Genomic DNA, 57,007 nt, shown 5'->3' on the forward strand with positions numbered 1-57,007 from the left:
CGCAGCTTCGTGCAGGACCTGGGCTCCGGTGGGCGGTCGACCACGCTGGTGGCCTCGATCATCGAGCTGGCCCGCAGCCTCGAGCTCGAGGTGGTCGCCGAGGGCGTCGAGACCGAGGAGCAGCACGCCGTCCTCGGCCGGCTGGCCTGCTCGCACGCCCAGGGCTACCTGTTCGGCCGTCCCCAGCCGGCCGCCGTCCAGGACCCGGGCACCCCCGTGGAGGTGCCGCTGCCCCGCACGGAGGCGCTGCCCGCCGTCCGGTCCTGACCGACCCGGTCAGGACGGCCGGTCGCCCACGGCGGCCGGCCGGTCCGGGTCGGCGCTGTACTGCGACCAGGAGCCGGGGTAGAGCCGCCCGTGCGGGAGGCCCGCCAGTTCCAGCGCGAGCAGGTTGTGGCAGGCCGTCACCCCCGAGCCGCAGTAGGACACCACGTCGCTGTCGGCGGTGACCCCGGCCGCGGCGAAGGTCGCGCGCAGCTGCTCGACCGGCAGGAAGCGGTCGTCGGCGCCGAGGTTGGCCCGGCACGGCACGTTGACCGCGCCGGGCACGTGGCCGGCGCGCGGGTCCACCGGCTCCCGGTCCCCGCGGTAGCGCTCGGGGTCGCGCGCGTCGAGCACCACCGCGGCCGGGTCGAGGACGTCGTCGACCCCGGCCAGCCGTTCCGCCGGCCACGGGCGGGCGGTGAACACCGCCGGGGCCCGCTGCGGGACGGCCTCCTCGAGCGGCCCGTCCCACGCCGCCGTGCCGCCGTCGAGCAGGGCCGCGTCGTGCCCGGTCACCCGCAGCATCCAGACCAGCCGGGCGGCGACCACCCCGCCGGCGTCGTCGTAGGCCACCACGGGATCGTCGTCCCCGATGCCGAGCGCGGCCATGCCCTCGGCGAAGACCTCCGCCTCCGGCAGCGGGTGCCGCCCCGCGTCGGGCCCGGCGTGCGCGGCCAGCCAGCGGTCCAGGTCGACGAAGGCCGCACCCGGCAGGTGACCGGCGTCGTAAGCGGCGCGGCCGGACCGGCCGTCGAGGTACCAGCGGACGTCGGCGAGGACGACCTCGTCGCGGTGCTCGCGCAGCCAGGACGGGTTCACGACGGGAGGCAGCACGGCGGCGACCCTACGACCGCGTCCCACTGCGTGACCACCCGATCCCAGCACGTGGAGCCCGCGAACCGGCGTCCACCGGTCGGCGGCCCTCACCACCGGTGACCGCGGACCGCCGCGGTGCCGCGCCACTCCGGCGCCGTCCCGGCCGCGGATTTGCACCGGCCGCAGCCGAGGCACGGCACCACTCCGCGCGTAGAGGCACGCCGCGGCGCCGTCGTTCCCAGGACCTGCCGTGACCCTGCCGACCGTCGCCGCCTCCCCGGAGGCCCTGCAGCAGCTGCCCACCCCCGCCCGCCCGCGGCTGGACCCGGCCGACGTCGTGCTGCCGGCCGGCTACCGCGCCGAGGTGGTGCTCGCCGGGCTGTCGATGCCCTGCGGGATGGGCGTGGACGACGGGGGCACCGTCTACGTCCTGGAGGGCGGCAGCACCTGGCCCACCCGCCCACACCTGCCCGGCCGCATCCTGCGGCTGCGCCCCGACGGGACCCTCGACACCGTCGGCGAGGAGCCGCTGGGCGGTCCCCGGCACATCGCGCTGCGCGACGGCTCGGCCTACGTCTCCGCGAAGGGTGGGCACCAGTCGCGGATCGTGCGGTACGACCTCGCCGACGGCGGCGCGACGGTGATCGTCGACGGGCTGCCCGACGGCGGCTGGCACGAGCCCGGCGGCCCGGTCTTCGGCCCCGACGGGCTCATGTACTTCGGCCAGGGCTCGGTGTCGCAGAACGGCGTCGTGCTGCCGCAGGGCTACACCGTCGACCTCGCCCGGCACCAGCGCGCCCACGACGTCCCCGGCGTGGACGTGACGCTGACCGGCAACAACGTCGACAGCCACGCCCCCACGGCGCCCTACCCCTTCTACGCGCACACCGGCGCCTTCAAGCCCTTCGGCGTCCCCGCCGAGCCCGGCGAGGTGGTCCGCGGACAGCTGAAGTGCAGCACCGGTATCTGGCGCGCCCACCCCGACGGCAGCGACATCGAACTCATCGCCTGGGGCGTGCGCAACCCCTACGGGATGGTCTTCGCCGAGGACGGGGAGCTCTACGTCACCGACAACGACTACGAGGAGACCGGCGACCGGGCGATCGCGAACGACCCCGACCGGGTCTGGCGCATCGACGCCGCGCGGACGCCGCACGGCGAGGTGGGGACGCCGGCCTGGTACGGCTTCCCCGACCTGTGCGGCGACGGCCTGCCGGTCTGGCACGAGTCGCACCGGCCCGCCCGTGGCCGCCCGGCCGAGCAGCTGATCGCCGACCCCCTGCCGGAGTGGGCCGGGCCGGCGGTGTGGCTGGAGCAGCCGCACTCGGCGCTGTGCGGCCTCGACGTCTCGCGCTCCGACACCTTCGGCCTGCGCGGCCGGCTGTTCGTCGCCGAGTGGGGCACCCTCGCCCCGATGAACTCCCCGCGGGAGGAGGACCTCGACCACGGCTTCCGGGTGGTCACCGTCGACCCGGCCACCGGGTCGGCCGAGCCGTTCATGACCAACCGGCACCCCGGGCCGGCGTCGGCGAACGGCAGCGGCGGCATCGAGCGCCCGGTCGACGTGGTGGCCGCGCCCGACGGGAGCGTGTACGTCCTCGACTTCGGCGTCTCGACCGTCGACCCGAGCAAGCACCTGTCCTACGGGCACACCGGCGTGTTGTGGCGCGTCGTCCGCGACGGTGCCGGGGCGGCGTCGTGACGAGGACACCGCTGCTCGTCGAGCTGGACGAGGCCACCCTCACCGCCCAGCGGCGGCGCACGGCGACCTGGCTGGCCACCCTCGCCTCGCTGCAGACCGGCTACCGGCAGCTGCTCGGCCGGACCGTGCCGCTGGTCGGCGACCCGCACGTGCGGACCTGGCTCACCGAGCTGCACGACGCCGCGCGCCGGCACGAGGCCGCGGTCGACGAGATCGCCGCCGGCCTGGACGTCCGCCCCGCCGCCCCGCACCCGCTCACCGCCCTGACCGGGACCGTGCTCGGCCTGGGCCGGGAGCTGGCCGGCCAGGTGCAGGGCCTGCTCGCCGGCAGCAGCGGCCCGGCCTGGCGCGACCTGCGGCAGCTGACCCTGTCCAACCTCGACTCGATGAGCGCCTTCGCCGTCGCCGAGCAGCTCGGCCTGGCCCTCGGCCGGCCGCAGGCGGTGGACGTCGCCTTCCGGGTCGTGTCGGAGAAGAGCGCGCACCAACTGCTCCTGCGCGAGGTCTTCCTGGAGTTCGCCGCGGACGCCGTGCTCCACCGCCGCGACGTGTGACGCCCGTGCTCCCCCGCAGCTACGGACTGGTCGTCGCCGCCGTGGCGGGCACCTCGTTGCTGCTGTTCGCCGTGGTCGAGGCCGCCGGCGTCCCGCTGCTCACCGACCCGCTGCCCACGCTGCGGGCCGCGGGCGCGCTGGCCGCGGTGCTCGGCGTCGCCCTGCTGGTGGCCGACGTCGCCGTCCCGGTCCCGGCCAGCCTGGTGATGCTGGCCCACGGCGCGCTCTTCGGTCTGCTGCCCGGGGCCGCGCTCTCCCTGCTCGGCGGCGTGGGCGCGACCGCCGTGGGCTTCGCCGTGGGACGGCGCGGACGCGGGCTGGTCGACCGGGTGACCACCCCGGCCCAGCGGCGGCGGGCCGACCGGCTGCTGGCCCGCTGGGGCGCGCTGGCGATCGTGGTCACCCGTCCGGTGCCGGTGCTCGCCGAGACCGTCGCCGTCCTGGCCGGCACCTCGCCGCTGCGCTGGCCGGCCGCTCTGCTCGCCGCCACGGTCGGGACGGCGGTGCCCGCGGTGCTCTGCGCCGCGGCGGGGGCGGCCGCGGCGGACGCGGTCGACGGCGTGCTCGTCGTCGGGCTGGTCATGGCACTGGTCGCGGTGCTCGCGCTCGCGGGACACCTGCGCTCGCGCGGCGCCCGGTCCCCGCGCGCGTGACGGGCTGCCTCAGATCCGAGGCACCCAGTGCAGCACGTCGCCCCTGCTGCCCGCCCTGCGCCCGAACGCCTCCACTGCCTCGAGGTGACGCACCGTCCGCCACTGGCCGGGGGCCCAGGCGCGCAGCACCAGCCCCTCCTCCGAGAACGCGATGAGCGCTCCCGCCTCGGTGGCCAGCATCTCGGCCTCCACCCGTTCGTCCTGGTCCTCCGCGACCTGCACCGTCCACGCCGGCATGCCGTGCTCCCCCCTGGCCCGGGGCGTCCTGTGCGACACCTGGCAGCACGAATCAACTCGGGGTTGCCCCCGGCCGTCAACGCCCGCGCGCGCGTCTTGGCCGTGCGTGACGGAACCACGCCGGACGGAATCGGCTCAGGCGCGCCAGGCCGGGCGCACCAGCCGGCGCAGGTCCGGGAGGCGGCTGGGGCGGTCCGACCGGGTCGAGGCCCAGGTGTGCCCGCCGGTGCGCAGACCGAAGCCGATCAGCCGGCGGACAACGAGTATCGCGGCGGCGGTGGCCAGCGCCTGCCAGCTCGGCTCACCGACCAGCCGGAGCAGACCGGCCGCGACGAGCAGGTCGAGGAGCACCGGCAGCGCCGCGGCAGGACGGCGGGTCGCGACCAGCGCCACCAGCCCGGCGGCGAGCGCCGTCGCGGTCACCAGCAGTGCCAGCGCCGCGCCGGCGCTCTGGACGACCGCACTCACGTCGGTCGCGCCGGCCGCGTCACGGTGCCGTCCTGCGCCCGTTCCTCGGCGAGCTGGCGGCGCTCCTCGTCGATCTCCCTGGCCAGGAAGTAGTTCAGCGCGGTCCGGATGGCGGCGACCGCGGCGAGCTGGCCGAGCTCGCGGAAGCTGGGTGCCACCGCCGTCCGAAGCACGTCGCTGGCGAGCTGGAACTCCAGGCCCAGCGCCAGGAAGCGGCCGAGGGTCAGCCGGACGGGGACGAAGGCGCCGGCGTCCCGGTCGCGCAGGCCCACGACGACGAACCGGACGAAGGCCCACAGGGCCCCGACGACGATAACCGCGGCGCCGCACGCCTCCACCACGGGGACCAGGACGCCGAGCGCGTCCACCAGGAGTTCCTCCACCGCCGCGCCCTACCCAGCCCGGTTCCGGAACCACCCGACCGGGCCGAGGTCGCCCGCTGGGCGCCGGCCGTCTCAGGCCGCGGCCCGGCCCAGCAGGTCGGCCAGCGTGAGGCGGCCGGCCCGCACGCGGTCGACGACGGTCACCGCGTCCGGCCCGCCGCCGCCGTCCGGGCCGGCGACCTCCTGCAGCAGGGCGCCCCAGCGGGTGGCGTGCCGGTGCATCGACCGCGCCGGGATCCCGCGCCCGCGGGCGGCCTGCCCGCTCTCGGCCAGCTCCCGCGACGCGTCGAGCAGCACCAGCCGCACCGAGCGTCCGCCCCGCCGCGCGGTCCGGAGGACGGTGGCCCGCCACCACGGCCGGGTCCAGGGGTCGGTGAGGACGACGACCGGCGCGGGCCCGGCGACGACGCGCAGCACCCGCACCCGGTGCCAGGCGTGCACCAGCGGCCGGACCACCCGGTACGGGACGCGGACGGCGACCGCCTGCACCCGCGCGGCGACGTCCTCGGAGTCCAGGCCGACGACCCCGGGCGCGCCCTCGGCCACGAGCCGGCGCAGCAGCGTCGTCTTGCCGCTGCCCGGGAGCCCGCCGACGACCACCAGGACGCCGTTCGGGCCCCGGCGCCCGGCGGCGGCGGTGGGGGCTGGTCCGGTCTGCACGACCACGTGCGGCCACCTCCTCTCGATCTCCCCGCCATGGTCCCCGCCGGAGCTCGGCGCTGGGGGTGGACCAGCTGTGAGTCGGCTGTGAGACAGGCCCCTGACCTGCACGTAGGCAAGCCTCAGTTTGCTGGCGGCCCCCCGGGGGACGTGCCAGCCTGGGTCATGACCTCTCTCCAGGACATGCCCCAGGTACAGAACTGCGCCGTCGACAGCTGTTCGTACAACGCCGAGCACAACTGTCACGCGGGCGCGATCACCGTGGGTGGCGACCACGCCCACTGCGGCACCTTCGTGGAGATCAGCTTCCGCGCCGGGCTGGACCGCAACGGGTTGGTCGGCGCCTGCCACCGCTCGGACTGCGTGCACAACGACAAGCTCGAGTGCCACGCCTCCGGTGTGCGGGTCGGGCCGAGCACCGACGCTGCGGACTGCTTGACCTACGAGGCCAGGTGACCTGAGGGAACGACCCTGCTGCAGGGTCTCGCTGCGAGCCCCGATCGGCCCTCCTGCAGGGGCCCGCCGCGAGCCCGCGAGGGGCGGGGGGTAGGAGGGTCCTTCAAGAGGGGCAGCGGGGTCCTCCGGCTACGAGGCCAGGTAATCCAGGTCCGCGAGCGACTCGGTCGACAACCCGCCGGCCGGGTCGGCGCGCAGCACGCCGTCGGCGACCGCCAGCGCGGCGACCGGGTCGTCGTCGTCCACCAGGACCGCCCGCCCGCCGGTGGCCACCGGGCGCAGCGCCGTGAGGACCGCGCGGCGGTCCGGCGCGGCCAGCCCCTCGGTGAGCCGGTCGACGAGCACGATCGTCGCCCCCGCCTCACGCACGGACTCGATCGCCTCGATGCGCCGGTGCACGTCGTCGTCCGCGGCTGCCGCGAGGCGCTGCACGCGGACGGCGGAGTGCCCGGAAGCGCAGCGGCCGCTGTCGTCGTCGAGCGCGGCCATCACCTGACGGCGGACAGCCGCCGGGCCCAGCAGCACGGTCACGTCGCCGACGGGCAGTCGCAGCCCCACGCGGATCTCCCTCGCCTCGCGCTCTCGCCCGTCCGGGCGCGGTAAGGCGAGGCTAACCTCTGCTTCGCGCTGCCGTCCACCCCTCCGCCGGACAGCAGTGCGGCGCCGCCCCCGGGGGGACGGCGCCGCTGCTGTGCCGGTGTCAGTCGTTGTCGCGGTCGCCCCACCAGCCGCCGCGGCCCCCGGCCCACGGACCGTTGCTGGTCGAGTTGACCCAGTCGGTGACCTGCTGCTCCAGGTCGGCCAGCCGCTCGTCGGCCACGTCCTGGGGCATCCCGCTCTCGACGGCCTGCGCGATGCGCTCCTGCTTGGCCTTCACCAGCGCGTCGACGAGCGTGTCCACCGCGACGCCCTTCTCCTCGGCGACCTTCGCGAGGGTGGCCCCCTCGGCCTCGAGCGCGGTCCGCAGCTCGTCCTCGGTGATGCCCAGGGCCTCGGCGGCGGTCTCGAGGCCGAACCAGCCGCCATGGTGGCCGTGCCACCCGAGGTCGGCGTCGCTGAGCGTGGTGGCCACCTCGTCGGCCTGCTCCTGGCTGAGCGACCCGTCCTCGACCAGACCGGAGAGGGCGTCCTTGATCCGGTCGACGACGGACGTCCCCGCGCCGTCGGTGTCCTCGGTGGCGGCGACGGCGGGAACGGCCACGGCCAGTCCGGTCAGCGTCAGGGCGCCTGCTGCGGCGGCGACGACCAACTTCTTGCGCACAGTGGTCTCCTCGGTCAGCGGCCGGTCCGTCCAGCCGTCGAGGAGATCGTGGCGCGCGAACCTGTGACGGAGCTGGCAGCGGCCCGTGGCCTCGCTGGGACCCTCCACTCCACCACCACGGACCACACGAGGCGCTCGACGAAGGAAGGAGCCGAAGGGCTCGCTGAGGTGCCGCTCCATCGACGCGCGGTCCTTCGCCCGGTCGTACTGCTGTCCCGCTCGACGGCCCGCTTCGGCGGCCCGTGTTCGCGCCGGCGCCGGTGCACGACGCGGCCCACGGCTGCGTGTCGGGCCGTTTCGCCGAGTTGGCCGCCGCGCTGGTCACCGAGGTCGCCGCCGAGGGGGTCCGGGTGAACCCGGCCGAGAGCCGGGTGATCGGCGCCGGCTCCCGACAGCGGGGGCTCGGCGCGGTGGTCAACTGACGGCCCACGCTGCCCCGCCCGGAGCCGGACGCGCTGCGCGCTGCGCGCTGCGGCACAACTGCGCCCGGCACGGCTGGGCCACGCAGATCCGCGGGCACGACCCGGCGACCTTCCGCGACCACGTCGTGCGCCACCGGGTCAGAGGTCGACGACCATCGTCCCCTCGGCCGCGTCCAGGACCGGGGCGAAGCCGGCCGACCGGTAGAGGTGCACGGATGGGTTCCCGGCCTCGACGCTGAGGCCCACTTGCCCGATCCCCCGCCGACGGGCCTCGGCGAGTGCCTCCCGCAGCAGCTCGCGGCCGATGCCCTGACCGCGGCACCCCGACCAGACGGGGAGGCTGAGCTCCGGGATGCCGTCGGCCACGAACCCGTAGCCGGGATCGTCTCTGTCGAGGAACAGCGCCCAGACCACGCCCACCGCCAGCCCCTGGGTCTCGGCCACGAACCCGAGGTCACCGCGCTCCGGCCGGAACTCGGTGCAGTGCCGGAGACCAGGCCGTTCGTCGACGTCGCGGTACGTGAAGCGCTGCTCCCCCGACCAGGTCACGTTGGCCAGGGTCGCCGTCCGGAGCAGCTCGCGATCGCCCACGGTCAGGGGCCGGGTGCTCACCTGCGTGGCCATGGAACCCACTGTCACACCCGGCGGTCGACGCGCGCCGCCCGTCAGTAGGGCGGTGGTTGGGTGACGGCGGTCAGGCCGGACGGGGTGGTGACGGTGAGGGTGCCGTCAGGGGCCAGGTCGTGGGTCCAGCCGGAGGCCTGGTGCTTGCCGCGGTGGTCGCCGGTGCAGTAGCCGGCCAGGTTGGCCGCGGCGGTCTCCCCACCCTCGGCATACGCCCGGTGGTGGTCCAGCTCGCCGGCCCGGGGCACGCGGCGGCGGCAGCCGGGAACCGGCAGCGCCGGTCGCGGGCGCGGACGAACCGGTCCAGCTCCGCACCGGGTGCGTAGCCGTCGGTGGGCCCGGGCCTGCCCAGCCCGGGGCGGCCGGTGAGGTCGTGGCTGCAGGTCTGCGGCCGGCGCCGGCAGGCCGGCCGCCCGCAGCTGCCGGTGCGGCGCAGCCCGGGCAGGTCGGTCGGCGTCAGCAGCGCCCCGGACACCGCGTCGGTGAGCGCCAGGCGCGGCCGGTCGGCCAGCCCACCCCCGGCCGTGGTGTCCAGCAGGTCGGCCAGCTGCTCCCGCTGGGCGTCCGCCGCCGCGGCCAGCGCGCCGAGCGCGTCGGTCGCGGCATCGGCCCGCCCACTGGCACTCGCCCGCCAGCCGGCCTCGGTCGCGGCGTCGACCTTGGTCGCGGTGCGCACGCTGCGGGAGGCGTGACCCAGCGCGATCCGGGCGGCGTGCACCGCCGCACCGGCGTCCTCCACCGCCCGATCGGCGGCCGCCCACCAGCCGCTGCCCGGCGGCGAGTCGGTGGCGGGTGGCGGCGCTCCGGCGGCACGGCTGTCGCCGTGCAGGACGACCCGCGGGCGCGGGACGTTCGGCTCGGGTAGCCAGCCGCGGCCCTCGTCCTCGGGGTCGAGGACCGCGTCGCCGGGAACCCGGTCCGGACCCCACTCGGGCTGCTCGGGTAGCTCGCCGGCCAACAGGCGGCCAGCTCGGCCTGCTCGGCCTCCTGCCACGCCACGTCGGGCCGGAGCGTGACCTCGGCGGTCGGCCGGACCGGCTCCGGCTCGCCCGAGGCCGCGTCCGGCATCGGCGGCTGGCCGGCGAAGGCGCGGGCCAGCCGGCGGGCCATCTCCGCCGGCAGCAGCTCCCCGTCCAGCTCCGCCGGGGCGTCCCCACCCAGCATGGTCGCCACCGAGGCCACCAGCGTCAGCAGCACCCGCACCGGCGGCAGCTCGGACTCCCCCGGGCGCAGCACCAGCTCCAGCAGCGCGTCGACCATCTTCTGCCCCCGCGTGCGGGGCGCCCCGGGCTCATCCACGATCGCGTCGGCGCACTGCACCAGCGCCGCGTGGAACGCCCGCGCCTCGGGCAGCGTGCACATCACCGTCACCGCCGCCATCCCCTCGGCGCGGTCGGGGCGCAGCGAGACCCCGCGCTCCTTCAGCGCCCGGGCCAGCCGCCGGGCGGCGGCGCCGGCGTCTCGCTGGGCGACGACCTTGCGGGCCTTGTCGCCCAGCTGCGCCGGGCTGGTGACCCGGTGCCGCTTCGCCATCCAGGCCAGCAGGTCCGCCTCCACCGCCGCGCGCAGCCGCTCGTCGGCGATCGGGGCGACCTTGTCGATCAGGTGCCACAGATGCCCCGCGTGCAGCAACCCCGCCTCCAGCGCCGCCAGCGTCCCCGGCAGCCGGTGCACCAGCGTCAGCGACCGCTCCAGCTCCTTCTCCGCGGCCTGCTGGGTCAGGTTCAGCGCGATCGCCAACTCCGGCGTCGCCCACTCGCTGACGGCACGGAGCACCTCCGGGCGCGCCGCCCACCGCTCGGCCGACATCGCCCCGCGCTCACCCTGCTGCCGGTCCGCCGACGCCGGCCGCGAGGCGGCGAACGCCGGAACGCGCGTGCCTTGACCGCCGTCTGCCGGGCGATCTCCCGCGCCGCGGCCTGCACCGCACCCAGCGGACCCGACGCCCACCCGACCGACGGCGCAGCAGCACCCAGGGTGCTGGTCTGCATCCCCCCGCCCATGTGTTCGATCATGCGTTCGAACGAAGACCGGGGCAAGGCGAAAGGGCAGGTCAGCGGCACGGGATGGGGCTGCCGGCGACCCTGGGGACGCGAGAGTTCCCCGGTCGGTGCCCGGACCTCCCGCAACAGGGTCAGACGAGGAAGCGGTAGGCCGTCGTCCCCGGGGCGAGGTGCTGGATGCGCAGCGGACTGGCCTCGATCCGGGCCAGCAGCGCCGGGAAGTCCGCAGCGCTGCCCAGCTCGATGCCGGTGAGCGCGGCGCCGGTCTCGCGGTTGTCGCGCTTGACGTACTCGAACAGCACGATGTCGTCGTCCGGGCCGAGCACCTCGTCGAGGAAGCGCCGCAGCGCGCCGGGCTCCTGCGGGAACTCGATGAGGAAGTAGTGCTTGAGGCCGCGGTGCACCAGTGAGCGCTCCACCACCTCGCCGTAGCGGCTGACGTCGTTGTTGCCGCCCGACAGCAGGCAGACCACCGTCTCCCCCGGCTCCACCGGCACCAGCCCGCCGGTCAGCGCGGCGGTCGCCAGCGCCCCGGCGGGCTCGGCGATGACGCCGTCCACCTGGTAGAGGTCGAGCATCTCGGTGCAGATCTGGCCCTCGGGCACCGCGACCAGCTCCGCACCCGAGTCGCGCACCAGCGGGAACGTCACCTCGCCGACCCGGCGGACGGCGGCGCCGTCGACGAACGTGTCCAGCTGCGGCAGCTCCACCGGCTCCCCGGCCGCCAGCGCCGCGGCCATGCCCGCCGCCCCGGCCGGCTCGACGCCGACGACGCGGGTGCCGGGGCTGTGCTGTCGCAGCCACGTCGCGCAGCCGGCCAGCAGGCCACCGCCGCCGACGGGGAGGACGACGACGTCCGGCGGGGCGGGCAGCTGCTCGAGGAGCTCGAGGGCGACGGTCCCCTGCCCGACCACGGTGGGGACGGCGTCGAAGGCGGGCACCAGCGTCGCGCCGGTGTCCCGCGCGTGGGCCAGCGCGGCGGCCGCGGCGTCGTCGTAGGTGTCGCCGGTGACGACCAGGTCGACCATCTCCCCGCCGAGCGCGGCGATGCGGTCGCGCTTCTGCCGCGGCGTCGTCCCCGGGACGACGACCGAGCCGCGCACCCCCAGCGCCCGGCAGGCGTAGGCGACGCCCTGCCCGTGGTTGCCGGCGCTGGCGCACACGACCCCGGCGGCCTGGCGGGCGGCGTCGAGCTGGCTGATCGTGTTGTAGGCGCCGCGGATCTTGTAGGACCGGCCGACCTGCAGGTCCTCGCGCTTGAGCCAGACGTCGGTCCCGATCGCCTGCGACAGCCGTGCGTTGCGCTGCAGCGGCGTCCGCTCCACCACCCCGGCCAGCCGGCGGGCGGCCGCCTCGATCTCGGCGCCGAGGCGCTGCGCCGTGTCGGGGTCTGCGACGTCGAGGAGGTTCTCCACGGCACCATCCTCCCCGTCACGACCACGCGGACCCCGACCGGTCGGGGACCCGCACGAGGGAGGATGCGCCCGGGCCCGGCGGGTGCGGCGGGCACCGCGACCGCACACTGGGGCGGTGAGCCCGGAGGCCCCCGACAGCCCGCTGAGCAGGCGGGGCGTCGTCCGACTGCTGAACACCACCGGCGGGCGGCTGCTCTGCCTGGCCGGCGCGGTCGACGCCGCCGCCGTCGACGCGTTCTGGCGGCGCTACGGCCGCGAGCCGGCGCGCGTCGACCGCATCGACGCCCGCTCGGTGACCGCGCTGTCCGAGCCCGGCGCGGAGCTGCTGCTCGACCACGTCGAGGCCGCCGAACTGGCCGGCCGCCCCGCGGAGCTGCGCCCCTCCCCCGCGGTCACCCGGGTGCTCACCGGCCGGGAGCCGGGCGCGGGCACCGGCTGACCCCGCGGTCCGCCCACGACGTCGTGGCCGTGCCCGGCCTCGACCGGCGGGTCCGCCGGTCGAGGCCGGGCACGGCCGGACCTCGGGTTCCTCAGCCCCGGATCAGCTCCCCGAAGCGCGCGCAGCTCTCGTCGATGGCGGCCTGCGCGGCCGGCGAGACCGTGCCCATGTCGAAGAAGCCGTGGATCATGCCGTCGTAGCGCTGCACGTCGGCGCGGACACCGGTGGCCTGCAGCGCTGCCCCGTAGGCCTCGCCCTCGTCGCGCAGCGGGTCGTACTCCGCCGTGACGATGACCGCCGGGGGCAGGTCGGTCAGGTCGGCGCCGTGCAGCGGGGACAACCGGGCGTCCTTGGCGTCCTCCCAGGCTCCGGCGTAGTGGCCGTAGAACCAGTCCATGGTGTCCTTCTCGAGGAAGTAGCCCTTGGCGTTCTCCACGCGCGAGGGGTACTCGCCCTCGGCGTCGACCGCGGGGTAGATGAGGAACTGCCCGGCCAGCGGGGTGCCGTCGGCGGTCAGCTGCTGGGCCACGACGGCGGCGAGGTTGCCGCCGGCACTGTCGCCGGCGACCGCGAGCCGGTCGTCCCCGCCGAGCTCGTCGAGGTGCTGGGCCACCCAGCGCGCGGCGGCCACCGCGTCCTCGGCCGCGGCGGGGAAGGGGTGCTCGGGCGCCAGCCGGTAGTCGACCGCGACGACCACCGCTCGGGCACCGCGGCAGACGTTGCGGACCATGTTGTCGTGGGTGTCCAGGTCGCCGATCACCCAGCCGCCGCCGTGGAGGAAGACGACGGTCGGGAAGGGGCCCTCACCCTCGGGCCGGTAGACCCGCGCCGCCAGGTCGCCCTGGGCGCCGGGGACGGTGCGGTCCTCGGTGCTCGCCACGGGGACGAGCTGCTCGGGGGTCCGGGCGCCGTGGGTGAGCTGCAGGTACAGGGCGCGCCCCGCCTCGGGGCTCCCCTCGTACATGGGCGGCATGCCCGCCTCGTCCATCATGGTGAGCATCGCTGCGATGTGCGGGTCGACCGGCACGGAGGTCTCCTGACGTCTCGGCATGGGGGTGGACGGCGGAACGCGGTGGCGTCCGCCGGTGGATCGCTGGCGCGGCTCAGCTGTAGAGCAGCGACTCGTCGTCGAGGTCGGCCGCGGGCAGCGTCGTCCGTTCCTGCGCGTACTCCAGCAGGTGGGTCCACGGCTCGCGGTCACCCTGCTTGAACATGAGGTGCATCGAGCGCATGACGTAGCCCGCGTTGAAGTTCTCCGGGTCGGCCCACGGCCGCAACGGCATGTCCGCGTCCTCGGGACGCAGGGTGGGGACGACCACGGTGGCGCCCTGCTCCTGCATGTGCGCCAGCAGCCGGCACACGAACTCGCTGACCAGGTCGGCCCGCAGCGTCCAGCTGTTGCGGAAGTAGCCGAACACGTAGGCCATGTTCGGCACGCCGCTGATCATGATGCCGCGCCAGGTCACGCGTTCGGGGAAGTCGACCGGCTCGCCGTCGACGGTGAACGCGACCCCACCGAAGAGGCTGAGGTCGAAGCCGGTGGCGGTGACGACGACGTCCGCCTCGAGCTCCCCCCCGGAGGTCAGCCGGATCCCGGTCCCGGTGAACGTCTCGATGGTGTCGGTGACCACCGACGCCCTCCCCTCGCGCAGTGCCGTGAACAGGTCCCCGTCGGGGACGACGGCGAGGCGCTGCTGCCACGGGCGGTAGCGGGGGTTGAAGTGCTTGTCGATGTCGAACCCCTCGGGGAGCAGCGGGCGCATCGACTCGATGAGGAACGTCCGCAGCTCGTCCGGGGACTCGAAGGACATCCGGGTGATCTCGTCGCTCTCGGCGATGTAGGCGCGCCGGAGGATCTCGTGGGTCCACTCGTCGGGGACGTCCAGGGCCCGCAACGTCTCCGCCAGCTCGTGGGTCCTGGGGCGGGCGAAGAAGAACGTCGGCGACCGCTGCAGCATCGTCACGTGTCCGGCGGTCTGCGCCATGGCCGGGACGAGGGTCGCCGCCGTCGCGCCGGAGCCGATGACGACGACACGCTTGCCGGCGTGGTCCAGGTCGTCGGGCCACTGCTGCGGGTGCACGACCACGCCCTCGAACCGGTCCATGCCCTCCCACTGCGGGCGGTGGGGCCCGGAGTGGTCGTAGTAGCCCTGGCACATCCACAGGAAGTCGGTGGTGAACCGCAGGTGCTCCCCGGTGTCCTCCCGGGTGACCTCCACCGTCCAGCGCCGGTCCTCGGTGGACCAGCTCGCGGCGGTGACCCGGTGCCGGTAGCGGATCACGTCGCCGAGCTCGTCCTCGGCGATGACCTCGTCGAGGTAGGCGAGGATCTCCTCGGACGTCGCGATCGAGGGCCCGCGCCACGGCTTGAACCGGTAGCCGAAGGTGAACAGGTCGCTGTCCGAGCGGGCGCCGGGGTACCGGTGGGTCCACCAGGTCCCGCCGCGGTCCTCCAGCGCGTCGAGGACGACGAAGGACCTGCCGGGGAACCGTTCCCTCAGGTGGTGGGCGGCTCCGATGCCGGAGATCCCCGCACCGACGATCAGCACGTCGACGTGCTCGGTCTCCTGCTCGGTCGCCACTGTCCGTTCGGTCGACGTCATGCCGGACCTCCACTCTCTCCGTGACCAGCGCCACTCGGCACCGTAGGAACCGACCCCGGTGTGAGCCATGGCACGATCGGCCACGAGTTGACAGATCCGGCCAACCCCATCGACGCCGCCGCCCGCGGGACGGGCAGCGCGGCGTTGCTGTGCGCGCTCGCGGCCGAGCACGGCCTGCCGCCGGCACGGACGCTCGCCGGCACCGGGATCGACGATTCGGCGCTCAGCGACCCCGCCGCGGAGATCACCGCCGCGCAGGAGGTGCGCCTCATCGCCACGCTCACCGACGAGCTGCCCGAGACGATCGGCCTGTCGGCCGGCGCGCGCTACCGGCTGACCACCTACGGGATCTGGGGCTTCGCCCTCCTCTCGAGCCGCACGATCCGGGAGAGCAACGAGGTGGCCATGCGCTACCTCGACCTCACCTACGCCCTGACGCGCATCAGCGCCCACGAGGGCGACGGCGAGGTCGCGCTCTTCTTCGACGACCTGGACCTGCCCGAGCCGGTGCGGCGGTTCGTGTTGCTGCGCGACACCACGGCGGCCCTGCAGCTCTGGCGCGAACGGCTCGGGCAGGCGGTCGTCCCGCTGCGCGTGGCGCTGCGGCTGCCCGCGCCCGCCGACCCGGCGCCGTACGAGGCGGCCTTCGGCGTGCGGCCCGACTTCGCGGCGCCGCGCTCGGTGGTCACCTTCGACGCCGGGCTGCTCGACCACCCCCTCCCCCAGGCGGCTCCGCTGACCGCCGCCCTGTGCGAGGCGCAGTGCCGCGACCTGCTCGATCGCCGCCAGTCCCGCCGCGGCACGAGCGGCCGGGTGCGCGACCTGCTGCTGCGGGACCCGCGGCGGATGCCCGGCCAGGAACAGGTCGCCGCCGCGCTCCACATGAGCGTGCGAACGCTGCGCCGGCACCTCGAGGAGGAGGGGACGGGCTTCCGCGCCGTCGTCGAGCAGACCCGCGAGTACCTCGCGGAGGAGCTGCTGGTGACCGCGGGCCTGAGCATCGAGCAGGTCGCCGAGCGCATCGGCTACTCGGAGGCCTCGAGTTTCGTGCACGCCTTCCGGCGCTGGAAGGGCATCAGCCCGCGCCGCTGGGCGCAGGCGACCCGGGGGCGGGACGGCCGGTCCTGACCGGCGTGGGTGGAGTCGCTACACCCTGGGTACCCCGGCGGCCATGAGCGGGAAGTCGGCGGAGGACTACGCGGCGGACTACACGGACCCGGAGCTGCGCGCGCGGCTCAAGGAGGAGATCAAGGCGGGCGACCGCGGTGGGAAGCCGGGGCAGTGGAGCGCCCGCAAGAGCCAGCTGCTCGCGCACGAGTACGAGGCGCACGGCGGTGGCTACCGGCACGAGGGCGAGCGCACGCAGTCGCAGGAGAACCTGCGGGAGTGGACCGAGCAGGAGTGGCACACCGCGGACGGCGGCGACCGCGCCCGCGGCACCGACGGGACCCGGCGCTACCTGCCCGACGCCGCCTGGCAGCTGCTCAGCGACGACGAGAGGGAGGCCACCGACCGGCGGAAGCAGGACGGCGACGAGCAGCACGTGGCCAACACCGACGCGGCCAAGGAGGCCCGGAAGGCCGCCGAGCTGCTCGACGTCGACGCCGCCGAGGCACGGAAGCGCGTGTCGGCGATGAGCGGCGACTCCCAGCTCGACCGCGCCGAGCGGGCCGAGCGCGAGCTGGGCAGGGGTCGCAAGACGGTGCTCGAGGCGATCGAGCGCCGGCGCGACCGCGCCTAGCCCAGCCGCGTCGCGGCGGCGTCCCAGGCGGGGCCCGAACCCGGCGCCGGCAGGTACAGCTGGGCGTCCTGGGTCTGGCGCAGCAACGCGCGCAGCTCCGGCAGCCCGCCGGAGAGCACGCCCAGCCCGCGGGCCTGGACCAGGACGTTGCCGAGCGCGGCCGCCTCCACCGGACCGGCGAGCACCGGCAGCCCGCAGGCGTCGGCGGTGAGCTGGCACAGCAGGGTGTTGCGCGCCCCCCCGCCGACCAGGTGCACCACCTCGACCTCGCGTCCGGACAGCTCGGCCGCCCGCCGGACGGTGCGACGGTAGGCCAGCGCCAGGCTGTCGAGGATGCAGCGCACCGTCCCGGCCGGGTCCTGCGGCGGCGCCTGCCCGGTCTCCCAGCAGACCTCCGCGATCCGCCCGGGCACGTCCCCGGGTGGCAGGAACCGCGGGTCGTCGGGGTCCACGAGTGCGGTGAAGGCCGGCGCCCGCGCGGCCGCGGCGAGCAGGTCGGGCAGGTCGGCGGGCAGCCCGGACGCGGCCCAGGTCCGCTGCGACTCCTGCAGCAGCCACAGCCCCATGACGTTGTGCAGGTAGCGCACCGTGCCGTCGACGCCGAGCTCGTTGGTGAACCCGGCCGCCCGGCTGGCCTCGGTGAGCACCGGCTTCTCCAGCTCCACGCCGACCAGGGACCAGGTGCCGCAGGAGACGTAGGCGAACCGGTCGGTCGCCGCCGGGACGCCGACCACCGCCGACGCCGTGTCGTGCGAGCCGACCGCGGTCACCGGCACCGGTCCGGTCAGCCCGGTCTCCGCGAGGACGTCGTCGGTCAGCTCCCCGAGCCGCTCCCCCGGCTGGCGCAGTGGCGGGAGGAGCCCGCGGTCGAGCCCGAGCCGGTCGACCAGCTCGCCCGCCCACTCCCGGGTGGTGGCGTCGAGCAGCCCGGTGGTCGAGGCGTTCGTGACCTCCGCGCCGACCGCGCCGGTGAGCCAGTACGCCAGCAGGTCGGGCACCAGCAGCGCCGTCCGGGCGGCGGCGAGCTGCGCCGTCCCCCGCGCGGCCGCCAGCTGGAAGACCGTGTTGAACGGCAGGTGCTGCAGCCCGCTGACCCGGTACAGCTCCTCGGGCGGGACGACGGCGTGCACCGCCCGGACCGCGGTCGCGTGCCGGGCGTCCCGGTAGTGCACCGGGTTGCCCAGCAGCGCGCCGTCGGCGTCGAGCAGGCCGTGGTCCACGGCCCAGCTGTCGATGCCCACGCCGTCCACCCGGCCGGCCTCGCGACCGGCGGCCCGCAGGCCGTCCAACACCCCGGCGTAGAGGGACAGGACGTCCCAGTGCAGCGTGCCGCGAGTGCGGACCGGCCGGTTGGCGAACCGGTGCACCTCGGTGAGGTCCAGCCGGTCCGGGCCGACCCGCGCGGCCATCACCCGGCCGCTCGAGGCCCCCAGGTCGACGGCGGCGAGCGAGAGCGTCACCGGAGGAAGGCAGCGGCCACGCCGGAGTCGACCGGGACGTGCAGCCCGGTCGTCCGGGTGAGGTCACCGCCGGTGAGCGCGAAGACGGCGTCGGCCACGTGGTCGGGCAGCACCTCGCGCTTGAGCAGGGTGCGCTGCGCGTAGAACGCGCCCAGCTCCTCCTCCGGGACGCCGTAGGTCTTGGCCCGCTGGGCACCCCAGCCGCCGGCGAAGATCCCCGACCCGCGGACCACGCCGTCGGGGTTGATGCCGTTGACGCGGATCTGGTGCTCGCCGAGCTCGGCGGCCAGCAACCGGACCTGGTGGGCCTGGTCGGCCTTGGTCGCGGAGTAGGCGATGTTGCTGGGGCCGGCGAAGACCGAGTTCTTGCTGGAGATGTAGACGACGTCGCCCCCCATGCCCTGCTCGATCATGATCCGGGCGGCCTCGCGGGAGACCAGGAAGCTGCCCTTGGCCATGACGTCGTGCTGCAGGTCCCAGTCGGCCTCGGTGGTCTCCAGCAGCGGCTTGGAGATCGACAGCCCGGCGTTGTTGACCACCAGGTCCACGCCGCCGAAGGCGAGCACCGCCGCGCGGAACGCCTCGGCGACGGCCTCGGCGTCGGACACGTCGGCGCCCACGCCCACCGCGACGTCGGCGTTGCCGACCTCGGCCGCCGCGGCCTCGGCCTTCGCCGGGTCGAGGTCCGCCACGACGACGCAGGCGCCCTCGCGGGCCAGCCGGTGCGCGATGGCCTTGCCGATGCCGGACGCCGCACCGGTGACCAGCGCGACGCGGGTGGCCAGCGGCTTGGGCTCGGGCATCCGCCGGACCTTGGCCTCCTCCAGCGCCCAGTACTCGATGCGGAACTTCTCGCTCTCGTCGATCGGCGCGTAGGTGGAGACGGCTTCGGCGCCGCGCATCACGTTGATCGCGTTGACGTAGAACTCGCCGGCCACCCGAGCGGTCTGCTTGTTGCTGCCGAAGCTGAACATGCCGACGCCGGGCACCAGCACGACCGCCGGGTCGGCGCCGCGCATCGACGGGCTGTCGGGGGTGGCGTGCCGGGCGTAGTAGGCGGCGTACTCGGCGCGGTACTCCTCGTGCAGCTCGCGCAGTCGCTGCACCACCTCGTCGAGGGGCGCCGTCGCCGGGAGGTCGACGACCAGCGGGCGCACCTTGGTGCGCAGGAAGTGGTCGGGGCAGGAGGTGCCCAGCGCGGCCAGGGGCTGCAGCTTCTCCCGCGACAGGAACTCCAGGACGACGTCGGCGTCGGTGAAGTGGCCCACCTGCGGCCTGTCGGTCGAGGCCAGCCCGCGGACCACCGGCGCGAGCGCGGCAGCCCGGTGCCGGCGCTCGGTCTCGGGCAGGGCCTCGAAGCCGGGGACGACGGCGCCGAACGGCTCGGGCCTGCCGCGCTCGGTGAGGAAGCGCTCCGCCGTCCGGATGATCTCGAGCGAGTTGGCCTCGCACTCCTCGCTGGTGGCGCCCCAGGCGGTGATGCCGTGGCCGCCGAGGATGCAGCCGATCGCCTGCGGGTTCTTCTCGGCGATCGCGGCGATGTCCAGGCCGAGCTGGAAGCCCGGACGGCGCCACGGCACCCAGACGACGCGGTCGCCGAAGCACTCCCGGGTGAGAGCCTCGCCGTCGGCCGCGGTGGCCAGCGCGATGCCCGAGTCGGGGTGCAGGTGGTCGACGTGCGGGGCGGTCACCAGGCCGTGCATGGCGGTGTCGATGGACGGCGCCGCGCCGCCGCGGCCGTGCAGGCAGAAGTCGAAGGCGGCGACCATCTCGTCCTCGCGCTCGACGCCGGGGTAGACGTCGACCAGCGAGCGGAGCCGGTCCCTTCGCAGGACGGCGAGGCCGGACTCGGTCAGGGTGCCCAGGTCGCCGCCGGAGCCCTTGACCCAGACCAGCTCGACCGGCCGGCCGGTCACCGGGTCGGTCTCCGTGCCCTTGGCGGAGGTGTTGCCGCCGGCGTAGTTGGTGTTGCGCGGGTCGGCGCCCAGCCGGTTGCTGCGTGCGATCAGTTCACTGACCACGGGATTGCTCACGGGGTGGTTCCTTCCGGGATTCTGTACCGGCGAGATCACGGGATCTCGGACGGCTGGAGGGCCGAACGGTGCGAGATCACGCGATCTCGGCGAGGGTGGGGGGTCCTCTTTCAGGCGCCCCAGCCGGCCTGCTGGCCGCCGACGCGCTCGCGGGCGATGCGCTCCTGGTGGCCGGAGCGGGCGTAGGCGGCGTAGGGGTCGGGGTCCAGGCCCTTCGACTCGCGCAGCTCGGCGAGCAGCGGGCGGACGTCGGTCGAGTAGGCGTCCATCAGCACGCCGTGCGCGCTCAGCACGTCACCGGCCCGCTGCGCCGCGGCCAGCGCCTCGCGGTCGACGAGCAGCGCCTTCGCCGTCGCCTCCTGGACGTTCATCACCGAGCGGATCTGGCCGGGGATCTTCGGCTCGATGTTGTGGCACTGGTCGAGCATGAAGTTGACGCCGGACTCGGGGCGGTGCGCGTCCTGGGCGACGATCTCGTTCATGATCCGGAACAGCTGGAACGGGTCGGCCGAGCCGACGATGAGGTCGTCGTCGGCGTAGTTGCGCGAGTTGAAGTCGAAGGCGCCGAGCCGGCCCAGGCGCAGCAGCTGCATGACGATGAACTCGATGTTGGTGCCCGGCGCGTGGTGGCCGGTGTCCAGGACGACGGTCGCCTGCTCCCCGAGCGCCAGGCAGTGCACCAGCGAGGTGCCCCAGTCGGGGATGTCCATCGCGTAGAAGTAGGGCTCGAAGAACTTGTACTCGAGCAGGATCCGGTGCTCCGGGTCGAGCATCGCGTAGACCTGCTGCAAGGAGTCGGCGAGCCGGTCCTGGCGGGCGCGCAGGTCGTCCTGACCCGGGTAGTTGGTGCCGTCGGGCAACCAGATCTTCAGGTCCGTCGAGCCGGTCTGGCGCATGACGTCGATGCACTGCGCGTGGTGCTCGACCGCCCGGCGGCGGATCGCCGGGTCGGCGTGGGTGAGCGAGCCCAGCCGGTACTCGTCGTCCTGGAAGAGGTTGGAGTTGATCGCGCCGATCTGGACGCCCAGGTCGCGGGCGTGCGCGGCCAGCTTGCCGAAGTCGTCCACCAGGTCCCACGGGACGTGCAGCGACACCCGCGGCGCGGCACCGGTGTACCGGTGCACCCGGGCGGCGTCCTCGAGCTTCTCGAACGGGTCGCGGGCCACGCCGGGCTGGCCGAAGACCTTGAACCGGGTGCCGGAGTTGCCGAAAGCCCAGGAGGGCAGCTCGATGGTCTGCTCGGCCAGTGCGGCGAGAGCGCGGGTGCGGAGGTCGGTCACGAGGGGTCTCCGTTCGGTGCGGTGGTGGGCTGGGCGGGCCCGGGAGACTCGGCCGCCCTCAGCTGGGCGTCGAGGTCGAAGACGAGGTCGAGGGTGGACTTGCCGCGGCCGTCGCCGGTCGCGAAGAAGGCGGCCATCTCCGCCTCCCAGCGGGCGCTCACCTCGCTGGCGTCCACGGCGGCCTGGGCGGCGGCGAGGTCCTCGACGACGACGGTGCCCACGAGCAGGCCGTCCTCACGCAGGAAGAGCTGGTAGTCCCGCCAGCCGGCGTCGCGCAGCGCGCGGAGCATCTCGGGCCAGACGGCGGCGTGGCGTTCCCGGTACTCGGCCAGCCGGTCGGGCCGGACCTGGAGGGTGAAGCAGACTCGGGGCACCGGTCCCTCCGCGTCGAGCTCGCTCTCCTACCTGCGGGCCGCCACACGGCATGAAACGATTCAGATGTGGCGTGCGGCACACGCTAGTGCCGACCCGGAGTTGCGTCAAGGGACAGGCGCCCCACCGGCTCCACCGCGATCCGACGACGAGGGGTCGACCACCCGGAGGAATGCCGCCCGATGTGGGCGTCGGTCCGGGCTCGCACGCCGGGCGAGCACACCCTCTTGACGCCGCATTTCCGACGCCCTACTGTGTCCCGCGCCACATGAATCGTTTCACGGCGCCCATGTGCGGTCTCCGGCCACGGAGTCGCACCGGGCCGCCCCAGGGCTCCGACAGAGGGCCGGGACCTCCGCTCGGGAGCGATCCGGGCTGTGACGAGATGAGGGTGAGGATGATCCGTAGGAGGAAGCTGGCCGCCGTTGCCGGTCTGGCGTTCGCTCTGGTGGCCTCCGGCTGCGGCCAGGGCAGCGGGGGCTCGGCCTCGGGCGGAGGCGGGGGTGCAGGCGGAGGCGGCGAGGACCAGGTCAGCGTCGCGTTCGTGCCCAAGCTGCAGGGGATCCCGTACTTCGAGGCCATGAACACCGGCGGCCAGGCCGCTTGTCAGGAACTCGGGTGCCAGTGGCTGTACCAGGGGCCGGTCACCGCGGACCCCGCCGCACAGGCCGACATCGTCCGGTCCTACATCCAGCAGGGCGTGGACGCCCTGATCGTCGCCCCGAACGACCCCGACTCCATGGCCCCGCTCCTGCAGCAGGCTCAGGACGCCGGCATCGCGGTGGCGACCTCCGACACCGATGCCCCCAACTCGGTCCGCCAGGTCTTCGTCGAGCAGGCGTCGACGGAGGGCATCGGCCAGGCCCTGACCGACGCGCTCCTGGAGGCCATGGGCGGCCAGGGGAAGTACGCGATCGTCTCCTGCGGGCAGACCGCTCAGAACCTCAACAGCTGGATCGAGGTCCAGCAGGCCTACACCGCGGAGAAGTACCCCCAGGCCGAGATCGTCGACATCGTCTACGCCGGCGAGGACCAGGCCAAGGCGACCCAGATGGCGACCGACCTGATGAACGCCCACCCCGACCTGACCGGCCTGGTCGGTGAGTGCACCTCGTCGGCGCCCGGTGTGGCGCAGGCCGTGCGGGACGCCGGGAAGATCGGCCAGGTCTTCACCGTCGGGCTCGGGACGCCGCAGTCGATGCTGCCCTACCTGGAGGACGGCTCGTCCAGCGCCAGCATCCTCTGGGACGTCGAACACCTCGGGTACCTGACCGCGTGGGCGGGCGTGCAGCTCGCGCAGGGCGAGCAGTTCCAGGCCACGAACGACGTCAGTGACGAGATCACCGGCGTGACCTACGACGACCAGACCAAGGTGCTCCTGCTCGGCCCGCCGCTGCGGATCACCAAGGACAACGCGGCCGACTACGACTACTGATGAGTCGGGGAGGGCCGGCCACCCCGGCCCTCCCCGCCCGTCACGGCCGAACGCGAGGACACGATGAGCGATCCGCCAGCCACCGGGGCGACCGACGCGGCGCCCTCCTCCCGATCCGGTACGGGAGCCCCTCCGGAGCGGCTGTCCGTCCGGGGCGTCTCCAAGCGGTTCGGCGCCGTCCGCGCCATCCGCAACGCGGACATGACCGTCCACACCGGCGAGGTCCACGCCCTCGTCGGCGAGAACGGCGCCGGCAAGTCCACCCTGATCAAGATCCTCTCCGGGGCGGAGTCCGCCGACACCGGCGAGATCACCTTCGACGGACGACCGGTGGCGATCCACGGCACGGCCGACGCCATCGGGCTGGGCATCGCCACCGTCTACCAGGAACCACAGCTCTTCCCCGACCTGACCGTGGCCGAGAACGTCTTCACCGGCCGGGAGATCACCCGCCGGGGCAGGGTCGACTGGGCCGCGCAGAACGCCAAGGTCGTCGAACTGCTCGAGCTCATCGGCCTGCCGGCGCGGTACGCGACCGTCCCGGTCAGCGAGCTGTCCATCGCCGAGCAGCAGCAGGTGTCCATCGCCAAGGCCCTGGGCGGGGACGCCAGGGTCCTCATCCTGGACGAGCCGTCGGCGATCCTCACCGGCAGCGAGATCGAGGTGCTCTTCGGCGTCGTCCGGCGACTGGCCGCCTCCGGTGTCTCGATCATCTACATCTCGCACCGGCTCGACGAGCTGTTCGAGATCGCCGACCGGGTGACGGTCATGCGGGACGGCGAGACGGTCGGGACCTGGCCCATCGGCGAGCTGACCGTCCGCCGCATCGTCGAGCTCATGGTCGGCGGGATCCTGGAGGACACCGCGGCCGAGCGCGCCGTGCCCGAGGCCGAGCCGCGCCTGGTCCTCGAGGGCCTCGGGGCGGAGGGCGAGTACGCCGACGTGGACGTCGCCGTCCGCCCCGGTGAGATCGTCAGCCTCTACGGGCTGGTCGGCTCCGGCGCCGCCGAGATCGCGGAGACGGTCTACGGCATGCGCCGGGCCACCACCGGGCGGATCCTGCTCGACGGCCGACCCATCGCGCCGCGCTCGCCGCGCGAGGCCAAGAAGCTCGGCATCGCCCTGCTGCCCGCCGACCGCAAGGGGCAGGGGATGTTCGCCTTCCAGTCCATCGCGTTCAACATCTCGGCCGGGCACCTGCCGCTGCTCTCCCGCCTGGGCGTGTGGATGGACCGCCGCCGCGAACGCGAGGTGGCGCGTGACTTCATCGGGCGGCTCTCCGTGAAGACCCCGCACGAACGCCAGCCGGTCTCCGCGATGTCCGGCGGGAACGCCCAGAAGGTCGTCCTCGCCCGCCAGCTGGTGGAACGACCCCAGGTCCTGGTGCTGGCCGAGCCGACGCAGGGCGTGGACGTCGGTGCCAAGGAGGAGATCCACAAGATCATCCGGAATCTCGCGGACGAGGGGACGGCCGTGCTCATCGTGACCTCCGACCTCGCCGAGGCGATCCGGGTCTCCGACCGGCTGCAGGTGGTCCGCGGCGGCACCACCACCGTGGAGTTCGGCCGCGGCGCCACCCAGTCCGACGTCCTCGCGGCCGCCGCCGGCGCCCTGGAGCAGGAGGAGGCAGCGTGAGCACCTCGGCCACGACCGCGGGCGACCGCCCGCCGGCCTCCCCGCGGTCCCACGAGGCCACGGCGCGGGGTCGCGTGCTGCCGTTCCCGATCACCGGTCAGGAGATCGTCCTCATCGGGGTGATCGCGGCGCTGTGGGTGGCCCTGTCACTGGCCACCCCGGCCTTCCTCACCAGCGGGTCGATCGTGCCGCTGTTCGTCGCGACCGCCCCGGTGGCGCTCATCGGCATCGGGATGACCGTCATCATCATCACCGGCGGCATCGACGTCTCCGTCGGCAGCATCGTGATGGTCTGCTCCGTGGTGGTCGCCCAGCAACTGGTCTCGAGCGACCTCTCGCTGCCGGTGGCCGTGCTGCTCTCGGTCGTCGTCGGCGGTGTGCTCGGACTCGTCAACGGCGTGCTCATCGCCTACGGCCGCGTGCACGCGATCATCATCACGTTCGGCACCGCGAACCTGTTCCGCTTCCTCGGGCTCCAGCTGTTCGGCGGCACCACGGTCAACGGCATCCCGGACACGCTGGCCGTCTTCGGACGCGGCGACGCCGGGCGCACGCTGGGCGTCCCGCACAGCTTCCTGCTCATGATCGTGATCGCCGCGCTGGCCTGGTACTACCTGCGGCACACCCCGGGTGGGCGGCACCTCTACGCCATCGGCGGGGACGCCCACGCCGCTCGCCTGGCCGGGGTCAAGGTGCAGCGGCGGGTCATGCTGGCCTACGTCGTCACCGGCCTGCTCACCGGCCTCGCGGCCTGCTTCGTCATCGCCCAGGGCACCGCCACCCTCGCACCGAACGTGGGCGACGGCATGGAGCTCGCCGCGATCGCCGCGGTCGTCATCGGCGGCACGTCGATCATGGGTGGGCGCGGCTCCGTCCTCGGGACGGTGCTCGGGGCTCTCCTCGTGCAGACGGTCACCTCCGGCGTGACCCAGCTCAACTGGCCGTCGCAGCTGGCCAGCCTGTTCATCGGCATCTTCATCCTGATCGCCGTGGGAGCCGACCTGCTCCGCCAGCGCGCGAGGAGGACCACGTGAGCACCACCGTCACCTCCCCGGCCCCCGGGTCCGACACGACCGCGCCCGAGCGGCCCTCCCGGCTCCAGCAGCTGCCGGCCACGGTGCTCCGGGCGCTGCTGACCCAGCGGATCGTGCTGCTCCTGGTCCTGCTCCTGGCGGTCGTCGTCACCTTCGTGGTGCTGAGCCAGCGGAACTACCTCACCGCGCCCTACGACGCCTCGTACATGTCGGCAGTCCTCATCAGCGCCGTCCCCCTGGTGATGCTCGGTCTCGCCGAGCTGCTGGTCATCACCTCCGGCCGCGGCGGCATCGATCTGTCCGTCGGGGCGAACGTCTCCCTGACCAGCATGGTCTTCGGGTTCGCCTACGGACTGTGGGGCTGGCCGCTGTGGCTGGCCATCCTCCTGGCCGCGGCCTTCGGCGGCCTCCTCGGGGCCGTGAACGGGTTCCTGATCGCCTACATCGGCTATCCCGCGCTCATCACCACGCTGGCGACCTACTACGCCTTCTCCTCGCTGGCGGTCGTGGTGAACCAGCAGCAGCCGATCAGCACACCGCCGATCCAGCAGCTGTACTCCACGGCGCAGTCGGTGTCGGTGCTCGGACTCCCGGTGCCCCTGGGCACGCTCACCTTCCTGGTCCCGACGGCCGTGGTGGTGTGGCTGCTCCTCAACCGCACCACCTACGGACGGCGGCTGTACGCCATCGGGACCAACGACGTCGCCGCCCAGTGGACGGGGATCGACGTCCGGCGCTCCCGGTTCACCGCCTACCTGCTCGCCGGGGTGATCTCCGGTCTGGTGGCCGTGGTGACCGTGGCGCAGTTCGCCTCCGCCCGGCCGGACGCCGGTACCGCCGGCAACGGCATGGCGCTGCCGGCGATCACCATCGCGGTGCTCGGCGGGGTGGCGATCACCGGGGGCATCGGCCGGGTGGCGGGGGTCGTGCTGGCCACGCTGCTGGTGGTGTGGCTGAACGCCGGGATCCTCCTCGCCGTCCCGGGGAACGCCGGCTCGCAGTTCCAGCTCTTCGCGCTCGGCGCCGTCCTGGTCTTCGCGGCCCTGCTCAACGGCCTGACCACCCGGCGCTACGGAGCCCGCTAGCCCGATCCGGACCCGCCTCGCCCGGACGGCGAGACCCCACTCCCGCGCTCGGGAGCCGGCTGACGAGGAGATCCCATGGCCATCACCCACGGCGTCCACGCGCTGGTGTGGACGGGAGGCTGGACCGCCGAGGAGGCACGCCACGCCATCGCCTCCTCCCGGGAGGCCGGCTACGACCTGATCGAGATCGCCCCGATCGACCCGACCGCGTTCGACCCCGGCATGACCGCGCGCCTGCTGGAGGAGCACGGCATGAAGGTCAGCGCGTCCCTCGGGTTGAGCGCGGACACCGACGTGTCCAGCGAGGACCCCGAGGTCGTGGCGCGCGGCAGGGAGCGGCTCAGCCGCGCGCTGGACGTCCTGCGCGACAGCGGCGGGGACGTGCTGTGCGGCGTCCTGTACTCCAAGCTCGGCAAGTACGCCGGCCCGGCCACCGAGCGCGGCCGGGCCAACTCGCAGGAGTCGATCGCCTGGCTCGCCGACAAGGCGGCGGCCTCGGGGATCACGCTGGCCCTCGAGTTCTGCAACCGGTACGAGACCAACGTCATGAACACGACCCAGGAGACCCTGGACTTCATCGCCGCGGTGGACCGGCCCAACGTGATGGCGCACCTGGACACGTACCACATGAACATCGAGGAGCACTCGTTCGCCGGAGCGGTGCGCGCGGCCGCGGCGGCCGGGCGGCTCGGCTACGTGCACGTGGGCGAGTCCCACCGCGGCGCCCTGGGCACGGGCTCGATCCCCTGGGGTGAGTTCTTCGGCGCGCTCACCGAGGTGGGCTACGACGGCATCGTGACGTTCGAGTCGTTCTCCTCGGAGGTCGTGCACCGGACCCTGTCGAACGACCTGGCCATCTGGCGCAACCTGTGGACCGACAACGCCGCCCTCGCCCGCGACGCCCTCGCCTTCACCACGGCCGGGCTCCGGACAGCCGCCGAGCGAGCGCCCTCGGCGGGCACCGGAGCGGTCGCCGGGCGTGGTGTCTGACACGATCCCCGGGCGTTCCCATCCCTGACCGCGACCGCCCACGAGGAGGGGTCCTGACCGCCAGCATCCGGGACGTCGCCGGCCGGGCCGGGGTGTCGGTCGGCACGGTGAGCAACGTCCTCAACCGGCCCGACGTGGTCAGCGAAGCCACCCGGACCAAGGTCCTCGACGCGATCGCCGCCCTCGGCTTCGTCCGCAACGAGTCGGCACGTCAGCTGCGCGCGGGCTCCAGCCGCACCGTCGGCCTGGTGGTGCTCGACATGGCCAACCCCTTCTTCACCGACGTCGCCCGCGGGGTCGAGGACGTCGTCAACGCGGCCGGCCTCGCGATGGTCCTGTGCAACTCCGACGACCGCCCGGAGAAGGAGGCCGCGCACCTGGGCCTGCTCGCCGAGCAGCGGGTGCACGGCGTCCTCATCACCCCGACCGCCGAGCTGACCCCACAGCTGGACGCGCTCCGCGACCGCGGCGTCCCGGTGGTCCTCGTCGACCGACGCGCGCCGGGCCCACACCAGTGCGCCGTCGCGACCGACGACGTCCTCGGCGGGCGGCTGGCCGCCGAGCACCTGCTCGAGCGCGGCCACCGCCGGATCACCTTCGTCGGCGGGCACGCCGCCCTGCCGCAGATCCGGGAGCGCCACGCGGGCGTGGAGTCGGCGGTGCGCGAGGTCCCCGACGCGGAGCTGACCGTCCTGTCCCCCGGCGAGCTCAGCGTCGCCGGCGGTCGGGAGGCCGCGGCCCGGGTCATCGGCCTGCCGGCGTCCCGGCGTCCCACGGCGGCCGTGTGCGCCAACGACCTGCTGGCGCTCGGCGTGCTCCAGGAGATGGTGCGCCACGGGGTCCGGGTGCCCGACGAGTTCGCCATCGTGGGATATGACGACATCGACTTCGCCGCGGCGGCTGCCGTGCCGCTGAGCTCGGTGCGCAAGCCGCGGCAGGAGCTCGGCCGGCGTGCGGCCGAGCTGCTCCTGGACGAGGGTCGGGAGGGTCACCGGCACGAGCAACCGGTGTTCGAGCCGGTGCTCGTCGTCCGGGAGTCGAGCATGGTGCGCCGCGACGTCGCGGCCGACCGGGAGGGAGCGGCATGAGGGTGGCGCTGTTCGCCACGTGTCTGGTGGACACGGTGGCGCCGCAGGTCGCGATGGCCACGGCGAGGCTGCTGGAGCGGCTGGGCCACGAGGTCGTCGTCCCGGCCGGGCAGGCCTGCTGCGGGCAGATGCACGTCAACACCGGCTACCGGCGCGAGGCGGTGCCGATCGTGGCCAACCACGTGCGCGCCTTCGCCGGAGCGGAGGCGATCGTGTCGCCGTCCGGGTCGTGCGTGGCCTCGATCCGCCACCAGCAGGCCATGGTGCTGCGGCGGGCCGGCGAGGACGAGCTGGCCGCCGAGGCCGAGGCCCTGGCCGAGCGCACCTACGAGCTCTCGCAGTTCCTCGTCGACGTCCTCGGGGTGACCGACGTCGGCGCCTACTACCCGCACCGGGTCACCTACCACCCGACCTGCCACTCGCTGCGGCTGCTGCGGGTCGGCGACCGGCCGCTGCAGCTGCTGCGCGCGGTGCGCGGGCTGGAGCTGGTCGAGCTGCCCGCCGCCGAGCAGTGCTGCGGCTTCGGCGGCACCTTCTCGATCAAGAACTCCGACACCTCGACGGCGATGCTGACCGACAAGATGGCCAACGTCCTGTCCACCCACGCGGAGGTGTGCACCGCCGGTGACGCCTCCTGCCTCATGCACATCGGCGGTGGGCTCTCCCGGCTGCGGTCGGGGACGCGCACCGTGCACCTGGCCGAGATCCTGGCCTCGACGGAGGACGCCGTGAGCCCGCACCAGACCACCCGACCGGCGGTGTCGGCATGACCACCGCCCCTGAGCCCACCGACCCCACGCCGCTGGCCCCCGGCGCGCCGCGGTCCGGGACGACGTTCCTCGGCCTGCCCACCGCACCCCGCGGGGTGGGCCACCTGCGCGGCGACCGGCCCTTCCCGGAGGCCGCGCGCGACGCGCTGCGCGACGGCCAGCTGCGCGCCAACCTCGGCCACGCGACCAGCACGATCCGCGCCAAGCGGGCCCGGGTGGTCGGCGAGGTGCCCGACTGGGAGCAGCTGCGCCAGGCCGGCAAGGCGCTGAAGACGGCCACCATGGCCCGCCTCGACGAGCACCTGGTCGAGCTCGAGCGCCAGGTGACCGCCCGCGGCGGCACGGTGCACTGGGCGCGCGACGCCGAGGAGGCCAACGCCATCGTCACCCGGCTGGTGCAGGCCACCGGCGCCGACGAGGTGGTCAAGGTGAAGTCGATGGCCACCCAGGAGATCGGCCTCAACGAGGCACTCGAGGCCGCCGGCATCACCGCGCACGAGACCGACCTCGCCGAGCTGATCGTGCAGCTCGGCGACGACGCGCCCAGCCACATCCTGGTGCCGGCGATCCACAAGAACCGCGCCGAGATCCGCGAGATCTTCCTGCGCACCATGCCGCAGTTCCAGGGCGAGGGCGCCGACCGCGACCTCCCCGACGAGCCGCGCCGGCTGGCCATGGCCGCACGCACGCACCTGCGGGAGCGGTTCCTGCGGGCGAAGGTGGCGATCAGCGGCGCCAACTTCGCCGTCGCCGAGACCGGCACCCTCGCCGTCGTCGAGAGCGAGGGCAACGGCCGGATGTGCCTCACGCTGCCGCAGACGCTGATCACCGTCATGGGCATCGAGAAGCTGGTGCCGACCTGGCGGGACCTCGAGGTCTTCCTGCAGCTGCTCCCCCGCTCCTCCACCGGCGAGCGGATGAACCCCTACACGTCGATGTGGACCGGCGTGACCCCCGGCGACGGCCCGCAGGAGTTCCACCTGGTGCTGCTCGACAACGGGCGGACGGCGGTGCTCGCCGACGAGGTGGGCCGCGAGGCGCTGCACTGCATCCGCTGCTCGGCCTGCCTCAACGTCTGCCCGGTGTACGAGCGCACCGGCGGGCACTCCTACGGCTCGGTGTACCCGGGCCCCATCGGCGCCGTCCTGTCCCCGCAGCTGACCGGGGTCGAGGACAACGCCTCGCTGCCGTACGCCTCGTCGCTGTGCGGCGCCTGCTACGACGCCTGCCCGGTGGCCATCGACATCCCCTCGATCCTGGTGCACCTGCGCGCCGAGCACGTCGAGGCGCAGGACAAGACGACCCCCGAGGCGGCCGCCTTCAAGGCGCTGGCCACGGCGATGTCGCACCCGTGGCTGTGGCGACTGACCCAGCGGGCCGCGGGCCTGGGGCGGTTCCTCGCCCGCGGGAAGCCGACGATGCCGCCGGTGCTGCCACCACCGGCCTCGGGCTGGACCCGCAGCCGCGACCTCCCCACCCCGCCGCGGGAGACCTTCACCCAGGCCTGGGCGCGGGAGCACGGGCGATGACCAGCGCGCGGGACGAGGTCCTGAGCCGGATCCGCACCGCGGTGGGCGAGCACCGGCCGGACGTGCTGGTCCCCCGCGACTACCGCGCCGCCGACGAGCGCCCGGCCCAGCAGCTGCGCGAGGTCCTCGTCGACCGGCTCGAGGACTACAAGGCCTCGGTGCTGCGCTGCGGCCCGGACGAGGTGGCGGCCACCGTCGCCGCCGCCCTCGACACCGGGCTGGGGTCCGGCTGGGATCCGGCGTCGGTCGTCGTGGCCCCCGGGGTGCCGGCCGGGTGGCGGCCGGACGGCGCCACCGAGGACGACGGCCGCCCCGCCGTCGAGCTCGCCGCGTTCGCCGCCACGCTGACCGGGGTGGCCGTGGCGATCGCGGAGACCGGCACGCTGGTGCTCGACGGCGGTCCGGTGTCCGGACGGCGGGCGGTCTCGCTGCTGCCCGACTGCCTGGTGTGCGTGGTCGAGGCCGGGCAGGTCGTGGGCGCCGTACCAGAGGCGCTGCGCCGGCTGGACCCGAACGCGCCGCTGACCATGGTCAGCGGCCCGTCGGCGACCAGCGACATCGAGCTGGAGCGGGTCGAGGGCGTGCACGGCCCGCGCACTCTGGTCGTCGTCCTGGTCGCCTGACGGGGCCGGGAGCATCGCAGCGAGAACGAGCGAGGAGCGGACCGGCCCCGGAGGGCGACCCGCGGGGCACCGTCGCCTGACCGGTGGCCGGCCGGTTGCGAGCCGGCCGGCCGCCGACCCTCATGAGAGGACGACGAGCAGGTCACCGCCCTCCACCTGCTGCACCTCGCCGATGGCCAGCCGCTTGACCGTGCCGGCGACCGGTGCGGTGATCGAGGCCTCCATCTTCATCGCCTCGATGGTGGCGATCGGCTGCCCCGACTCGACGGTGTCCCCTTCCTTGACCTGGAGGGTGACCACGCCGGCGAACGGTGCGGCGACCTGGCCGGGGTCGCTGCGGTCGGCCTTCTCGGCAGCCTTCACCGCGGCCTCGATGGAGCGGTCGCGGACCGAGACCGGCCGCAGCTGCCCGTTGAGCGTGCACATGACGGTGCGCATGCCGCGCTCGTCGGGATCGGAGACGGCCTCCACGCCCACGAGCAGGGTGACGCCGGGTTCGAGGTCGACGGCGTGCTCGTCACCGGGCCGCAGGCCGTACAGGAACTCCTTGGTCGGCAGCACGGAGACGTCGCCGTAGGCGTCGACGTGTGCCTCGTACTCGCGGGTCGGTGCCGGGAAGAGCAGCCGGTTGAGCGTCTCCCGCGGCGCCTCGGCCAGCCCGCGCTCGTCGTCGGCCGACAGCTCGGCCGGCGGCTCGGCGGGACGGCGGCCCTCCAGCGCCCGGCTGCGGAACGGCTCGGGCCAGCCGCCGGGCGGGTCGCCCAGCTCGCCGCGCAGGAAGCCGATCACCGAGTCCGGCAGGTCGAACTTGCCGGGCTCGGCGGCGAAGTCCTCGACGCTGACGCCGGAGCCGACCAGCTGCAGCGCCAGGTCACCGACCACCTTGGACGACGGCGTGACCTTGACCAGCCGGCCCAGCAGCCGGTCGGCGGCGGCGTAGGCGTCCTCGACCTCCTCGAACCGCTGCCCCAGCCCCAGGGCGATCGCCTGCTGGCGCAGGTTGGACAGCTGCCCGCCCGGGATCTCGTGCCGGTAGACCCGTCCCGTGGGCGCAGCCAGGCCCGACTCGAACGGCGCGTAGACCCGGCGCACCGCCTCCCAGTACGGCTCCAGGTCGTTGACCGCGGTGAGGTCCAGGCCGGTGGCCCGATCGGTGGCGTCGGTCGCGGCGACGATCGCCGACAGCGGCGGCTGGCTCGTCGTCCCGGCCATGGAGGCGACCGCGCCGTCCACGGCGTCCACCCCGGCCGACCACGCGGCCAGCAGGGTGGCCAGCTGCCCGCCTGCGGTGTCGTGGGTGTGCAGGTGCACCGGCAGGTCGAAGCGCTCGCGCAGCGCCGTCACCAGCCGGGTGGCGGCCGGCGGGCGGAGCAGCCCGGCCATGTCCTTGATGGCGAGCACGTGCGCGCCGGCCTCGACGATCTGCTCGGCCAGCCGCAGGTAGTAGTCGAGGGTGTAGAGCGTCTCGCCCGGGTCGGAGAGGTCGCCGGTGTAGCAGAGCGCCACCTCCGCGACCGCCGTCCCCGTCTCGCGGACGGCGTCGATGGCCGGACGCATCTGCGCGACGTCGTTGAGCGCGTCGAAGACCCGGAAGACGTCGATGCCGGTGGTCGCCGCCTCCCGGACGAAGGCGTCGGTGACCGCCTCGGGGTAGGGCGTGTAACCCACGGTGTTGCGGCCGCGCAGCAGCATCTGCAGGCAGACGTTGGGCACCGCCTCGCGCAGCGCGGCCAGCCGGTCCCACGGGTCCTCGTGCAGGAAGCGCAGCGCGACGTCGTAGGTCGCCCCGCCCCACGCCTCCAGGCTGAACAGCTGCGGGACGGTGCGGGCGACGTGCCCCGCGACGGCGAGCAGGTCCTTGGTGCGCACCCGGGTGGCCAGCAGTGACTGGTGGGCGTCGCGGAAGGTGGTGTCGGTGACCGCCAGCGCGGTCTGCCCCCGCAGCTCCGCCGCGAAGGCCTCCGGGCCGCCGGCGAGCAGCCGCTGGCGGGAGCCGTCCGGCGGCGGGGTGCCCAGGTCGACGGCGGGCAGCTTCTGCACCGGGTCGACCAGGTGCGGGCGCTCACCGTGCGGCTGGTTCACGGTGACGTCTGCCAGGTAGGTGAGCAGCCTGGTGCCGCGGTCCGCGGAGCTCCGCGCCGTGAGCAGCTGAGGACGTTGCTCGATGAACGACGTCGTCACCCGCCCGGCCTGGAAGTCCGGGTCGTCGAGCAGCGCCTGCAGGAACGGGATGTTTGTGGCCACGCCGCGGATGCGGAACTCGGCGACCGCCCGCCGCGCCCGGGCCACCGCGATGCCGAAGTCCCGCCCGCGGCAGGTGAGCTTCACTAGCATCGAGTCGAAGTGCGCGCCGACCTCCGCGCCCAGCGACGAGCCACCGTCCAGGCGGATGCCGGCCCCGCCCGGGGAGCGGTAGGCGGTGATCCGGCCGGTGTCCGGGCGGAAGCCGTTCGCCGGGTCCTCGGTGGTGATCCGGCACTGCAGCGCCGCGCCGCGCAGCTGGATGGTGTCCTGCGACAGTCCCAGGTCGGCGAGGGTCTCCCCCGAGGCGATTCGCAGCTGGCTCTGCACCAGGTCGACGTCGGTCACCTCCTCGGTGACCGTGTGCTCGACCTGGATGCGCGGGTTCATCTCGATGAAGACGTGCCGGCCCTCGCGGTCGAGCAGGAACTCCACGGTGCCGGCGTTGACGTAGCCGATGGCCCGGGCGAAGGCGACCGCGTCGGCGCAGATCCGCTCGCGCAGCGCGGGGTCCAGGTTCGGCGCCGGCGCCAGCTCGACGACCTTCTGGTGCCGGCGCTGCACCGAGCAGTCGCGCTCGAACAGGTGCACCACGTTCCCCGCCCCGTCGGCGAGGACCTGCACCTCGATGTGCCGCGGCTCGACGACGGCCTGCTCGACGAACACCGTGGCGTCGCCGAACGCCGACTCGGCCTCGCGCATCGCCGCCTGCACCGCGCCGGCCAGCTCCGCCGGCTCCTCCACCCGGCGCATGCCGCGCCCGCCGCCGCCGGCGACGGCCTTGACGAACACCGGGAACGGCATGCCCTCCACCGCGGCCAGGAGCGTGTCCAGGTCGGCGGTGGGCTCGGTCGAGGCCAGCACCGGCAGCCCGGCGTCGCGGGCGGCGGCGATCGCCCGGGCCTTGTTGCCGGTCAGCTCCAGCACCGACGCCGGCGGGCCGACGAAGGTGATCCCCGCCTGCGCGCACGCCTCGGCCAGGTCGGGGTTCTCCGACAGGAAGCCGTAACCGGGGTAGACCGCGTCCGCCCCGGCCCGCCGGGCGGCGCCGACGATCTCGTCGACCGAGAGGTAGGCCCGGACCGGGTGCCCCTCCTCGCCGATCTGGTAGCTCTCGTCGGCCTTGAGCCGGTGCACGGAGTTGCGGTCCTCCCACGGGAAGACGGCGACCGTCTGGGCGCCCAGCTCGTAGGCCGCGCGGAAAGCCCGCACCGCGATCTCGCCTCGGTTCGCGACCAGCACCTTGGTGAACACAGCACCCCTCCAGGGTCGGGACGGCGCGACGAGCCTCCCAGACCACCCCCCGTGGTGCGAAAGCCCGTGGCCCGCAGGACCCGCAGAGCCACCGCCGCGCGGACGCGGGGACTCGGCCGACGGCGGGATCGGTGCGTCCGGACTGCGAGGCGGGAGCCGCGTCACGCAGGATGAGGACCTGGCCGGAACGGGGAGGCGACAGGTGGTGGTGCGCAGTACGGTCCGCTGGGCCGCGACCCACGGGGCGATGCGGCTGGCGATCCGGGCCCGTGCGCGGGCAGGGAACCCGGACGCCGAGGTGCTCGTCGACCCGGGGGTCCGCGAGGACCCCTACGCCCACTACGAGCGGCTGCGGACCGCGGCACCTCTCGCCGGCGGCGCCTTCGCGCGGGTCAGCGTCCACCACGACGTCTGCACCGACGTGCTGCGCAGCGACGACTTCGGGCAGATCGGCGGGTCCCGCACCGACGGCCTGCCGGCCCTGCTGGCCCGGGCGCTGCAGCTCGCCGGCCCGCGGCCGAGCGTCGGCCCCATCGACGCCCCGTCGATGCTCGCCGTCGACCCGCCGGAGCACACCCGCTACCGCCGGCTGGTCACCCGGGCCTTCAGTGCCCGGGCCGTCGCCCGGCTGCGCGAGCGCACCGAGGCGATCGCCGACGAGCTGCTCGACGACCTCGAGCGCGAGGCCGCCGCGGACGGCGGCCGGGTCGACCTGGTCGCCCGCTACGCGAGCCTGCTGCCGGTGACGGTGATCTCCGAGGTGCTCGGCGTCCCGGTGGCGATGCGCGAGCAGTTCCTGGCCTGGGGCGACGGCGCCACCCCGAGCCTGGACATGGGGGTGGACCTGCGCACCCACCGCAGCGTCGAGCGCAACCTCGGCGAGCTCGACGCCTGGTTCCGTGAGCACCTGCGGCAGCTGCGCCGCTCCCCCGGCGACGACCTGCTCTCCACGCTGGTGACCACCGCCGACGACGACGGCGGCGGGCTCACCGAGCACGAGCTGCTGGCCACGGCCACCCTCGTCTTCGGCGCCGGGTTCGAGACGACGGTCAACCTGGTCGCCAACGGCGCCGCACTGCTGTTCGCCCACCCCGAGCAGCGGCGGCTGCTGGCCGAGGACCCGGCGCTGTGGCCCAACGCCGTGGACGAGGTCCTCCGCGTCGAGTCCCCGGTGCAGCGGACCGGACGGCGGGCCAAGCGCGACACCACGGTGCACGGGGTGCCGATCGCCGAGGGGGAGCTGGTGCTGTGCCTGCTGGCCGCGGCCAACCGGGACCCGCGGGTGTTCGCCGACCCGCACGCCTTCGACGTCACGCGCGCCAACGCCCGCGACCACGTCGCCTTCTCCAGCGGCATCCACTACTGCCTCGGCGCCGCGCTGGCCCGGATGGAGGGCGAGGTGGCGCTGCGATCGCTGTTCCAGCGTTTCCCCGACCTCGCCGCCGCCGGCCCCGGCCGCCGTCGCCGCACGATCGTCCTGCGCGGCTACGAGTCGCTGCCCGCCCTCGTGCCGTCGCTGACCCGCACCGGCTGAGCGGCGCGCGCTCGGGTGTGACCAAGGCGACCGACCGATTTGGTCTGTCGACCGACCGAAGTGGTCGGTAAGGACGTACCGTCCCTGCCGTGGCACGACCGTTCCGGCAGCAGGTCGACGAGGGCATCCTCGACCGGGCCGCTGCCCTCTTCGCCCGGCGCGGGTTCGCCAAGACCTCGGTGCAGGACGTCGCGGACGCCGTCGGGCTGTCCAAGACCGGGCTGCTGCACCACTACCCGAGCAAGGACGCGCTGCACGAGGCGGTGCTGGCCCAGGCCGGCACGCTCGGACGGCGGGTGCTCGACCAGGTGGGCGACCTGCCCCCCGGTCCGGCGCGCGACCGGCACGCGCTGGAGGTCCTCGTCGACGTCGCGCTCGCCCACCCCGGGCTGGTCGCGCTGGTGCTCGCCCCGGTGACCGACTCCGATGCCGAGCCGCACCCGGCCGTGACCGGCCCGGTGCTGCAGGTCTTCGGCGTCGACCCCGAGGCCATGGAGCCGCCGCGTTCGGTCCGGGTGGTGGGTGCGCTCGCCGCGCTCGCCGTCCTGACGCTGGCGGCGCACGCCCAGGACCGGACCACCGCGTGGCGGCAGCACATCGTCGCCACCTGCTTCGACGCGCTCGGCCACCGCCGTCCGGACGCCGCTCCAGCTCATCCCGACCAGGTGGAGGCCTGATCACGCATGGCTCTTCTGTTGTCCCGGCTCGGTGCGTTCTCGCACCGGCACCGCGCGGCCGTCGTCCTCGTCTGGCTGCTCCTGCTCGTCGGCGGCGGCGTGGGAGCCGGCACCCTGGCCGGTGAGACGTCGGACAGCTTCTCCATCCCCGGCCAGGAGTCGACGACCGCACTGGAGCGGATCAGCGAGGAGTTCGGCGCAGCGGGCGGCGCCACGGCACAGGTGGTGGTGGCTGCTCCCGAGGGCCAGACGCTCACCACTCCGGAGAGCGCCGCTGCCATCGGCGCCCTGGTCGCCGAGCTGGACGAGCTGCCCGGTGTCGCGTCGGCCAGCAACCCGCTGGACCCGGCCGCTCCCTCGGTCAACGCCGAGCTGACCACCGGCTACAGCACCGTCACCTACGAGGCGCCGGTCGGTGAGGTCACCCCCGAGCAGCAGGACGCGCTGACCGCGGCCGTCGAGGATGCCGGGGACGGTGCGCTCACCGTCGAGGTCACCGGCCAGGCGATCCAGGCGCCGCCGCACATCGGCGGTCCCGCCGAGGTGATCGGTGTCGTCGTCGCGCTCGTCGTCCTCGCCGTCACCTACGGCTCGCTGGTCGTCGCCGGCCTGAACCTGCTGACCGCGCTCGTCGGCGTCGGCATCGGCGTCCTCGGCATCACCATCGCCACCGGTTTCACCGACCTGTCGTCGACCACCCCGATCCTGGCCGCGATGCTCGGCCTGGCCGTCGGCATCGACTACGCGCTGTTCATCGTCAGCCGGTTCCGGCAGGAGCTGCGGCGCGGTGCCGACGTCGGCACCGCGATCGCCACGGCCGTCGGCACCGCGGGCTCCGCGGTCGTCACCGCCGGGCTCACCGTCGTCATCGCGCTGACCGGCCTGTTCGTCGCCGGCATCCCGTTCCTCACCCAGATGGGCCTCGCCGCGGCCGCGACGATCGTCGTCGCCGTCCTCGTCGCGCTCACCCTGGTCCCCGCCGCGTTGGGCTTCCTCGGCCTGCGCGCTCTGCCGAGGCGCCAGCGCTCCGCCGCGCCGACGCACCACGCGGCGAGCCAGGGCTTCCTGGCCGGGTGGGTCACCGCGGTCACCCGGCACCGGCTGGTCGCCCTGCTGCTGACGGTCGTCGCGCTGGGCGCCGTCGCCGTCCCGTTCTTCTCGATGCAGACCACGCTGGTGCAGACCCCGCCGGAGGACAGCACCCAGGCCCGGGCCGAGCAGCTGCTCGCCGACGGCTTCGGGGCCGGCTTCAACGGCCCGCTCACCGTGCTGTTCGAGGGCGACGGGGCGGTGCAGGCGGCGACCGCGGCCGCCGGCGAGATCCCCGGGTTGGACGACGTCGCGATCGTGACCCCGCCGGTGCCCGACCCCGACGGCACCGCCGCACTGGTGAGCGTGATCCCGCAGTCCGGCCCGACCGACCCGGCCACCGAGCAGCTGGTCACCGAACTGCGCGACCTGCTGGCCGACCTCGACGGCGCGCAGGCCTCGGTCACCGGCGCCACCGCGGTCAGCGTCGACGTCGCCTCGAGCCTGGACGCCGCGCTGCCGGTCTACCTGGCGCTGGTCGTGGGCCTGGCCCTGGTGCTGCTCGTGCTGGTCTTCCGCTCGCTGCTGGTGCCGCTGGTCGGCGTGCTCGGCTTCGTGCTCACCGTCGGGGCGGCGCTCGGTGCCACCGTCGCGGTGTTCCAGTGGGGCTGGCTGGCCGACCTGGTCAACCTCGAGGGCACCGGCCCGCTGATCAGCCTCACGCCGATCCTGGTCATCGGCATCCTGTTCGGGCTGGCGATGGACTACCAGATCTTCCTGGTGTCCCGGATGCACGAGGCGCACAGCCACGGCGCCGCGCCGCTCGAGGCCGTCCGCACCGGGTTCCGCCAGGCCGCCCCGGTCGTCGTCGCGGCGGCGCTGATCATGTTCTCGGTGTTCGCCGGCTTCGTGCCCTCCGGGGACGCGACCATCAAGTCGATCGCGTTCGCGCTGGCCGCGGGCATCGCCTTCGACGCGTTCGTGGTCCGCATGGTCCTCGTCCCCGCGGCGCTGGCCCTGCTCGGCGACCGGGCGTGGTGGCTGCCGCGCTGGCTGCGCTGGCTGCCCACCCTCGACGTCGAGGGTGCCGCGCTGGAGCGGCCCACCGCCCGGCCGCAGGTCCAGCAGCCCGAGGTGGTCGGCGCGGCCGAGCGCTGACCCTCCCGCACGGACAGCGCGGCCCGCCCCCTCTCCGGGAGGCGGGCCGCGCTGCTACCCGGGCCGGTCCGGCGTCAGTCGTCGAAGACGAGTGACGGGGTGTCGACCCGCAGGGTCTGGCCGCGGAAGAACTCCGGGTGCCGCGCCCGCCAGACGAGCATCAGGACGGCGCCGAGCAGCAGCAGCCCGATCCCGACGACGAAGACGCTGCCGATGCCGAACACCGAGGAGCCGCTGCCGTAGGCGGGGTCGAGGGTGTCGACCGCGGTCTGCACGAACACCGCGGTCAGCATCAGCGCGCCCAGCAGCGGCAGGACGCCCTTGAAGACCAGGTCGCGGGCGCTGCGGCGCAGCTCGTGCCGGAAGTACCAGACGCAGGCGTAGGCGGTCAGGCCGTAGTAGAAGCAGATCATCAGGCCCAGCGCGTAGATCGTGTCGATGAGCACGTTCTCGCTGATGATCGTCATGCCCACGTAGAACGCGGCCGTGGCGGCCCCGGCGACCAGGGTGGCGGTCGACGGCGCCTTGAAGCGCGGGTGCACCTCCGCCAGCCGCTGGGGCAGGGCCCCGTAGGTGCCCATCGCCAGCATGGTCCGGGTGGTGGGCAGGAAGGTGGTCTGCAGGGACGACGCCGAGCTCGCGACGACGGCGAGGAAGAGCAGGAACGCCAGGCCGGGGCCCATGACCGGACCGGCGAGGGCCGCGAAGACGTTGTCCCCGGTGTCGGGGTTGCCCAGGCCGGTGCCCTCGGTGCCGATCCCGGCGTACATCTGCACGACGATCGCCACGCCGACGTAGGTCACGATGATGACGAGCATGGTCAGCAGGGCGGCCCGGCCCGGGGTGCGGGCGCTCCCGGCGGTCTCCTCGTTGACCGTCAGGCAGGTGTCCCAGCCCCAGTAGATGAACAGCGAGAGCGACAGGCCGGCGGTGAAGGCGCTGAAGCTGGTGATCGCCGTCGGGTCCAGCCAGGACAGCTCGAAGGGGATCGCACCCGGCGCGGAGCCGCTCTTGACCAGCGCCAGGACGGCGAACACCGCGAGCACGGCCATCTGGAAGCCGACCAGCACGTACTGCACGCGCTTGGTGGCCTCCACCCCCCGGTAGGTGATCCAGGTGGCGACGGCGACGAACGCCACGCAGGTGAGGGCGTTGACGACCGTGTTGTCGCCGAGCGTCGCCACCGACTCCGAGCCGGTGAGCTCTCCGAGCAGCAGGTAGAAGAAGGACACCGCCACGCCGGCGAGGTTCGACAGCACGATCACCGTGGCCAGCAGCGCGCCCCAGCCGCACAGCCAGCCGACGTAGGGGTTGAACGCCTTGGTGGTCCAGGTGAACGACGTCCCGCAGTCCGGCGCCACCCGGTTGAGCTCCCGGTAGGCGTAGGCGACCAGCAGCATCGGCAGGAAGCCGGCCAGGAAGATCGCCGGCATCTGCAGGCCGACCTCGGTCACCGTGGGACCGAGGGTGGCCGTCAGCGCGTACACCGGCGCGATGCTCGAGACGCCGAGCACCACGCTGGCCAGCAGGCCCACGGAGTTGCCCGCCAACCCCTTGGCCCGCAGATCGGCCTGCTGCCCGGCCCCCCGGTCCTGTCCCACCGCCATGCGGCCCTCCTCTCGTCGCACCGCACGAAGCGGCCTGTCCTCAGCCGGCGGGTGTGCCGCGCCTCACACGCGACAGCCAGCCAGCTCGCCGCGGATCGCGGAAGAGGCCGGCGTGTACACCCGGCCCGGGTCCGATCGACACTCCGGCATGACCGCGGCGCACGGATCCGAGCGCGCGCAGCATGCCGTACGACTGTTTCGCGTGCGTGTCACCGTGGTGCTCACTCATTCCGTCGGGTGACGCGGCACCTCGACGACGGCGGCTCGAGGGTGCTGTGCGACCCGTCCTCAGACCGGACCGACGGGGAGCCGGCTGCGCATCCCGACGAGCAGCGCCTCCAGGCCCAGCTCGAACGCCGCATCGGCCCGCGCCCGCCCCTGCGGCGCCGCACGCAGCGCGGCCTCCAGGGCCGGGGTGCCGCCGCCGCCGGCGCGCCAGACCTCGTCGGGCGCAGCCAGGTCGAGTGCCGCCCCCAACGCGTAGCTGTCCAGCACGCTGACCCACAGCATGACCTGCTCCTCGGGGAAGCCTGCGGTCCCGAGGAGGTCGGCCACGCGGTCGTAACCGAGCAGGACCGAGCCGGCGGTCATCGTCTGCTCGCTCAACAGGGGGATCAGGTTCGGGTGCTGGGCGAGCGCCTGCCGGTAGGAGCGCATCCAGGCAGCCACCTGGTCGCCCCAGTCGGACCGGTCCAACGGCGGGATCTCGAGGTGGGCGACCAGCCGCTCCCGCAGCATCTCGACGATCTCCGGCCGCCCGGTCACGTGGTGGTAGATCGACGACGCGCTCGCGCCGAGCCGCGCGGCGAGGTCGGCCATCGTCAACCGTCCCCGCTCGTCGATGCAGGTCAACGCTGCGTCGAGGATCGTCTCGACGTCCAGCAGCCGCCTCCGCCGTTGCACCACGTACGCCTCCTCCTCGCGGGCCCTCCGCACCACAGCTCGGCACGAGCCGCTTGACAACTGTGAAGCCGGCCACCATCTTAACCGAACGTCATTCGGTTAAGAGCCTCCGGCCCTGGAAGGACCGCCGTGCCCGCCTCCTCCTCTCCCCCCGCCTCCATCGCGCATGACGGCGACGGCCACCTCAAGCGTGGTGTCCTGGGCACCGGGAGCCTCGTCTTCATGGTGGTGGCCGCGGCCGCCCCGCTGACCGTCATGGCCGGCGTGGCCCCGCTCGCCATCCTGGTCGGCGGCGTCGGAGCCCCGGTCGCCTACCTGGCGTCGGGCGTGGTGCTCACCGTCTTCGCGATCGCCTTCACCCGCATGACCAGGCACGTGGGCAGCGCCGGGGCCTTCTACGCCTACGTCGCGAAGGGGCTCGGCCGGACGTGGGGACTGGCTGCCGCACTCCTCGCGCTGATGTCCTACAACGCGCTGATGATCGGGGTGTACGGCCTGTTCGCCGTGCAGGCGCAGGCCACCCTGGCCGACGTCTTCGGCGTGACCGTCCCCTGGCCGGTCGTCGCGCTCGTGGCCGTCGCCCTGGTCCTGCTCGTGGGCTGGTTGGGCATCGACGTGGGCGCCCGGGTGCTCGGCGTCCTGCTGGCGCTGGAGACCGGCATCCTGCTGCTGATGGCGGTCGGCGTGCTCGCGGCCGGTGGTGCCTCAGGGCTCGACGCGGCCTCCTTCACGGCCGACGCGGCCTTCAGCCCCGGCATGGCCGGCGTCCTGGCCTTCAGCTTCGCCGCGTTCATGGGCTTCGAGTCCACGGTGCTGTACCGCAAGGAGGCCCGGGACCCCGAGCGCACCGTCCCGCGGGCCACCTACCTCGCCGTCGGCTCCATGGCGGTCTTCTACTGCTTCATCGTGTGGTCGGTGGTCCAGGCGTTCGGCAGCGACCAGGCGGTGGCCGCCGCCGAGGGGGACCTCGCCGGCATGTTCTTCGCCGCCATCGAGACCTACGTGGGGCCGTGGGCCAGCACGCTGATGCACCTGCTCGTCGTCAGCAGCGTGTACGCCTCGCAGGTCGCCTTCCACAACGCGATCAACCGCTACGCGTTCGCGCTCTCCCGGGACGGGGTGCTGCCCCGCTGGGTCGGGACGGTGCACCCGCGGTTCGGGTCCCCGTACCGGGCGGGCCTCCTGCAGACGGCCCTCGCCGTCGTCGTCATCGTGGTGTTCGCCGCGGCCGGGGCCGACCCCTACGAGGAGCTGCTGCTCTGGGTGAACACACCGGGGGTCGTCGGCGTCCTCGTCCTGCAGACGATGACCGCCGCGGCCACGGTGGCGTACTTCCTCCGCCGCAACCGCGCCGCCGCCACACCCGTCGCCGTCGGCGCCGGCGTCGCCTCCGGCGTGCTGCTGGCCGCGGCCACCTACCTGCTGGTCGACCACATCGAGCTGCTCACCGCCGCGTCGACGACGGTCAACGTCCTGCTGGTCGGCATCGTGCCGCTGACCCTCGCCGTCGGGACAGCGGCCGCCCTCTGGCTGCGCGCCCGCCACCCGGAGCGCTACGCCGGGATCGGGGAGGGCGCGGGCGCCGATGCCGCACCCGCCCCGCAACTGCTCACCACCACTGACGACCGCTGAGACGGAGACCCACTGTGGACGCCGACCTGGTCCTCACGACCGACACCGTGCACACCCTGACCGGCGGGAGCCCACCGGTGGAGGCGGTCGCGATCGCCGACGGCCTCGTGGTCGCCACCGGCACCCGCCGGGACGTCGCCGACTGGCGCGGCGCCCGGACCGAGATCGTCGACCTCGGTCCGGCCACGCTGACGCCGGGCCTCACCGACGGCCACCTGCACCCCGTGATGGGCCTGCAGCTGACCGCGGACGTCGACCTCTCCGGCGCCCGGTCGCTGGAGGAGGCGCAGGACCTGCTCGCCGCGGCGGCCTCCGGCCGGGAACCGGACGCGTGGGTCCAGGCATGGGGGCTGGACCCCAACCTCTTCGGGGGCTCCCCCGTCACCAACGCCCCGCTGGAGGCGGCCGTGGGCGGGCGACCGGCCTTCGTGCGGCTCTTCGACGCGCACTCCGCGCTCGCGACCGACCGGGCGCTGCGGATCGCCGGGGTGGACGGCCCGCGATCGTTCGCCCAGCGGGCCGTCGTCGTCTGCGACGAGTCCGACCGCCCCACCGGCCTCCTCCTCGAGGCAGCGGCCATGGACCTGGTGCAGGACCACGTCCCGCTCGACCCGCTGCCGGTGCGCGCCCGGCAGCTGCACGAGCTCCTCGCGGCCATGGCGGCCACCGGGCTGACCGGCGGACACGTGATGGACCTCCTCGGGGACAGCCGCGCGGTCGTGGCGGCGGCCGAGGAGGCGCAGGACCTGCCGCTGCGGCTGCGCTTCGCCCCGTGGTGCCTGCCCGGGGTGGACGCCGACGGGCTGGCCGAGCTCGTGGACCTCCAGGGGCGGGGCGGTCGCCGGTGGGCCGTCGGCGGGGTCAAGTTCATGATCGACGGGACGATCGACAACGGGACGGCCTGGCTCGAGCAGCCCGACGCGCTGGGTGAGTCGACCGAGAGCTTCTGGCCGGAGCCGGCGGAGTACGCCCGGGCCGTGCGTGCGCTGGCTGCGGCGGGCGTCCCGACGGCCACGCACGCGATCGGCGACGCCGGCGTCCGCCATGCCCTGAGCGCCCTGGCGGGGGTGGACCGACCGACGGCCGGGGCGCACCGCATCGAGCACATCGAGACGCTCCCGAGCGCGCTCATCGGGGCCTTCGTGCGACAGGGCGTCGTGGCCAGCATGCAGCCGACCCACTGCACCCACTTCACCCGCGCCGACCACACCGACAACTGGTCCACCCGGCTCGGCCCGGAGCGGGCCGGCCGCGCCTGGCGCTGCCGGGACCTGCGCGACGCGGGCGTGCCCCTGGTGCTGGGGTCGGACTGGCCGGTGGCGCCCTTCGACCCCCTGCGGGTCCTCGCCGACGCCCAGCTGCGCCGTCCCGCGGGCGAGCCGGACGTCGTCCCCGTGCAGCCGCACCAGGGACTGACGCCCCTGATGGCCCTGGAGGGGTACACCACGCAGGCCGCCTGGGCGGCCGGCGAAGCCAGGTGCTCGGGGCGCATCGCCCCGGGCATGCGCGCGGACCTCACGGCCTTCGGCGTCGACCCCCTGCAGGCGCCTCCGGACGAGCTGGCCGACGCCCCCGTCGTCCTCACCGCGGTCGGTGGCAGCATCGTCCACCGGGACGCGACGGTCAGCGGGTGACTGAGCTGACCGAACGCCTGAGAGGCTTGGCGACGCGGTATCCGTCGTATAGCTTCACTCGAAACACGGATTCCGTCGCCACCTCGGCGCGTGTGCCGTGCTGCCCCTCCCACCGCACGACCGATCGGACCTCGACACCATGACGCGCTACGGCGCCCAGTTCGGGCCTGACATCACCTACCTCGGCGTCGACCGCTGCGACCTCGGCGACCCGGCGTCGTTCGCCGGCGCCGACGTCGTCGTGCTCGGCGCGCCCTTCGACGGCGGCACCTCGCACCGCCCGGGCACCCGCTTCGGCCCGCAGGCCATCCGGATGACCGACTACCTGGCCCACGACGGGTCCCGGCCGAGCCTCGCGCTGCGCACCGACGGGCTGCGCGACCTGTGCGTGCTCGACGCGGGGGACGTCGAGATGTACTCCGGCGACATCGAGACGGCGCTGGGTGCGCTGGAGGCCGCGGTCGAGACGGTGACCCGCTCCGGCGCCATGCCGGTGGTCCTGGGCGGTGACCACTCCATCGCCTTCGCCGACGCCAAGGGCGTGGCCAACGTGCTCGGCCACGGGCGCGTCTCGATGGTCCACTTCGACGCGCACGCCGACACCGGTGACATCGAGTTCGGCTCGCTGTGGGGCCACGGGCAGCCGATGCGCCGGCTCATCGAGTCCGGCGCGCTGCGCGGCGACCGGTTCCTGCAGGTGGGCCTGCGCGGCTACTGGCCGCCGCCGGAGACGCTGGACTGGATGGCGGCGCAGCGGATGCGCTCCTACGAGATGACCGAGATCGGGCACCGGGGGCTGGACGCCTGCCTCACCGAGGCGTCGGCCATCGCCACCGACGAGTGCGACGGCGTCTTCCTCTCGGTCGACATCGACGTCTGCGACCCCGGGCACGCGCCCGGCACCGGGACCCCCGAGCCGGGCGGTCTCACCGCGCGCCAGCTGCTGGACGCCGTCCGCCGGCTCTGCCTCGAGCTGCCCGTGGTCGGCGTCGACGTGGTCGAGGTCAGCCCGCCCTACGACCACGCCGACATCACCGCGGCCCTGGCCAACCGGGTCGTCCTCGAGGCGCTCTCGGCCATCGCCCGCCGCCGGCGCGACGCCCGCGACGGCACCCGCTGGGACCCCTCGCTCCCCCTGCTCGCGAACCGCCCCGACACCACCACCCAGGAGAACCCGTCATGACCGAGCCCGCGACGTCCTGCCACGGCACCGGCTCGGCCGGCACGCGCGCCACCGCCGGCACGCCGCACCCGCTCGACCCGCTGACCGCCGAGGAGTTCCGCGCCGCCGCGGCCGTCCTGCGTCGCGACCGCGGGGTCGACGAGCGCTGGCGGTTCGCCTCCATCGAGCTGCGCGAGCCGGCCAAGGACGTGGTCCGCGCGTTCCGCCCCGGCGACCCGATCCGCCGCGAGGCCCGGGTGACCGCCTGGAGCCGCGACGAGGGGACGCCGTACAAGGCGGTCGTCTCGCTCACCGACGACGCCGTCGTCTCGTGGGAGGCGGTGCCCGGCCAGCAGGCGAACATGACCCTCGACGAGTGGCACGAGGCGCACGAGGTGCTGATCGAGCACCCCGTCGTGGTCGAGGCGCTCGCCAGGCGCGGCATCACCGACCTCGACCTGGTGCTCATCGACACCTGGGCCTACGGCCACTCGCTGATCCCCCAGGGGCTGCAGGAGCGCCGGGTCGGCTGGACCGACGTCTGGCGCCGCTCGGTGAAGGGCGGCAACCCCTACGCCAACCCGGTCATGGGCCTGCACTTCGTCGTCGACCTCAACACCATGGAGCTGCTGCACGTCGAGGACACCGCGCCCCCGGCGCAGCCCGCCGTCATGGGTGAGTACGTGCCCTCGCTGGTGCCCGGCCTCGAGCAGCGCACCGACGTCAAGCCGCTGGAGATCACCCAGCCCGAGGGCGTCTCGTTCGCCCTCGACGGGCACGAGCTGCGCTGGCAGAAGTGGTCGATGCGGCTGGGCTTCAACCACCGCGAGGGCCTGGTGATCCACCGCGTCGCCTACGACGGCCGCCCGATCGCGCACCGGATGTCCTTCGCCGAGATGGTCGTGCCCTACCGCGACCCCAGCCCCGACCACCACCGGCGCACCGCCTTCGACGTCGGCGAGTGGGGCCTGGGCTTCATGACCACCTCGCTCAAGCTCGGCTGCGACTGCCTCGGCGACATCACCTACGTCGACGCCGTCCTGCACGACACCCGCGGCGAGCCGTACACCATCGAGAACGCCATCTGCCTGCACGAGGAGGACGACGGCGTGCTGTGGAAACACGTCGACGAGCAGGCCGGCGCGGAGGTGCGGCGGTCGCGGCGGATGGTCGTCTCGTTCCACGCCACGGTGGCCAACTACGAGTACCTGACCTACTGGCGCTTCTACCAGGACGGCACCATCCAGTGCGAGGTGCGGGCCACCGGGATCATGGTGACCGGCGCCTACGAGGACAGCCCGCCGGCCTACGGCACCGTCGTCGACGAGCGCACCTACGCGCCGATCCACCAGCACTTCGTCGTCGCCCGGCTCGACATGGAGGTCGACGGCCCGGAGAACACCCTCGTCGTCACCGAGAGCGAGGCGCTCCCGGTGTCGGAGGACAACCCGTACGGCCTCGCCGTCGTCACCCGCAGCCGGCCGGTGGAGACCGAGGCCGAGGGGCGCCTGGACGTCGACTTCGCCACCCAGCGCAGCTTCAAGGTGGTCAACCGGACCAAGCCGAACCGGCTGGGGACGGCGCCGGGCTACAAGCTGTACCCGAACTCGGCGCTGCCCGCGCTGGCCGACCCGAGTGCGCCGTTCCGGCAGCGGGCGCAGGTCATCGACCACCCGGTGTGGGTCAGCCGGTTCGACGAGGAGGAGCGCTGGCCCTCCGGTGAGTTCTGCAACCAGAGCCGTTCGGACGAGGGGCTGCCGGTCTGGCAGGAGGCCGACCGCCCGCTCGTGGACACCGACCTCGTGCTCTGGCACGTGTTCGGCATCCACCACGTGCCGCGGCCCGAGGACTGGCCGGTCATGCCGGTCGACGTCGTGTCGTTCGAGCTGAAGCCGGTGGGCTTCTTCGACCGCAACCCCGCCCTGGACGTGCCGCCGGCCCGGGGCGCCTGCCACTAGCGATGCGAAAGGACCCCCCTGCCCTCCGCTACTCGCACGCTCGCAGCGGGTCCCTGCAGGGCGGCCTGGCATGACACGACCGCTCGACGCGGCGGCCCTGCCGCGGTTCCTCGCGCACGGCGCGGCGGGGGCCGCGGCGGGGTGCGCCGCGGTCCACGGGGTGGCGCTCGTCGCCGCGCCGCACGCCGGGATGGCGCTGCTGTCGGCGGCCTGCCTGCTGTGCGCGGTGCACCTGTGGCGGCGGCCGAGCGAGGCGGCGTGGGCTGCGCACGTCGTCCTGACGACGGCGATGCTCGTCGCCCACCCGCCGACCCTGGCCGCCGGCGCCCACCACGCCGCGACCGGCCTGGCCGCGTGGGCCGGGCCGGTCGCGGGGCTGCTGGCGGTCGTCACGCTGCTGCTCGCCGTGGTCCGCGGGCTCGGCGCGCTGCGCCACGCGGTCCCCGGCTGACCACCGGCAGCGGTGTGCTGCCCGTTGCCGCCGATACGGGTCCCCCGCCCGACCACTGCCGCGGCGGGTGACGTCCCCGCCCTGAGCAGCTCCAGGGACGGCTTCCCCACCCGACCAGGTCGGTTCACCAGGGGACCTGGACACGGGTGACTTCCGGCGGGAAGGGTCAGGTCGGCGATGCACCCCCGGGAGCGGGCCGCGTGCCCGGGGTGCCGTCGCCGGACGCGGGTCGAGACGGCGCGGGCGGTGGCAGCTCGCCGATCTTGCTCAGCGCGCCACGCAGGTGGAGCAGCCCCTCGCGGCCGAGCAGGCTCTCGAGTTCGGCCTCGATCCCGATGATCGTGTCGAACGCGGCCTGCAGGGCGTCATAGCCGAGGTCGGTGAGGACGATCAGCTTGGCGCGCCGGTCGCTGGGGTCGGGGACGCGCTCGAGGTAGCCGTGGGCCGCCAGGTGGTCGACCAGCTCGCTCATCGCCTGCGGTGTCATGAGCGCGCGTTCGGCCAGGTGGGTGAGACGGGTGCCGTCGCGGTCGATGTTCACGAACACCGCGGAGTGCGCCACGCGGATGGGGTGGCCGGCTGCGGCCACGCCGGCCGTGATGCGGGCCTCCAGCCGCGCGCCGGCCCGTTCGACGAGGTAGGTGGTGTTGGTCTCCGGCTCGCGCAGGTGGCGTGGCCTTGACATGTCCTCAGGGCTCCTCAACGCTTATTCAGGCAGCCTGAATATCGGGCGCTCGAACGATACCGGACAGCGACGCCGCCACCGCCGCCCCCAGCACAGGAGGATCCGATGCCGGAGCCGATCAGCACCCAGACCACGAGCCCGGAGCCGTCACCCGCGAGCTCTCCGATCGCCCCGTTCGCCCTTGCCGGCGACGAGGGCGAGCATCTCGCCTTCGGTGACGTCACCCTCGTGGTGCGGGCCTCCGCCGAGAGCACGGGAGGTGCGTTCACCCTCTTCGAAGAGGTCCCGCCCCTCAGCGACGTCGCCCGGCACGTCCACCAGCACGAGGACGAGCTGTACTACGTCCTCGACGGCGAGCACGAGTTCGACTGCGGGGACCGGACCTTCCGGCTCGGCCCCGGCGGCCTCGTGTTCCTGCCCCGCGGCATCCCCCACGCCCACCGGCGCGTGGTGCCCCGGGCCGGGCGCCTGCTGAGCATCACGACTCCAGCCGGCCTCGAGGGGTTCTTCCGCTCCCTGGCCCGGGCCGCCCGAGCGGGAGGGCTGGACGACGCCGCCTACACCCTGGCGTCCGCGCGGCACGGCGTCCGGTGGCTCGGGTGAGGGCCCGACTTCCCGTCGCGGACGGTGCCGGCGCCCGCGTTCACCCGGTGTTCAGGGCTCTGGCGTACGGCAACGCGCTGGTCGATCTCTCCGGTCCACTGGCGTACGCGGCGGTGGCGCGCACCCGGCGACGCCCGGGTCCCGGATCGGACCGTCCGCGATCTCGAGGGGCGGCCCACCCGGAACGCGAGCCGGGGACGGCGGTCCCGGTCCATGACGAGTGGGAACCCGACCCCGGAGGCGGAAGCGACGACGGCACGACGAGGTCGGCTCGTACCCATGGCCGCGAGCCGACCTGCGTGGTGCCGGCCACCGGCCGGCACCACGCTGTCAGTCCTCGGGCAGCCGCACCGGCGCGAGCTCGTCGAACAGGTCGCCCGGGCCGGGGTTGTCGGGGTGGCTGCGCCCGCCGAGGTGGTGGACGACGCCCCACACCGCGTTGAGCGCCGTCTGCACCGCGCCCTCGGCCCAGCCGGCGGTCCAGGAGATGTCGTCCCCGGCGAGGAACAGGCCGCGGTACTGCTCGGGCAGCTCGTCCTGCACGAAGTGGGTGAACAGCCGCCGCTGGTAGCGGTAGTGGCCCGGCAGGTTCGCCTTGAACGCGCCCATGAAGTCGCGCTCGGACTCCCACGACACCGTCACCGGCGAGGCGATGACGTGCCGGCGCAGGTCCACGTCGGGGTAGATCTCGCGCAGCGAGGCCAGCATGACCTCCATGCGCTCGGTCGCCGACAGCGGCAGCCACTTCAGCGAGTCGTCGGCCCAGGTGTAGCTCAGGCAGATCAGCCCGGGCTCGCCCTCGCCCTGGTCGAGCAGATACGTGCCGCGGGTCATCCGGTCCGACAGCGTCATGCTCATGCGGTGCCGGCCGGTCTGCGGGTCGACGTCCTTCCAGAACGGCCGGTCGACCAGGCAGAAAAGCTTGGTCGAGCCCATGTAGTGCGTGCGCTCGATCGCCGTCCAGTGGTCGATCGGGAACAGCTCCTCGTCGCAGACGATGCGGGAGAGCAGGTTCCAGCTCTGCGCGGTGAACACCGCCGCCGCGTACGTCCGGATGCCCCCGGCCTCGTCGGTGACGGTCAGGCAGTTGGGCGCGGTCCGGTGCAGCCGGGTCACCCCGGGCAGCGGCCGCCCGCTCGCGTGCAGCGACGCCAGGCTCGTGCCGGCCGGCCAGTGCACCGGTGCCTCGACCTCGCGGCGCCACAACCCGACCGGGATCTGCTGGGAGCCGCCCAGGATAGACAGGTGGTCGTCGTCGGCGGCGGTGTAGACCACCCGCAGGATCTCGAGCATCGAGTTCGGGTAGTCGGTGTCCCACCCGCCGGTGCCGAAGCCGACCTGGCCGAACACCTCCCGGTGCCGGAAGGAGCGGAAGGCGGGCGACGCGGCGAGGAACCCGTAGAAGGTCGTGTCGTCGAGCTGCTCGACCAGCTCGTCCCAGATCGCCTTGATCGTCTTGACGTCGCGGTCGCGGATCGCCTGCTGCATCTCCTCCAGGCGGGCGCCCTGCACGAGCGTCTCGTGCCAGGCGTCGGCGACCTCGCGGTAGAGCGGGGGCAGGTCGTCGAGGGTGCGCGCGTAGTGCGTCTCGCCCTTGAGGTCGACCACCGTGCTGGGGGTGGCGACGTCGAGCGGGTTGGGGAAGCGCGTCGTCCGCAGGCCGAGGTCGCGCACGTAGGAGAACAGGGCCGTCGACGACGGCGGGAAGCGCATCGCGCCCATCTCGGCCACCACGCCGGGGTGGCCCTCGAACGACGTCGAACGCAGCCGGCCGCCGATCTCGTGGGCCTCGTAGACGACGGGCTTGAGGCCCAGCTTCATCAGCTCGTAGGCGGTGACGATGCCCGACAAGCCGCCGCCGATGACGGCGACCTCGGTGCCGTGCCGGGCTGGGGGCACCTCGCCGAGCCCGGCCGGGTGGGCCAGCCAGTCGTCGTAGGCGAAGGGGAAGTCCGGGCCGAACATCGTCAGCGGCCGGGCCGGGCGCTCCTCGCCCGGCTCGTGGGCTGCGACGGGGATGGCGGAGGTCATGCGGGGGTCTCCGTGGGGTAGAGCTCGGGACGGCGGTCGGCCAGGTGGGTGTTCACCCGGCGGGAGGCGGTGAGGTCGGCGGGGTCGACGTCGGCGAGCAGCAGCTCCTCGCCCCGGCCGGCCCGCGCCAGCTCGGTGCCGTCGGGGGCGATCACGCAGCTCGCACCGCAGTAGACGAACTCCCCCTCGGCACCCGTGCGGTTGGCGTAGGCGACGAACAGCTGGCTCTCGTAGGCGCGCGCGGGCACGAGCACCGTGCCGACGTGGCCGTAGGGGTCCATCAGCCCGGTGGGGACGACGAGCAGCTCGGTGCCGGCGAGGGCGTGCGCGCGCACCGCCTCGGGGAACTCCACGTCGTAGCAGACCAGGATGCCGACGGTGAGGTCGTCGAGCCGGAACTGCACGACCCCGACGTCCCCCGGCACGAAGGCGTCGCGGTCGACGTCGCCGTACAGGTGCGCCTTGGCGTAGCCGGCCAGCAGGCTGCCGTCGCAGTCGACGACCACCACGGTGTTGGCCACGCCGGCCGGTGTGCGCACCGGCAGCCCGACCGCGATCGCCACGCCGTGCTCGGCGGCGATCGCGGCCACCCGGTCGGTGAGCGGGCCGGGCACCGGCTCGGCCCGCTCCGCGACCCGCTGGGCGCCGATGGCGTAGCCGGTCAGCGACATCTCCGGCGTCACCAGCAGCCGGGCCCCGGCCTCGGCCGCACGGCGGGCGGCGTCAGCGACCGCGGCCAGGCCGGCACCGGGATCCGGCGTCTCGGCCGGCCCCTGCAGGAGTGCGATGCGCACGGTCCCCCCTCGCGGTCAGGCGCCGGCCGGCGGGGTCCGCAGCGCCGAGTGGCGGTACCCGTAGCCGAGGTAGACGGCCAGCCCCACCAGCATCCACGCGAGGAACACCAGCCAGGTCGCCGTCCCCAGGCCGAACACCAGCAGGACGCAGAACAGCACGCCGAGCACCGGGGTCAGCGGGTACAGCGGGGTCCGGAAGGTGCGCGGCAGGTCCGGCCGCGTGCGGCGGAGCAGGATGACGCCGACGTTGACCAGCGCGAAGGCGAACAACGTGCCGATGCTCGTGGCGTTGGCCAGCTCACCGAGCGGGATCAGGCCGGCGAGCAGCGCGATGAGGACGCTGACGATGACGGTGTTGGCGACCGGGATCCGGCGGCGGGCGCTGACCCTGGAGAACACCGGCGGCACCAGGCCGTCGCGGGACATCGCGTAGAGGATGCGGGTCTGCCCGTAGAGCACGGTCAGGACGACGCTGGCGATCGCGATGACGGCGCCGATCGAGAGCAGCACGGCCGTCCACGTCTGCCCGGTGGCGATGCTGAGGACGTCGGCGAGCGCGGCCTCCGAGCCGCTGATCTGCGGCCACGGCACCGCGCCGACGGCGGCCAGCGCCACCAGGACGTAGACGACGGTGACCACGGCCAGCGACAGCACGATGGCGCGCGGGAGGTCGCGGCGGGCGTCGCGGGCCTCGTCGCCGGCGGTCGAGGCGGCGTCGAAGCCGATGTAGGAGAAGAAGGCCTGCGAGGCCGCGGCGGTGACACCGGCGACGCCCATCGGGACGAACGGCGCCAGGTTGCCGGCGCGGAAGGCGGTGAAGGCGACCGCGCAGAAGAACAGCAGGACGCCGACCTTGAGCACGACCATCGCGGTGTTGACCTTCGCGCTCTCGCTGGTGCCGCGCAGCAGCAGCACCATCGCGAGCAGGACGACGACCACGGCCGGGACGTTCACGACCCCGCCGTCGCCGGGTGGCGCGGACAGCACCTCGGGCAGCACCGCGCCGACCGTCCCGGAGGCGAGGTCGTCGATGTAGGCGCCCCAGCCGACCGCGACGGCGGCCACCGAGACCCCGTACTCGAGCATCAGGCACCAGCCGCAGACCCAGGCGACGAGCTCGCCCATGGTGGCGTAGGTGTAGGAGTACGACGACCCCGAGACCGGGATGCTGCCGGCCAGCTCGGCGTAGGACAGCGCGCTGAACAGCGCGGTCACCGCGGCGAGCACGAAGCCGAGCACGACGGCCGGGCCGGCCAGGGGCACCGCCTCGCCGAGGATGACGAAGATGCCGGTGCCGAGGGTGGCGCCGATGCTCAGCGCGGTGAGCTGGAGCAGGCCCATGGAGCGGCGCAGCCCCGAGCCCCCCGTCTCCTGGTGCTGGGCGACGATCGCGTCGACCGGCTTGAGCCGGAAGAGCTGGCTGCGGACCGGGGCCGCGCGGCCCGGGTCGGCGCTGACTGTGCTCACGGGTGCTCCTCTGCGGCTGGCGCTGTGGTCTGGATCGCAGAGAGCATCACCACAGGTTGACCGGTTGTCAACCAGCGTTTCCTAGATCGGTGCCCGCCCCACCGGCAGGGCGGGGGAGAAGACCCACAGCACCCGGGTGGTCCCGTTCCTCCGCAGCGAACGGAAGCCGTGCTCGGTGCCGGGCGAGAAGGTGAACGCGTCGCCGGGGCCCAGCGTGGTGACGTCGCCGCCGACCGTCACCTCGAGGTCGCCCTCGAGGACGAAGACGAACTCGACCTCGGCCGGCAGGGCGTAGGTCTCCGCACCACTCCCGCCACCGGGGGCGATCTCGGAGAGGATGGCCTGCAGCCGCCGCTCCCCCGAGGGCGTGAGCAGGAACTCGGTCAGCCCCTGCCCCCCGAAGGCGATGGGCGGGTAGCTGCCGGCCCGGACGGCCTCTCCACCGGGTGCCGCCTCGAAGAGGCTGCCGGGCGAGATCTCCAGCGCGGCGCACACCCGCACCAGCGCGGCCACCGAGGCGCTCGCCTGGTCGCGCTCGAGCTTGCTGAGGAAGCCCTTGGTCAGCCCGCTGGCCTCGGCCACGTCGGTGAGCGTCAGCCGCCGCGCCTGCCGGGCCGCCTTGAGCCGCCCGCCGATGCGCGGCGGGTCCGCGTCGGTCACTGCTGCCTCCATCGCACCTCCCGGTCCGGCCCGGACACTAGTTCCCGGTCCGGCGTTGACAAATGGGAAACCCGAGTTGACAGTGGCGAGCGACCCGGACGGGGGATCGGCGGCGCCGGTCCCGCAGACCCGCCGCTCCCGCAGACCCGAGGAGAGCCCGTGGAAGACCAGACCCCGATCGGCCCCGTCGACGCCACGCGGGTCCCCCGCTACGCCGGGCCGGCCACCTTCGCCCGGCTGCCGCGGATCGACGAGGTCTCCCGCGCCGACGTCGCCGTCCTCGGGGTGCCGTTCGACTCCGGGGTCAGCTACCGGCCCGGCGCCCGCTTCGGCCCCGGGCACGTGCGGGCGGGCTCCAAGCTGCTGCGGCCCTACAACCCGGCGCTGGACGCCACGCCGTTCGGTACGCAGCAGGTGGCCGACGCCGGCGACATCGGTGTCAACCCGTTCGACCTCGGCGAGGCGATCGAGACCATCGACCGTGAGGTGACCGCGCTGCGCTCGGACGGCGCCCAGCTGCTCACCATCGGCGGCGACCACACCATCGCGCTGCCGATCCTGCGCTCGCTGGCGCGCGACCACGGGCCGGTCGCCGTCCTGCACTTCGACGCCCACCTCGACACCTGGGACACCTACTTCGGCGCCCCCTACACGCACGGCACGCCGTTCCGCCGCGCCAGCGAGGAGGGGCTGATCGACCTGGAGCGCTCGCTGCACATGGGCATCCGCGGCCCGCTGTACAGCAAGCAGGACCTCGAGGACGACGCCGTGCTCGGCTTCCAGGTGATCCGCTCCGACGACTACGAGGTCGACGGCGTGCGCAGCATCGTGGAGCGGATGCGCGGCCGGCTGGCGGGCGGCCCGGTCTACGTGTCGGTCGACATCGACGTCCTCGACCCGGCCCACGCGCCGGGCACGGGGACGCCGGAGGCCGGCGGGCTCACCAGCCGCGAGCTGCTCAACACGCTGCGCGGGCTGGTCGGGCTCGACGTCGTCGGCGCCGACATCGTCGAGGTGTCCCCGCCCTACGACCACGCCGAGCTCACCGGCATCGCTGCGGCCCACGTGGGCTACGAGCTGCTGTCGGTCCTGGCGCTCGACCGCGCCCGCGCCTGAGGCTCAGAGCCCGGCGTCGGACGACGTCGGGCCCTGCGGCCCGCGGGTGCCCCAGGCGTAGGTCTGCTTGGCCAGGCCCAGGTAGAGGTGGGTCTCGGTGGACTCCACGCCGTCCACCGCGCGGATGCGGGCGACGACGTCGAGCAGCTGGTCGTCGTCCTCGCAGACGACCTCCACCAGCAGGTCGACCGACCCGGCCGTGATGACGACGTAGTCGACCTCGGTGAACGCGGCGATGCGCTTGGCGGCGACGCGGGCGTCGCCGCTGGTGCGCACCCCGACCATCGCCTGCCGCGAGAACCCCACCTGCAGCGGGTCGGTGACCCCGACGATCTGCATGACGCCGGCGTCGAGCAGCCGCTGCACGCGCTGCCGG

General features: G+C 74.1%; 54 protein-coding genes (2 of these 54 only partly in view). 28 read left to right on the forward strand and 26 right to left on the reverse strand.

The window, feature by feature from the left end; genetic code table 11:
• A protein-coding gene (locus tag ACWIX7_RS03220; RefSeq protein WP_448620178.1) for a putative bifunctional diguanylate cyclase/phosphodiesterase crosses the window boundary here: on the forward strand, positions 1-267 show its final stretch. The gene continues 1,221 nt to the left of window position 1, outside the view; 267 of the gene's 1,488 nt are visible here — the last part of the coding sequence; its start codon lies beyond the left edge, outside the window; it ends in the stop codon at positions 265-267.
• A 9-nt stretch (positions 268-276) separates the two neighbouring features.
• Here the strand turns inward: ACWIX7_RS03220 and ACWIX7_RS03225 are convergent, their stop codons facing one another.
• Entirely contained in the window at positions 277-1,098 is an 822-nt protein-coding gene (locus tag ACWIX7_RS03225; RefSeq protein WP_448620179.1) for a sulfurtransferase, read from the reverse strand.
• Between the two features lie 232 nt (positions 1,099-1,330).
• Between ACWIX7_RS03225 and ACWIX7_RS03230 the strand changes: the two genes are divergently transcribed.
• Genes ACWIX7_RS03230 through ACWIX7_RS03240 form a run of 3 tightly spaced genes read left to right on the forward strand, consistent with a single transcriptional unit; the run spans position 1,331 to position 3,989 of the window.
• Positions 1,331-2,782, forward strand: coding sequence for a PQQ-dependent sugar dehydrogenase (locus ACWIX7_RS03230; RefSeq protein ID WP_448620180.1), 1,452 nt, complete (start codon positions 1,331-1,333; stop codon positions 2,780-2,782).
• Positions 2,779-3,336 carry a hypothetical protein gene (locus ACWIX7_RS03235; protein ID WP_448620181.1) on the forward strand — a complete coding sequence of 186 codons (558 nt, stop codon included), beginning with the start codon at positions 2,779-2,781 and terminating at the stop codon, positions 3,334-3,336. The genes ACWIX7_RS03230 and ACWIX7_RS03235 overlap by 4 nt, the downstream gene beginning before the upstream one ends.
• 5 nt (positions 3,337-3,341) lie before the next feature.
• Positions 3,342-3,989 (forward strand): VTT domain-containing protein, encoded by a 648-nt coding sequence (locus tag ACWIX7_RS03240; RefSeq protein ID WP_448620182.1) that lies wholly within the window; start codon positions 3,342-3,344, stop codon positions 3,987-3,989.
• A gap of 9 nt (positions 3,990-3,998) precedes the next feature.
• Here the strand turns inward: ACWIX7_RS03240 and ACWIX7_RS03245 are convergent, their stop codons facing one another.
• From ACWIX7_RS03245 to ACWIX7_RS03260, 4 genes are all read right to left on the reverse strand, one after another.
• Positions 3,999-4,226, reverse strand: coding sequence for a hypothetical protein (locus ACWIX7_RS03245; protein ID WP_448620183.1), 228 nt, complete (start codon positions 4,224-4,226; stop codon positions 3,999-4,001).
• Positions 4,227-4,361: 135 nt separating this feature from the next.
• Positions 4,362-4,694, reverse strand: a complete 333-nt coding sequence (locus ACWIX7_RS03250) for a hypothetical protein (RefSeq protein ID WP_448620184.1) — start codon at positions 4,692-4,694, stop codon at positions 4,362-4,364.
• Positions 4,691-5,077, reverse strand: a complete 387-nt coding sequence (locus tag ACWIX7_RS03255) for a DUF1622 domain-containing protein (RefSeq protein ID WP_448620185.1) — start codon at positions 5,075-5,077, stop codon at positions 4,691-4,693. The genes ACWIX7_RS03250 and ACWIX7_RS03255 overlap by 4 nt, the downstream gene beginning before the upstream one ends.
• A 72-nt stretch (positions 5,078-5,149) precedes the next feature.
• Positions 5,150-5,743 (reverse strand): AAA family ATPase, encoded by a 594-nt coding sequence (locus ACWIX7_RS03260; protein WP_448620186.1) that lies wholly within the window; start codon positions 5,741-5,743, stop codon positions 5,150-5,152.
• 177 nt (positions 5,744-5,920) lie between these two features.
• On the opposite strand from ACWIX7_RS03260, the gene ACWIX7_RS03265 reads away from it, so the two are divergent.
• Entirely contained in the window at positions 5,921-6,193 is a 273-nt protein-coding gene (locus ACWIX7_RS03265) for a DUF1540 domain-containing protein (RefSeq protein WP_448620187.1), read from the forward strand.
• 129 nt (positions 6,194-6,322) lie between these two features.
• Here the strand turns inward: ACWIX7_RS03265 and ACWIX7_RS03270 are convergent, their stop codons facing one another.
• Both ACWIX7_RS03270 and ACWIX7_RS03275 read right to left on the reverse strand, forming a co-directional pair.
• Positions 6,323-6,751 (reverse strand): hypothetical protein, encoded by a 429-nt coding sequence (locus ACWIX7_RS03270; protein WP_448620188.1) that lies wholly within the window; start codon positions 6,749-6,751, stop codon positions 6,323-6,325.
• A 142-nt stretch (positions 6,752-6,893) separates the two neighbouring features.
• A complete protein-coding gene (locus tag ACWIX7_RS03275) occupies positions 6,894-7,454 on the reverse strand; it encodes a hypothetical protein (RefSeq protein WP_448620189.1) in 561 nt (186 codons plus the stop codon).
• A 242-nt stretch (positions 7,455-7,696) separates the two neighbouring features.
• Between ACWIX7_RS03275 and ACWIX7_RS03280 the strand changes: the two genes are divergently transcribed.
• Positions 7,697-7,876 (forward strand): hypothetical protein, encoded by a 180-nt coding sequence (locus ACWIX7_RS03280; protein WP_448620190.1) that lies wholly within the window; start codon positions 7,697-7,699, stop codon positions 7,874-7,876.
• Between the two features lie 138 nt (positions 7,877-8,014).
• Here ACWIX7_RS03280 and ACWIX7_RS03285 read toward each other — a convergent pair whose 3' ends face one another.
• From ACWIX7_RS03285 to ilvA, 4 genes are all read right to left on the reverse strand, one after another.
• On the reverse strand, positions 8,015-8,500 hold the full coding sequence (locus ACWIX7_RS03285; protein ID WP_448620191.1) for an N-acetyltransferase family protein: 486 nt from the start codon (positions 8,498-8,500) through the stop codon (positions 8,015-8,017).
• A gap of 41 nt (positions 8,501-8,541) precedes the next feature.
• A complete protein-coding gene (locus ACWIX7_RS03290) occupies positions 8,542-8,748 on the reverse strand; it encodes a hypothetical protein (RefSeq protein WP_448620192.1) in 207 nt (68 codons plus the stop codon).
• A gap of 208 nt (positions 8,749-8,956) precedes the next feature.
• Positions 8,957-10,309 carry a DUF222 domain-containing protein gene (locus ACWIX7_RS03295; protein ID WP_448620193.1) on the reverse strand — a complete coding sequence of 451 codons (1,353 nt, stop codon included), beginning with the start codon at positions 10,307-10,309 and terminating at the stop codon, positions 8,957-8,959.
• Between the two features lie 325 nt (positions 10,310-10,634).
• Entirely contained in the window at positions 10,635-11,918 is a 1,284-nt protein-coding gene (ilvA, locus tag ACWIX7_RS03300) for a threonine ammonia-lyase IlvA (RefSeq protein WP_448620194.1), read from the reverse strand.
• 115 nt (positions 11,919-12,033) lie between these two features.
• On the opposite strand from ilvA, the gene ACWIX7_RS03305 reads away from it, so the two are divergent.
• Positions 12,034-12,357: a hypothetical protein gene (locus ACWIX7_RS03305; RefSeq protein WP_448620195.1), complete on the forward strand. Its 324-nt coding sequence runs from the start codon at positions 12,034-12,036 to the stop codon at positions 12,355-12,357.
• Between the two features lie 91 nt (positions 12,358-12,448).
• Here ACWIX7_RS03305 and ACWIX7_RS03310 read toward each other — a convergent pair whose 3' ends face one another.
• On the reverse strand, positions 12,449-13,384 hold the full coding sequence (locus ACWIX7_RS03310) for an alpha/beta hydrolase (protein ID WP_448620196.1): 936 nt from the start codon (positions 13,382-13,384) through the stop codon (positions 12,449-12,451).
• Between the two features lie 76 nt (positions 13,385-13,460).
• Positions 13,461-14,960 (reverse strand): flavin-containing monooxygenase, encoded by a 1,500-nt coding sequence (locus ACWIX7_RS03315; RefSeq protein ID WP_448620197.1) that lies wholly within the window; start codon positions 14,958-14,960, stop codon positions 13,461-13,463.
• Positions 14,961-15,020: 60 nt separating this feature from the next.
• Between ACWIX7_RS03315 and ACWIX7_RS03320 the strand changes: the two genes are divergently transcribed.
• Entirely contained in the window at positions 15,021-16,088 is a 1,068-nt protein-coding gene (locus ACWIX7_RS03320; protein ID WP_448620198.1) for an AraC family transcriptional regulator, read from the forward strand.
• Positions 16,089-16,131: 43 nt separating this feature from the next.
• A complete protein-coding gene (locus tag ACWIX7_RS03325; protein ID WP_448620199.1) occupies positions 16,132-16,701 on the forward strand; it encodes a hypothetical protein in 570 nt (189 codons plus the stop codon).
• On the opposite strand, the gene ACWIX7_RS03330 is transcribed toward ACWIX7_RS03325, so the two are convergent.
• From ACWIX7_RS03330 to ACWIX7_RS03345, 4 genes are all read right to left on the reverse strand, one after another.
• A complete protein-coding gene (locus ACWIX7_RS03330) occupies positions 16,698-18,161 on the reverse strand; it encodes a rhamnulokinase (RefSeq protein WP_448620200.1) in 1,464 nt (487 codons plus the stop codon). The genes ACWIX7_RS03325 and ACWIX7_RS03330 overlap by 4 nt on opposite strands.
• Positions 18,158-20,194: a bifunctional aldolase/short-chain dehydrogenase gene (locus tag ACWIX7_RS03335; protein WP_448620201.1), complete on the reverse strand. Its 2,037-nt coding sequence runs from the start codon at positions 20,192-20,194 to the stop codon at positions 18,158-18,160. Before ACWIX7_RS03335 ends, ACWIX7_RS03330 begins: the two co-directional genes overlap by 4 nt.
• Before the next feature lie 110 nt (positions 20,195-20,304).
• Entirely contained in the window at positions 20,305-21,474 is a 1,170-nt protein-coding gene (gene rhaI / locus ACWIX7_RS03340; protein ID WP_448620202.1) for an L-rhamnose isomerase, read from the reverse strand.
• Positions 21,471-21,848: an L-rhamnose mutarotase gene (locus tag ACWIX7_RS03345; protein ID WP_448620203.1), complete on the reverse strand. Its 378-nt coding sequence runs from the start codon at positions 21,846-21,848 to the stop codon at positions 21,471-21,473. The genes rhaI and ACWIX7_RS03345 overlap by 4 nt, the downstream gene beginning before the upstream one ends.
• Positions 21,849-22,390: 542 nt before the next feature.
• Between ACWIX7_RS03345 and ACWIX7_RS03350 the strand changes: the two genes are divergently transcribed.
• The 9 genes from ACWIX7_RS03350 (at position 22,391) to ACWIX7_RS03390 (ending at position 32,035) form a co-directional block, all read left to right on the forward strand.
• Entirely contained in the window at positions 22,391-23,281 is an 891-nt protein-coding gene (locus tag ACWIX7_RS03350; protein WP_448620204.1) for an autoinducer 2 ABC transporter substrate-binding protein, read from the forward strand.
• A 63-nt stretch (positions 23,282-23,344) separates the two neighbouring features.
• Positions 23,345-24,916, forward strand: coding sequence for a sugar ABC transporter ATP-binding protein (locus tag ACWIX7_RS03355; RefSeq protein ID WP_448620205.1), 1,572 nt, complete (start codon positions 23,345-23,347; stop codon positions 24,914-24,916).
• The gene (locus ACWIX7_RS03360; protein ID WP_448620206.1) at positions 24,913-25,950 is read left to right on the forward strand and encodes an ABC transporter permease; all 1,038 of its coding nucleotides are present in this window, start codon (positions 24,913-24,915) and stop codon (positions 25,948-25,950) included. The genes ACWIX7_RS03355 and ACWIX7_RS03360 overlap by 4 nt, the downstream gene beginning before the upstream one ends.
• Positions 25,947-27,035, forward strand: a complete 1,089-nt coding sequence (locus ACWIX7_RS03365) for an ABC transporter permease (protein ID WP_448620207.1) — start codon at positions 25,947-25,949, stop codon at positions 27,033-27,035. The genes ACWIX7_RS03360 and ACWIX7_RS03365 overlap by 4 nt, the downstream gene beginning before the upstream one ends.
• Positions 27,036-27,110: 75 nt before the next feature.
• On the forward strand, positions 27,111-28,025 hold the full coding sequence (locus tag ACWIX7_RS03370) for a sugar phosphate isomerase/epimerase family protein (RefSeq protein WP_448620208.1): 915 nt from the start codon (positions 27,111-27,113) through the stop codon (positions 28,023-28,025).
• Between the two features lie 65 nt (positions 28,026-28,090).
• Complete coding sequence (locus ACWIX7_RS03375) at positions 28,091-29,113, forward strand: LacI family DNA-binding transcriptional regulator (RefSeq protein ID WP_448622124.1); 1,023 nt, start codon at positions 28,091-28,093, stop codon at positions 29,111-29,113.
• On the forward strand, positions 29,110-29,883 hold the full coding sequence (locus ACWIX7_RS03380) for a (Fe-S)-binding protein (protein WP_448620209.1): 774 nt from the start codon (positions 29,110-29,112) through the stop codon (positions 29,881-29,883). The genes ACWIX7_RS03375 and ACWIX7_RS03380 overlap by 4 nt, the downstream gene beginning before the upstream one ends.
• Positions 29,880-31,412: a LutB/LldF family L-lactate oxidation iron-sulfur protein gene (locus ACWIX7_RS03385; RefSeq protein ID WP_448620210.1), complete on the forward strand. Its 1,533-nt coding sequence runs from the start codon at positions 29,880-29,882 to the stop codon at positions 31,410-31,412. The genes ACWIX7_RS03380 and ACWIX7_RS03385 overlap by 4 nt, the downstream gene beginning before the upstream one ends.
• Positions 31,409-32,035, forward strand: coding sequence for a LutC/YkgG family protein (locus ACWIX7_RS03390; RefSeq protein ID WP_448620211.1), 627 nt, complete (start codon positions 31,409-31,411; stop codon positions 32,033-32,035). Before ACWIX7_RS03385 ends, ACWIX7_RS03390 begins: the two co-directional genes overlap by 4 nt.
• A gap of 120 nt (positions 32,036-32,155) precedes the next feature.
• Here ACWIX7_RS03390 and ACWIX7_RS03395 read toward each other — a convergent pair whose 3' ends face one another.
• Positions 32,156-35,530: a pyruvate carboxylase gene (locus ACWIX7_RS03395; RefSeq protein WP_448620212.1), complete on the reverse strand. Its 3,375-nt coding sequence runs from the start codon at positions 35,528-35,530 to the stop codon at positions 32,156-32,158.
• 202 nt (positions 35,531-35,732) lie between these two features.
• Between ACWIX7_RS03395 and ACWIX7_RS03400 the strand changes: the two genes are divergently transcribed.
• The 3 genes from ACWIX7_RS03400 to ACWIX7_RS03410 all read left to right on the forward strand — a co-directional run bounded on the left by ACWIX7_RS03400 (position 35,733) and on the right by ACWIX7_RS03410 (position 39,928).
• Positions 35,733-37,064 carry a cytochrome P450 gene (locus tag ACWIX7_RS03400; RefSeq protein ID WP_448620213.1) on the forward strand — a complete coding sequence of 444 codons (1,332 nt, stop codon included), beginning with the start codon at positions 35,733-35,735 and terminating at the stop codon, positions 37,062-37,064.
• A gap of 89 nt (positions 37,065-37,153) precedes the next feature.
• Positions 37,154-37,741 (forward strand): TetR/AcrR family transcriptional regulator, encoded by a 588-nt coding sequence (locus tag ACWIX7_RS03405; RefSeq protein WP_448620214.1) that lies wholly within the window; start codon positions 37,154-37,156, stop codon positions 37,739-37,741.
• Between the two features lie 6 nt (positions 37,742-37,747).
• The gene (locus ACWIX7_RS03410; RefSeq protein ID WP_448620215.1) at positions 37,748-39,928 is read left to right on the forward strand and encodes an MMPL family transporter; all 2,181 of its coding nucleotides are present in this window, start codon (positions 37,748-37,750) and stop codon (positions 39,926-39,928) included.
• A gap of 74 nt (positions 39,929-40,002) precedes the next feature.
• Here ACWIX7_RS03410 and ACWIX7_RS03415 read toward each other — a convergent pair whose 3' ends face one another.
• The gene (locus ACWIX7_RS03415; protein WP_448620216.1) at positions 40,003-41,535 is read right to left on the reverse strand and encodes an APC family permease; all 1,533 of its coding nucleotides are present in this window, start codon (positions 41,533-41,535) and stop codon (positions 40,003-40,005) included.
• Positions 41,536-41,823: 288 nt separating this feature from the next.
• Positions 41,824-42,441: a TetR/AcrR family transcriptional regulator gene (locus tag ACWIX7_RS03420; RefSeq protein WP_448620217.1), complete on the reverse strand. Its 618-nt coding sequence runs from the start codon at positions 42,439-42,441 to the stop codon at positions 41,824-41,826.
• A gap of 126 nt (positions 42,442-42,567) precedes the next feature.
• On the opposite strand from ACWIX7_RS03420, the gene ACWIX7_RS03425 reads away from it, so the two are divergent.
• The 5 genes from ACWIX7_RS03425 to ACWIX7_RS03445 all read left to right on the forward strand — a co-directional run bounded on the left by ACWIX7_RS03425 (position 42,568) and on the right by ACWIX7_RS03445 (position 49,275).
• A complete protein-coding gene (locus ACWIX7_RS03425; protein ID WP_448620218.1) occupies positions 42,568-44,070 on the forward strand; it encodes an APC family permease in 1,503 nt (500 codons plus the stop codon).
• 14 nt (positions 44,071-44,084) lie between these two features.
• Positions 44,085-45,704: an amidohydrolase gene (locus ACWIX7_RS03430; protein WP_448620219.1), complete on the forward strand. Its 1,620-nt coding sequence runs from the start codon at positions 44,085-44,087 to the stop codon at positions 45,702-45,704.
• Positions 45,705-45,843: 139 nt separating this feature from the next.
• Entirely contained in the window at positions 45,844-46,887 is a 1,044-nt protein-coding gene (gene speB, locus ACWIX7_RS03435) for an agmatinase (RefSeq protein WP_448620220.1), read from the forward strand.
• Positions 46,884-48,824, forward strand: a complete 1,941-nt coding sequence (locus ACWIX7_RS03440; RefSeq protein WP_448620221.1) for a primary-amine oxidase — start codon at positions 46,884-46,886, stop codon at positions 48,822-48,824. Before speB (ACWIX7_RS03435) ends, ACWIX7_RS03440 begins: the two co-directional genes overlap by 4 nt.
• A gap of 70 nt (positions 48,825-48,894) precedes the next feature.
• Positions 48,895-49,275 (forward strand): hypothetical protein, encoded by a 381-nt coding sequence (locus tag ACWIX7_RS03445; RefSeq protein ID WP_448620222.1) that lies wholly within the window; start codon positions 48,895-48,897, stop codon positions 49,273-49,275.
• Between the two features lie 166 nt (positions 49,276-49,441).
• Here the strand turns inward: ACWIX7_RS03445 and ACWIX7_RS03450 are convergent, their stop codons facing one another.
• Positions 49,442-49,960 carry a MarR family winged helix-turn-helix transcriptional regulator gene (locus ACWIX7_RS03450; RefSeq protein ID WP_448620223.1) on the reverse strand — a complete coding sequence of 173 codons (519 nt, stop codon included), beginning with the start codon at positions 49,958-49,960 and terminating at the stop codon, positions 49,442-49,444.
• Positions 49,961-50,065: 105 nt separating this feature from the next.
• On the opposite strand from ACWIX7_RS03450, the gene ACWIX7_RS03455 reads away from it, so the two are divergent.
• Positions 50,066-50,563 carry a cupin domain-containing protein gene (locus tag ACWIX7_RS03455; RefSeq protein WP_448620224.1) on the forward strand — a complete coding sequence of 166 codons (498 nt, stop codon included), beginning with the start codon at positions 50,066-50,068 and terminating at the stop codon, positions 50,561-50,563.
• A gap of 330 nt (positions 50,564-50,893) precedes the next feature.
• Here the strand turns inward: ACWIX7_RS03455 and ACWIX7_RS03460 are convergent, their stop codons facing one another.
• The 4 genes from ACWIX7_RS03460 to ACWIX7_RS03475 form a co-directional block, all read right to left on the reverse strand.
• Entirely contained in the window at positions 50,894-52,594 is a 1,701-nt protein-coding gene (locus ACWIX7_RS03460) for a flavin monoamine oxidase family protein (RefSeq protein ID WP_448620225.1), read from the reverse strand.
• The gene (locus ACWIX7_RS03465) at positions 52,591-53,388 is read right to left on the reverse strand and encodes a carbon-nitrogen hydrolase family protein (protein ID WP_448620226.1); all 798 of its coding nucleotides are present in this window, start codon (positions 53,386-53,388) and stop codon (positions 52,591-52,593) included. Before ACWIX7_RS03465 ends, ACWIX7_RS03460 begins: the two co-directional genes overlap by 4 nt.
• A 15-nt stretch (positions 53,389-53,403) precedes the next feature.
• A complete protein-coding gene (locus ACWIX7_RS03470; protein WP_448620227.1) occupies positions 53,404-54,855 on the reverse strand; it encodes an amino acid permease in 1,452 nt (483 codons plus the stop codon).
• Positions 54,856-54,936: 81 nt separating this feature from the next.
• On the reverse strand, positions 54,937-55,527 hold the full coding sequence (locus ACWIX7_RS03475) for a helix-turn-helix domain-containing protein (RefSeq protein WP_448620228.1): 591 nt from the start codon (positions 55,525-55,527) through the stop codon (positions 54,937-54,939).
• Positions 55,528-55,674: 147 nt separating this feature from the next.
• On the opposite strand from ACWIX7_RS03475, the gene speB (ACWIX7_RS03480) reads away from it, so the two are divergent.
• A complete protein-coding gene (gene speB, locus ACWIX7_RS03480) occupies positions 55,675-56,631 on the forward strand; it encodes an agmatinase (RefSeq protein WP_448620229.1) in 957 nt (318 codons plus the stop codon).
• Positions 56,632-56,634: 3 nt separating this feature from the next.
• Here the strand turns inward: speB (ACWIX7_RS03480) and ACWIX7_RS03485 are convergent, their stop codons facing one another.
• Positions 56,635-57,007 carry the 3' portion of an Lrp/AsnC family transcriptional regulator gene (locus tag ACWIX7_RS03485; protein ID WP_448620230.1) on the reverse strand. 125 nt of this gene lie beyond the right edge of the window, so 373 of the gene's 498 nt are visible here — the last part of the coding sequence; the start codon falls outside the window, past its right edge; it ends in the stop codon at positions 56,635-56,637.

It is taken from the genome of Geodermatophilus sp. URMC 65 (genome assembly GCF_053502545.1).

Coding starts and splice junctions, on each gene's coding strand:
- ACWIX7_RS03245 (WP_448620183.1), bottom strand. CDS start 4,226: ATGCCGGCGTGGACGGTGCAGGTCGCGGAGGACCAGGACGAACGGGTG.
- ACWIX7_RS03265 (WP_448620187.1), top strand. CDS start 5,921: ATGCCCCAGGTACAGAACTGCGCCGTCGACAGCTGTTCGTACAACGCC.
- ACWIX7_RS03285 (WP_448620191.1), bottom strand. CDS start 8,500: ATGGCCACGCAGGTGAGCACCCGGCCCCTGACCGTGGGCGATCGCGAG.
- ACWIX7_RS03295 (WP_448620193.1), bottom strand. CDS start 10,309: ATGTCGGCCGAGCGGTGGGCGGCGCGCCCGGAGGTGCTCCGTGCCGTC.
- ACWIX7_RS03315 (WP_448620197.1), bottom strand. CDS start 14,960: ATGACGTCGACCGAACGGACAGTGGCGACCGAGCAGGAGACCGAGCAC.
- ACWIX7_RS03325 (WP_448620199.1), top strand. CDS start 16,132: ATGAGCGGGAAGTCGGCGGAGGACTACGCGGCGGACTACACGGACCCG.
- ACWIX7_RS03355 (WP_448620205.1), top strand. CDS start 23,345: ATGAGCGATCCGCCAGCCACCGGGGCGACCGACGCGGCGCCCTCCTCC.
- ACWIX7_RS03370 (WP_448620208.1), top strand. CDS start 27,111: ATGGCCATCACCCACGGCGTCCACGCGCTGGTGTGGACGGGAGGCTGG.
- ACWIX7_RS03380 (WP_448620209.1), top strand. CDS start 29,110: ATGAGGGTGGCGCTGTTCGCCACGTGTCTGGTGGACACGGTGGCGCCG.
- ACWIX7_RS03385 (WP_448620210.1), top strand. CDS start 29,880: ATGACCACCGCCCCTGAGCCCACCGACCCCACGCCGCTGGCCCCCGGC.
- ACWIX7_RS03390 (WP_448620211.1), top strand. CDS start 31,409: ATGACCAGCGCGCGGGACGAGGTCCTGAGCCGGATCCGCACCGCGGTG.
- ACWIX7_RS03410 (WP_448620215.1), top strand. CDS start 37,748: ATGGCTCTTCTGTTGTCCCGGCTCGGTGCGTTCTCGCACCGGCACCGC.
- ACWIX7_RS03415 (WP_448620216.1), bottom strand. CDS start 41,535: ATGGCGGTGGGACAGGACCGGGGGGCCGGGCAGCAGGCCGATCTGCGG.
- speB (WP_448620220.1), top strand. CDS start 45,844: ATGACGCGCTACGGCGCCCAGTTCGGGCCTGACATCACCTACCTCGGC.
- ACWIX7_RS03440 (WP_448620221.1), top strand. CDS start 46,884: ATGACCGAGCCCGCGACGTCCTGCCACGGCACCGGCTCGGCCGGCACG.
- ACWIX7_RS03445 (WP_448620222.1), top strand. CDS start 48,895: ATGACACGACCGCTCGACGCGGCGGCCCTGCCGCGGTTCCTCGCGCAC.
- ACWIX7_RS03450 (WP_448620223.1), bottom strand. CDS start 49,960: ATGTCAAGGCCACGCCACCTGCGCGAGCCGGAGACCAACACCACCTAC.
- ACWIX7_RS03455 (WP_448620224.1), top strand. CDS start 50,066: ATGCCGGAGCCGATCAGCACCCAGACCACGAGCCCGGAGCCGTCACCC.
- ACWIX7_RS03460 (WP_448620225.1), bottom strand. CDS start 52,594: ATGACCTCCGCCATCCCCGTCGCAGCCCACGAGCCGGGCGAGGAGCGC.
- ACWIX7_RS03475 (WP_448620228.1), bottom strand. CDS start 55,527: ATGGAGGCAGCAGTGACCGACGCGGACCCGCCGCGCATCGGCGGGCGG.